56 protein-coding genes (2 of these 56 only partly in view) are annotated in these 55,822 nt (G+C 68.1%); 21 read left to right on the forward strand and 35 right to left on the reverse strand.

The features are described from left to right. The 5 genes from ACK8OR_RS03060 to ACK8OR_RS03080 form a co-directional block, all read right to left on the reverse strand. Positions 1-160, reverse strand: partial view of a sarcosine oxidase subunit gamma gene (locus ACK8OR_RS03060; RefSeq protein ID WP_410187996.1) — the 5' portion only. It extends 338 nt beyond the left edge of the window; only the first 160 of its 498 coding nucleotides appear in the window; it begins with the start codon at positions 158-160; the stop codon falls past the left edge of the window. Continuing rightward, positions 153-3,113, reverse strand: a complete 2,961-nt coding sequence (locus tag ACK8OR_RS03065) for a sarcosine oxidase subunit alpha family protein (RefSeq protein ID WP_410187997.1) — start codon at positions 3,111-3,113, stop codon at positions 153-155. Before ACK8OR_RS03065 ends, ACK8OR_RS03060 begins: the two co-directional genes overlap by 8 nt. Then, positions 3,110-3,415 carry a sarcosine oxidase subunit delta gene (locus tag ACK8OR_RS03070; RefSeq protein WP_410187998.1) on the reverse strand — a complete coding sequence of 102 codons (306 nt, stop codon included), beginning with the start codon at positions 3,413-3,415 and terminating at the stop codon, positions 3,110-3,112. The genes ACK8OR_RS03065 and ACK8OR_RS03070 overlap by 4 nt, the downstream gene beginning before the upstream one ends. A 27-nt stretch (positions 3,416-3,442) precedes the next feature. Next, positions 3,443-3,607 (reverse strand): hypothetical protein, encoded by a 165-nt coding sequence (locus ACK8OR_RS03075; protein WP_410187999.1) that lies wholly within the window; start codon positions 3,605-3,607, stop codon positions 3,443-3,445. A 106-nt stretch (positions 3,608-3,713) separates the two neighbouring features. Next, complete coding sequence (locus tag ACK8OR_RS03080) at positions 3,714-4,958, reverse strand: sarcosine oxidase subunit beta family protein (protein WP_410188000.1); 1,245 nt, start codon at positions 4,956-4,958, stop codon at positions 3,714-3,716. A gap of 211 nt (positions 4,959-5,169) precedes the next feature. Between ACK8OR_RS03080 and ccmI the strand changes: the two genes are divergently transcribed. From ccmI to ACK8OR_RS03095, 3 genes are read left to right on the forward strand one after another with little or no spacing between them, the layout of a single operon-like run. Continuing rightward, complete coding sequence (gene ccmI, locus ACK8OR_RS03085) at positions 5,170-6,378, forward strand: c-type cytochrome biogenesis protein CcmI (RefSeq protein ID WP_410188001.1); 1,209 nt, start codon at positions 5,170-5,172, stop codon at positions 6,376-6,378. Next, positions 6,375-6,851, forward strand: coding sequence for a Holliday junction resolvase RuvX (gene ruvX, locus ACK8OR_RS03090; RefSeq protein ID WP_410188002.1), 477 nt, complete (start codon positions 6,375-6,377; stop codon positions 6,849-6,851). The genes ccmI and ruvX overlap by 4 nt, the downstream gene beginning before the upstream one ends. Next, on the forward strand, positions 6,848-7,093 hold the full coding sequence (locus tag ACK8OR_RS03095; protein ID WP_410188003.1) for a DUF1289 domain-containing protein: 246 nt from the start codon (positions 6,848-6,850) through the stop codon (positions 7,091-7,093). The genes ruvX and ACK8OR_RS03095 overlap by 4 nt, the downstream gene beginning before the upstream one ends. 112 nt (positions 7,094-7,205) lie before the next feature. Here ACK8OR_RS03095 and ACK8OR_RS03100 read toward each other — a convergent pair whose 3' ends face one another. From ACK8OR_RS03100 to ACK8OR_RS03155, 12 genes are all read right to left on the reverse strand, one after another. Continuing rightward, complete coding sequence (locus ACK8OR_RS03100) at positions 7,206-8,024, reverse strand: sulfite exporter TauE/SafE family protein (protein ID WP_410188004.1); 819 nt, start codon at positions 8,022-8,024, stop codon at positions 7,206-7,208. Between the two features lie 10 nt (positions 8,025-8,034). Next, entirely contained in the window at positions 8,035-9,024 is a 990-nt protein-coding gene (dusA, locus tag ACK8OR_RS03105) for a tRNA dihydrouridine(20/20a) synthase DusA (RefSeq protein WP_410188005.1), read from the reverse strand. A gap of 128 nt (positions 9,025-9,152) precedes the next feature. Then, positions 9,153-9,629: a nuclear transport factor 2 family protein gene (locus ACK8OR_RS03110; protein ID WP_410188006.1), complete on the reverse strand. Its 477-nt coding sequence runs from the start codon at positions 9,627-9,629 to the stop codon at positions 9,153-9,155. Positions 9,630-9,638: 9 nt separating this feature from the next. After that, complete coding sequence (locus ACK8OR_RS03115) at positions 9,639-10,130, reverse strand: nuclear transport factor 2 family protein (protein WP_410188007.1); 492 nt, start codon at positions 10,128-10,130, stop codon at positions 9,639-9,641. After that, entirely contained in the window at positions 10,127-11,164 is a 1,038-nt protein-coding gene (locus ACK8OR_RS03120) for a trans-3-hydroxy-L-proline dehydratase (RefSeq protein WP_410188008.1), read from the reverse strand. The genes ACK8OR_RS03115 and ACK8OR_RS03120 overlap by 4 nt, the downstream gene beginning before the upstream one ends. Positions 11,165-11,194: 30 nt before the next feature. Next, positions 11,195-11,950, reverse strand: coding sequence for an SDR family NAD(P)-dependent oxidoreductase (locus tag ACK8OR_RS03125; RefSeq protein WP_410188009.1), 756 nt, complete (start codon positions 11,948-11,950; stop codon positions 11,195-11,197). Further along, positions 11,947-12,639 (reverse strand): glutathione S-transferase family protein, encoded by a 693-nt coding sequence (locus tag ACK8OR_RS03130; RefSeq protein ID WP_410188010.1) that lies wholly within the window; start codon positions 12,637-12,639, stop codon positions 11,947-11,949. Before ACK8OR_RS03130 ends, ACK8OR_RS03125 begins: the two co-directional genes overlap by 4 nt. Next, positions 12,639-13,376 carry an amino acid ABC transporter ATP-binding protein gene (locus ACK8OR_RS03135; protein WP_410188011.1) on the reverse strand — a complete coding sequence of 246 codons (738 nt, stop codon included), beginning with the start codon at positions 13,374-13,376 and terminating at the stop codon, positions 12,639-12,641. Before ACK8OR_RS03135 ends, ACK8OR_RS03130 begins: the two co-directional genes overlap by 1 nt. Then, entirely contained in the window at positions 13,327-14,040 is a 714-nt protein-coding gene (locus tag ACK8OR_RS03140; RefSeq protein WP_410188012.1) for an amino acid ABC transporter permease, read from the reverse strand. Before ACK8OR_RS03140 ends, ACK8OR_RS03135 begins: the two co-directional genes overlap by 50 nt. Further along, positions 14,040-14,717: an amino acid ABC transporter permease gene (locus ACK8OR_RS03145; protein WP_410188013.1), complete on the reverse strand. Its 678-nt coding sequence runs from the start codon at positions 14,715-14,717 to the stop codon at positions 14,040-14,042. Before ACK8OR_RS03145 ends, ACK8OR_RS03140 begins: the two co-directional genes overlap by 1 nt. 54 nt (positions 14,718-14,771) lie before the next feature. Further along, a complete protein-coding gene (locus ACK8OR_RS03150) occupies positions 14,772-15,581 on the reverse strand; it encodes a transporter substrate-binding domain-containing protein (protein ID WP_298432087.1) in 810 nt (269 codons plus the stop codon). A 124-nt stretch (positions 15,582-15,705) separates the two neighbouring features. Beyond that, complete coding sequence (locus tag ACK8OR_RS03155) at positions 15,706-17,178, reverse strand: aldo/keto reductase (RefSeq protein ID WP_410188014.1); 1,473 nt, start codon at positions 17,176-17,178, stop codon at positions 15,706-15,708. Positions 17,179-17,256: 78 nt separating this feature from the next. Here ACK8OR_RS03155 and ACK8OR_RS03160 point away from each other — a divergent pair, with 78 nt between their 5' ends. The 3 genes from ACK8OR_RS03160 (at position 17,257) to gcvPB (ending at position 21,407) form a co-directional block, all read left to right on the forward strand. After that, a complete protein-coding gene (locus ACK8OR_RS03160) occupies positions 17,257-18,369 on the forward strand; it encodes an ATP-NAD kinase family protein (RefSeq protein ID WP_410188015.1) in 1,113 nt (370 codons plus the stop codon). Between the two features lie 75 nt (positions 18,370-18,444). After that, the gene (gene gcvPA / locus ACK8OR_RS03165; RefSeq protein WP_410188016.1) at positions 18,445-19,851 is read left to right on the forward strand and encodes an aminomethyl-transferring glycine dehydrogenase subunit GcvPA; all 1,407 of its coding nucleotides are present in this window, start codon (positions 18,445-18,447) and stop codon (positions 19,849-19,851) included. Further along, positions 19,848-21,407 (forward strand): aminomethyl-transferring glycine dehydrogenase subunit GcvPB, encoded by a 1,560-nt coding sequence (gene gcvPB / locus ACK8OR_RS03170; RefSeq protein ID WP_410188017.1) that lies wholly within the window; start codon positions 19,848-19,850, stop codon positions 21,405-21,407. Before gcvPA ends, gcvPB begins: the two co-directional genes overlap by 4 nt. Positions 21,408-21,427: 20 nt before the next feature. On the opposite strand, the gene ACK8OR_RS03175 is transcribed toward gcvPB, so the two are convergent. Further along, complete coding sequence (locus ACK8OR_RS03175; RefSeq protein WP_410188018.1) at positions 21,428-22,567, reverse strand: NAD(P)/FAD-dependent oxidoreductase; 1,140 nt, start codon at positions 22,565-22,567, stop codon at positions 21,428-21,430. 29 nt (positions 22,568-22,596) lie between these two features. Here ACK8OR_RS03175 and ACK8OR_RS03180 point away from each other — a divergent pair, with 29 nt between their 5' ends. After that, positions 22,597-23,553 (forward strand): dihydrodipicolinate synthase family protein, encoded by a 957-nt coding sequence (locus tag ACK8OR_RS03180; RefSeq protein WP_410188019.1) that lies wholly within the window; start codon positions 22,597-22,599, stop codon positions 23,551-23,553. Positions 23,554-23,555: 2 nt separating this feature from the next. On the opposite strand, the gene ACK8OR_RS03185 is transcribed toward ACK8OR_RS03180, so the two are convergent. After that, positions 23,556-24,329: an SDR family NAD(P)-dependent oxidoreductase gene (locus ACK8OR_RS03185; protein WP_410188020.1), complete on the reverse strand. Its 774-nt coding sequence runs from the start codon at positions 24,327-24,329 to the stop codon at positions 23,556-23,558. Beyond that, complete coding sequence (locus ACK8OR_RS03190; protein ID WP_410188021.1) at positions 24,326-25,432, reverse strand: NADH:flavin oxidoreductase/NADH oxidase; 1,107 nt, start codon at positions 25,430-25,432, stop codon at positions 24,326-24,328. Before ACK8OR_RS03190 ends, ACK8OR_RS03185 begins: the two co-directional genes overlap by 4 nt. Positions 25,433-25,551: 119 nt before the next feature. Between ACK8OR_RS03190 and ACK8OR_RS03195 the strand changes: the two genes are divergently transcribed. Beyond that, positions 25,552-26,397, forward strand: a complete 846-nt coding sequence (locus tag ACK8OR_RS03195; RefSeq protein WP_410188022.1) for a sugar phosphate isomerase/epimerase family protein — start codon at positions 25,552-25,554, stop codon at positions 26,395-26,397. Here the strand turns inward: ACK8OR_RS03195 and ACK8OR_RS03200 are convergent. Next, positions 26,394-27,134, reverse strand: coding sequence for an SDR family NAD(P)-dependent oxidoreductase (locus tag ACK8OR_RS03200; RefSeq protein ID WP_410188023.1), 741 nt, complete (start codon positions 27,132-27,134; stop codon positions 26,394-26,396). The two genes, ACK8OR_RS03195 and ACK8OR_RS03200, sit on opposite strands and share 4 nt — an antisense overlap. Positions 27,135-27,229: 95 nt before the next feature. Between ACK8OR_RS03200 and ACK8OR_RS03205 the strand changes: the two genes are divergently transcribed. The 3 genes from ACK8OR_RS03205 to ACK8OR_RS03215 are packed head-to-tail and all read left to right on the forward strand — an operon-like array spanning position 27,230 to position 30,942. Then, entirely contained in the window at positions 27,230-28,174 is a 945-nt protein-coding gene (locus tag ACK8OR_RS03205) for a 3-hydroxyacyl-CoA dehydrogenase NAD-binding domain-containing protein (protein WP_410188024.1), read from the forward strand. After that, entirely contained in the window at positions 28,164-29,831 is a 1,668-nt protein-coding gene (locus ACK8OR_RS03210; protein ID WP_410188025.1) for an FAD-dependent oxidoreductase, read from the forward strand. Before ACK8OR_RS03205 ends, ACK8OR_RS03210 begins: the two co-directional genes overlap by 11 nt. Then, positions 29,818-30,942, forward strand: a complete 1,125-nt coding sequence (locus ACK8OR_RS03215) for an NAD(P)/FAD-dependent oxidoreductase (protein WP_410188026.1) — start codon at positions 29,818-29,820, stop codon at positions 30,940-30,942. Before ACK8OR_RS03210 ends, ACK8OR_RS03215 begins: the two co-directional genes overlap by 14 nt. On the opposite strand, the gene ACK8OR_RS03220 is transcribed toward ACK8OR_RS03215, so the two are convergent. Next, positions 30,939-31,817: an IclR family transcriptional regulator domain-containing protein gene (locus tag ACK8OR_RS03220; RefSeq protein ID WP_410188027.1), complete on the reverse strand. Its 879-nt coding sequence runs from the start codon at positions 31,815-31,817 to the stop codon at positions 30,939-30,941. The genes ACK8OR_RS03215 and ACK8OR_RS03220 overlap by 4 nt on opposite strands. 170 nt (positions 31,818-31,987) lie before the next feature. On the opposite strand from ACK8OR_RS03220, the gene ACK8OR_RS03225 reads away from it, so the two are divergent. The 9 genes from ACK8OR_RS03225 to ACK8OR_RS03265 are packed head-to-tail and all read left to right on the forward strand — an operon-like array spanning position 31,988 to position 40,916. Continuing rightward, positions 31,988-33,307, forward strand: a complete 1,320-nt coding sequence (locus ACK8OR_RS03225) for an ABC transporter substrate-binding protein (protein ID WP_410188028.1) — start codon at positions 31,988-31,990, stop codon at positions 33,305-33,307. 59 nt (positions 33,308-33,366) lie between these two features. Continuing rightward, complete coding sequence (locus ACK8OR_RS03230) at positions 33,367-34,266, forward strand: carbohydrate ABC transporter permease (protein ID WP_298432132.1); 900 nt, start codon at positions 33,367-33,369, stop codon at positions 34,264-34,266. Continuing rightward, the gene (locus ACK8OR_RS03235; RefSeq protein ID WP_298432135.1) at positions 34,263-35,084 is read left to right on the forward strand and encodes a carbohydrate ABC transporter permease; all 822 of its coding nucleotides are present in this window, start codon (positions 34,263-34,265) and stop codon (positions 35,082-35,084) included. Before ACK8OR_RS03230 ends, ACK8OR_RS03235 begins: the two co-directional genes overlap by 4 nt. 3 nt (positions 35,085-35,087) lie before the next feature. Then, positions 35,088-36,221, forward strand: a complete 1,134-nt coding sequence (locus ACK8OR_RS03240) for an ABC transporter ATP-binding protein (protein ID WP_410188029.1) — start codon at positions 35,088-35,090, stop codon at positions 36,219-36,221. Continuing rightward, a complete protein-coding gene (locus ACK8OR_RS03245; RefSeq protein ID WP_410188030.1) occupies positions 36,218-37,138 on the forward strand; it encodes a dihydrodipicolinate synthase family protein in 921 nt (306 codons plus the stop codon). The genes ACK8OR_RS03240 and ACK8OR_RS03245 overlap by 4 nt, the downstream gene beginning before the upstream one ends. 25 nt (positions 37,139-37,163) lie before the next feature. Continuing rightward, on the forward strand, positions 37,164-37,946 hold the full coding sequence (locus ACK8OR_RS03250; protein ID WP_410188031.1) for an SDR family oxidoreductase: 783 nt from the start codon (positions 37,164-37,166) through the stop codon (positions 37,944-37,946). Continuing rightward, positions 37,946-38,647, forward strand: a complete 702-nt coding sequence (locus tag ACK8OR_RS03255) for an SDR family NAD(P)-dependent oxidoreductase (RefSeq protein ID WP_410188032.1) — start codon at positions 37,946-37,948, stop codon at positions 38,645-38,647. Before ACK8OR_RS03250 ends, ACK8OR_RS03255 begins: the two co-directional genes overlap by 1 nt. Then, a complete protein-coding gene (locus ACK8OR_RS03260) occupies positions 38,644-40,023 on the forward strand; it encodes an aminotransferase class III-fold pyridoxal phosphate-dependent enzyme (protein WP_410188033.1) in 1,380 nt (459 codons plus the stop codon). Before ACK8OR_RS03255 ends, ACK8OR_RS03260 begins: the two co-directional genes overlap by 4 nt. Next, a complete protein-coding gene (locus tag ACK8OR_RS03265; protein ID WP_410188034.1) occupies positions 40,005-40,916 on the forward strand; it encodes a polysaccharide deacetylase family protein in 912 nt (303 codons plus the stop codon). The genes ACK8OR_RS03260 and ACK8OR_RS03265 overlap by 19 nt, the downstream gene beginning before the upstream one ends. Here the strand turns inward: ACK8OR_RS03265 and ACK8OR_RS03270 are convergent. The 5 genes from ACK8OR_RS03270 to ACK8OR_RS03290 are packed head-to-tail and all read right to left on the reverse strand — an operon-like array spanning position 40,907 to position 44,880. Beyond that, positions 40,907-41,389 carry a GAF domain-containing protein gene (locus tag ACK8OR_RS03270; RefSeq protein ID WP_410188035.1) on the reverse strand — a complete coding sequence of 161 codons (483 nt, stop codon included), beginning with the start codon at positions 41,387-41,389 and terminating at the stop codon, positions 40,907-40,909. The two genes, ACK8OR_RS03265 and ACK8OR_RS03270, sit on opposite strands and share 10 nt — an antisense overlap. Next, positions 41,379-42,131: an ABC transporter ATP-binding protein gene (locus tag ACK8OR_RS03275; RefSeq protein WP_410188036.1), complete on the reverse strand. Its 753-nt coding sequence runs from the start codon at positions 42,129-42,131 to the stop codon at positions 41,379-41,381. The genes ACK8OR_RS03270 and ACK8OR_RS03275 overlap by 11 nt, the downstream gene beginning before the upstream one ends. Next, a complete protein-coding gene (locus tag ACK8OR_RS03280) occupies positions 42,128-42,967 on the reverse strand; it encodes an ABC transporter ATP-binding protein (RefSeq protein ID WP_410188037.1) in 840 nt (279 codons plus the stop codon). The genes ACK8OR_RS03275 and ACK8OR_RS03280 overlap by 4 nt, the downstream gene beginning before the upstream one ends. After that, positions 42,964-43,872, reverse strand: coding sequence for an ABC transporter permease (locus ACK8OR_RS03285; protein WP_410188038.1), 909 nt, complete (start codon positions 43,870-43,872; stop codon positions 42,964-42,966). The genes ACK8OR_RS03280 and ACK8OR_RS03285 overlap by 4 nt, the downstream gene beginning before the upstream one ends. Positions 43,873-43,881: 9 nt before the next feature. Further along, a complete protein-coding gene (locus tag ACK8OR_RS03290; RefSeq protein WP_410189858.1) occupies positions 43,882-44,880 on the reverse strand; it encodes an ABC transporter permease in 999 nt (332 codons plus the stop codon). Positions 44,881-45,120: 240 nt separating this feature from the next. Here ACK8OR_RS03290 and ACK8OR_RS03295 point away from each other — a divergent pair, with 240 nt between their 5' ends. Then, on the forward strand, positions 45,121-46,707 hold the full coding sequence (locus ACK8OR_RS03295) for an ABC transporter substrate-binding protein (RefSeq protein ID WP_410188039.1): 1,587 nt from the start codon (positions 45,121-45,123) through the stop codon (positions 46,705-46,707). 828 nt (positions 46,708-47,535) lie between these two features. Here the strand turns inward: ACK8OR_RS03295 and ACK8OR_RS03300 are convergent. The 8 genes from ACK8OR_RS03300 to ACK8OR_RS03335 all read right to left on the reverse strand — a co-directional run. Next, positions 47,536-48,684 carry a M24 family metallopeptidase gene (locus ACK8OR_RS03300; RefSeq protein WP_410188040.1) on the reverse strand — a complete coding sequence of 383 codons (1,149 nt, stop codon included), beginning with the start codon at positions 48,682-48,684 and terminating at the stop codon, positions 47,536-47,538. A 1-nt stretch (position 48,685) separates the two neighbouring features. After that, on the reverse strand, positions 48,686-49,684 hold the full coding sequence (locus ACK8OR_RS03305; RefSeq protein ID WP_410188041.1) for an ABC transporter ATP-binding protein: 999 nt from the start codon (positions 49,682-49,684) through the stop codon (positions 48,686-48,688). Beyond that, on the reverse strand, positions 49,681-50,655 hold the full coding sequence (locus ACK8OR_RS03310) for an ABC transporter ATP-binding protein (RefSeq protein ID WP_410188042.1): 975 nt from the start codon (positions 50,653-50,655) through the stop codon (positions 49,681-49,683). Before ACK8OR_RS03310 ends, ACK8OR_RS03305 begins: the two co-directional genes overlap by 4 nt. Then, a complete protein-coding gene (locus ACK8OR_RS03315; protein ID WP_298432186.1) occupies positions 50,656-51,549 on the reverse strand; it encodes an ABC transporter permease in 894 nt (297 codons plus the stop codon). Beyond that, positions 51,546-52,520, reverse strand: coding sequence for an ABC transporter permease (locus tag ACK8OR_RS03320; RefSeq protein WP_410188043.1), 975 nt, complete (start codon positions 52,518-52,520; stop codon positions 51,546-51,548). The genes ACK8OR_RS03315 and ACK8OR_RS03320 overlap by 4 nt, the downstream gene beginning before the upstream one ends. Before the next feature lie 29 nt (positions 52,521-52,549). Continuing rightward, positions 52,550-54,157, reverse strand: coding sequence for an ABC transporter substrate-binding protein (locus tag ACK8OR_RS03325; protein ID WP_410188044.1), 1,608 nt, complete (start codon positions 54,155-54,157; stop codon positions 52,550-52,552). 241 nt (positions 54,158-54,398) lie between these two features. Continuing rightward, positions 54,399-55,226, reverse strand: coding sequence for a beta-keto acid cleavage family enzyme (locus tag ACK8OR_RS03330; protein WP_410188045.1), 828 nt, complete (start codon positions 55,224-55,226; stop codon positions 54,399-54,401). Then, positions 55,223-55,822, reverse strand: the 3' portion of a protein-coding gene (locus ACK8OR_RS03335; protein ID WP_410188046.1) for an intradiol ring-cleavage dioxygenase. It continues 282 nt past the right edge of the window; the window shows 600 of its 882 coding nt (coding positions 283-882); its start codon lies beyond the right edge, outside the window — the gene reads right to left on this strand; the stop codon is at positions 55,223-55,225. The genes ACK8OR_RS03330 and ACK8OR_RS03335 overlap by 4 nt, the downstream gene beginning before the upstream one ends.

Raw genomic sequence — 55,822 nt, forward strand, 5'->3', positions numbered from 1 at the left:
ACATCCAGAGGCAGCCGTGGCCGCCCGCCTCCGTCCGCATCCGCTGATCCGGGCGGGCGAAGCCGGTGACATCCGTGACGGCGGGCCCAAGCGTGTCGAGATCGCCGCGCAGGGTGATCATGCCGAGGGGCGGCAGCGCTTCGACGGTTACGTCAGACATTCTGCTTCTCCCCTTCGCGGTCGAAGAAGACCGGGTCGACGATCCGCGCGGCCACGGGCGCCTGACCGATGCGCGTGAAGTGCAGGACCTCGCCCATCCGGTCCGGCCCATGGGCGACGAGGCCCATCGCGATGCCGTGGCCCAGCGTGGGCGAATGGTAGGTCGAGGTCACACGGCCTTGGGTGTTGCGCTGGCCATTGGCGTTCTCGCCTTCGGCGATGGCATAGGCGCCGTCTTCCAGCACGCTGCCGTCTTCGGTCCGAAGCCCCACCAGCTTCCAGCGGTCGGGCTTCTGGAACTCCGACCGCGCCTGGCCGCGCTTGCCCAGATAGTCGTCCTTCTTCTTCGAGATCGCCCAGTCGAGGCCAAGGTCCTGGGGGATCACCGTCCCGTCGGTCTCGTCCCCGATCATGATGAACCCCTTCTCGGCCCGCATCACATGCAGCGCCTCGGTCCCGTAGGGTGTCGCACCGAACTCGGCCCCCGCCGCGTGCAACGCTTCCCAGAGCGCAAGTCCTTGGGTCGCGGGCACCGCGATCTCGTAGCTGAGCTCGCCCGAGAAGCTGATCCGGAAGGCGCGCACGTCGAACCCGCCCAGCGTGCCGTCGGCCCAGCCCATGAAGGGCAGCGCGTCGGCCGAGACATCCATGCCGCCCAGCGTCTCCAGCACCGCGCGCGCCTTCGGCCCGACCACGGCGATCTGCGCGAATTGCTCGGTCAGGTTGACCGTGTGGACCTGCCAGTCCCACCACTCGCATTGCAGCCAGTCCTCCATCCAGCCGTGGATGCGGTCGGCCCCGCCGGTGGTCGTGTGGCAGAGGAAAGTCTGGTCGTCGATCCGCGCGACGACGCCGTCATCGATCAGGAAGCCATTCTCGTCGCACATCAGGCCGTAGCGGCAGCGGCCCGGCTTCAGACTGCTCATCATGTTGGTATAGAGCATATCGAGGAAGCGGCCCGCATCCGGGCCCCGCACCAAGATCTTGCCCAGCGTGGACGCATCCAGCAGCCCCAGCCGCTCGCGGGTGGCCCGGACCTCGCGGTGGACGGCCTCGGCATGGCTCTCGCGGCCCTGCGGATAGCAGTAGGGCCGCCGCCACTGGCCCACCGGCTCCCAATAGGCGCCGTGCGCCTCGTGCCATTCATGCAGCGGCGTGCGGCGCAGCGGCTGGAACAGATCCCCCCGCGCCTCGCCTGCGATCGCGCCCAGTGTCACGGGCGTATAGGGCGGGCGGAAGGTCGTGGTCCCGACCTGCGGGATCGCCTCGTCCAGCCGGTCGGCGAGAACGGCCAGCCCGTTGATGTTGCTCAGCTTCCCCTGGTCCGTCGCCATCCCGAGCGTGGTGTAGCGCTTGGCATGCTCGACGCTCTCGAACCCCTCCTGGGCGGCGAGGCGGACGTCCGAGACCTTCACGTCGTTCTGGTAGTCGAGCCACATCTTGGCGCGCAGCTTCGGGCCCGCGCCCTGCGGCATCATCCAGATCGCCTCGATCGGGGCCTCTTCGGTCGCGTGAGCCTCGGGGGGGGCGAGGTCGAACGCGTCCGCCGCGTCGGCCAGCACCTCCGCCGTGGTCAGCGCGCCCGAGGCGGCCCCCACGCAAGACACGAAGCCCCGCCCGTCCTGATCGGTGGGCGGGCGGTCGGGATCGGGCCGAAACATCGCCCGCGCGTCGTCCCACCAGAGCTTGCCGCCGCAATGCGAGAAGAGATGCACGACCGGCGACCAGCCACCGGACATCGCGACTGCGTCGCACGCGATCTCCTGCAGCACGGCGCCTTCGCCGGCCTGAAGGCAGACCGCGACGCCGGTGACCCGGTCGTTGCCTATGACCTTCGCGATCCCGCGTCCGACATGAACATTGACGCCCAAGCCTTTGATCTCGCGTATGATCGGGCTGTCGGGCGCAGCGCGCGCATCGATGATGGCCGGCACCTGAAGCCCCGCAGCCAACAGGACCTTCGCCGTGCGGTAAGCGTCGTCGTTGTTGGTGACGATGACCGTCCGGTCCCCGAGGCTGACGCCGTGGTTCACCACGTAATCGCGCAGCGCTCCGGCGAGGATCACACCCGGCACATCGTTGCCCGCAAAGCTCAGCGGACGCTCGATCGCGCCGGTCGCGGCGACGACCTGCCCGGTGCGGACCCGCCAGACCCGCTCGCGCGGACCGGGGCCGCCGAGATGCTCGTTCAGCAGGACGTAACCGTGATCGTAGACCCCGGACGCCTCTGTCGCGAGATGCAGCGTCACGTTCTCCATGCCGTCCAGCCGGGCGACCGTCGCCTCCACCCACTCGGCAGCGGGCATGCCATCGATCTCGCCCCCGTCGACCGGCGCCCGACCGCCCCAGTGGCGTCCGCGCTCGACGAGTATGACGCGCTGGCCCGAAGCCGCGGCCCCGAGCGCCGCCGTCAGGCCCGCGAAGCCCCCGCCCGCGATCAGGATGTCGCAGAAGGCGTAGCGATGCTCGTAGTGGTCGGCGTCGCCTTCGGTCGGCGCGGCCCCGAGGCCCGCGGCCTTCCGGATCACAGGTTCGAAGATGTGCTTCCAGAAGGGCCGCGGATGGATGAACGTCTTGTAATAGAAGCCCGCGGGCAGGAATTTCGACGCCCAGTCGTTGACCCGGCCGATATCGAAGGCGAGCGACGGGAAGGCGTTCTGGCTCCGCGCGACCAGACCCTCGACCAGCGGCTGTTCGGTGGCGCGCTGGTTCGGCTCGAACCGCGCGCCCTCGCCGATGCCCATCAGGGCGTTGGGCTCCTCGGGGCCCGAAGCCACGACCGAGCGCGGTCGGTGGTACTTGAAGCTGCGGCCCTGCACGAGTTGCCCGTTCGCCAACAACGCCGAGGCCAACGTATCGCCCGCATAGCCACGCAGACTTCGCCCGTCGAAGGTGAAGGAGACAGGCCGGTTGCGGTCGATCCGCCGCCCGCCGGTCTTCAGGCGCGCGCTCATGTCCGGGCCTTCTCGATTGCGGCCAGGATCTCGGGCGGCGGGGCCTTGGTCTGGGCGGAATAGGTGCCGAACACCTCCAGCGTCGCGGTGTCGCGCGCGGCGAGGAACCACTTGCCGCAGCCATAGGCATGCCGCCAGCGCTCGAAGTGAACGCCCTTCGTGTTCTCGCGCATGAAAAGATATTCCTCGAACGCGTCGTCCGAGGCCTCGGGCCCGCGGCGCACGAGATGTGCATCGCCACCGGGCGCAAGTTCGGTTTCCTCGACCGGGAGGCCGCAATTCGGACAGGTCAGGAGGAGCATACGACGCCCTCCCGTCCCGCAGTCAGGTCATCGCGACCCGATCTTCGCGGTGTCGATCCGAACCTCCGGTGCGCCCAACCCGACATCGAGCGAGCCGCCCACGGCGAGGAAAGCCGTGAAGAGCGCCGCAACGAGCGTGCCACCGAGGATGAAGTTGATGCCGCGCGTGCGGCGTTTGGCAGTAAAGGCCATGGCAGTGGACCAATTAAGTTACGCTTCCCCTCGGTAACCGATAGCACATCTCGACGGTTCCCGTCTTGCGCGAAGACAGACCGTTGCAGGAAAGTGATCGTTTCCATTAATGCGCCACTCCCGCGGCCACGCTTTCGTCGATGAATCGACCTTCGCGAAACCGTTCCATTCCAAAGGCTTCCGTCAGGGGCGAATGCCCCGTGGCGATCAACTCGGCCATGCCCCAGCCCGATCCGGGGATCGCCTTGAACCCTCCCGTGCCCCAGCCGCAATTCATGAACATCCCCTCGACCGGGGTCTTCGACAGGATCGGCGAGCGGTCGCCCGTGACGTCCACGATCCCGCCCCATTGGCGCAGCATCTTGAGCCGCGAGAGCATCGGGAAGGTCTCGACGAGCGCGCGCACCGTCTCCTCGATATGGTGGAAGCTGCCCCGCTGGGTGTAGTTGTTGAACCCGTCCGTGCCGCCGCCGATCACCATCTCGCCCTTGTCGGACTGGCTCAGATAGCCGTGGACGATATTGGCCATGACGACCACGTCCATGCACGGCTTGATTGGCTCGGAGACCAGCGCTTGCAGCGCCACCGACTCCAGCGGCAGACGGAAGCCCGCCATGCCTGCCAGCACGCCCGAATGCCCCGCGACCACCCCGCCGAGCTTACCGCAGGCGATCTGCCCCTGGGTCGTGTCCACGCCGGTCACGCGTCCGCCCTCGGTCCGCACGCCCGTGACCTCGCATTTCTGGATGATGTCCATGCCCATGTCGGTGCAGGCGCGCGCGTAGCCCCAGGCGACGGCATCATGCCGCGCCGTGCCGCCTCGCGACTGCCAGAGCGCGCCCAATACGGGATAGCGCGGGCCCTCGATATTCATGATCGGGCAGAGGTCCTTGACCTCGGCGGGCTCGATCCAGCGGGTGCTGACGCCCTGCAGCGAGTTGGCATGGGCCGTGCGCTTGTAGCCGCGCACCTCGTGATGGGTCTGGGCCAGCATCATCACGCCGCGCGGGCTGAACATCACGTTGTAGTTCAGGTCTTGGCTCAGCGTCTCATAGAGGCTCCGGGCCTTCTCGTAGATCGCGGCCGACGGGTCCTGCAGGTAGTTCGAGCGGATGATCGTGGTGTTCCGACCGGTATTGCCGCCGCCGAGCCACCCTTTCTCGAGGATCGCGACATTTGTGATGCCGTGGTTCTTGCCGAGATAGTAGGCCGTCGCCAGCCCGTGCCCCCCCGCGCCGACGATCACCACATCGTAGCGTGCGCGCGGCGGCCGCTTGGCCCAGGTCCGGCCCCAGCCCTCGTGGTTGCGCAGGGCTTCGCGGGCGATCGCGAAAGCGGAATGGCGTCTCATGGTCGTCCCCCCTCCCGGGCTCCGTCGCAAGCCGTGTCGTTCGGCCCTGCATGCCCCGACCCCCGGCCGATCCACGGCCTTCGGGCGGCGTGTGGGCATCCGTTTGCGACAGGCGCGCGGACCGGCCCCGATTAGACCCGGCCATCACATCCCCGCAAGGGGGCGCGATCGGGGCCTTTTGTCTCGGGTTGGGGGCGGCTAGGTGAAGGCCATGATCCTCTTCGCGCTCGCCGCAACCATCCTGACCATCGCCTGCGTGGGCATCATCGTCGCGGCGCTGCGCGTTCGCGCCGCGGCCGACATGGATGCGCCCGACGTGGCCGTCTATCGCGACCAGCTGGCCGAGCTCGACCGCGACGCCGCGCGCGGCACGCTGCCCCCCGAGGAAGTCGAGGCCGCGCGGACCGAGGTTGCGCGCCGCCTGCTGGCCGCCGACCGCAGCGCCGCTGCCGGTCACGCCCGTCGCCCCGGAAACATGACGCTGGGCGCCGTGCTGGTCGCCGTGCCCGTCATCGCCATCGCGGGGCTGACCTACTGGCTAATCGGCGCGCCGGGCTATCCAGACCTGCCACTCGCAGACCGCGTGGCGGCCGTGGAAGCCGGACGCGCCGCCCGCCCCGGTCAGGCCCTGGCCGAGGCCGAGGTGCCCAACCGGATCGACGACAGCCGCCCCGAGATCACCCGGATGGCCGAACAGCTTCGCGAGGTGCTCGCCGACCGCCCCGACGACCTGCGTGGCTGGTCCCTCGCGGCGCAGACCTTCGGGGGCCTGGGCGACCTCGAGGCCGCGTGGCGCGCGCAGGAGCGGGTCATCGCCATCCTCGGCGACCGGGCCGAGGCCACGGACCACACCGCCCTCGCCGACCTGATGATCCAGGCGGCAGGCGGCTACGTCTCGCCCGAGGCCGAGGCCGCGCTGGCCGAGGCGCTGCGGCTCGATCCCGAGAACGGGGCCGCGCGCTACTATGTCGGGTCGATGTATGCCCAAGGGGGGCGTCCCGACCGCGCCTGGCCGATCTGGCGCCGCCTCGTGGCAGATAGCGAGCCGGGCGATCCCTGGCTCGACCCGATCTACCTGCGCATCGAGGAGATTTCGGCGCTGGCCGGCGATCCCACCCCCCTCGACCAGTTGCCGCGCCCCCGTGGGCCGAGCGCGGACGACATCGAGGCGGCGGGCGAGATGACCCTCGACGAGCGGATGGAGATGATCCGCGGCATGGTCGAGGGCCTCGCCATCCGCCTCTCCGAAGACGGCGGTCCGCCCGAGGACTGGGCGCGGCTGATCTCGGCCTACGGCGTGCTGGGCCGGACCGATGCGGCGGCCGCCGTCTATGGTGAGGCGCGCCTGGTCTTCGCCGCCGACGATCCCGCACTCGACACGCTGGCCCGTGCGGCCGAGCGGGCGGGCCTGACACCGTGATCCACGACAACATCGACGAGTTCGCCGCCGCCCTGCCGCCCTTGGGTGCGCTGATCGGGCTGGATCTCGGGACCAAGACCATCGGCGTCGCGGCCTCGGACACGATGCGGTCGGTCGCGAGCCCGATCACCACGATCCGCCGCGCCAAGTTCACCGCCGACGCCATCGCGCTCGAGGCGTTGCTGACCGAGCGGGCCATCGTCGGCCTCGTCCTCGGCCTACCCCTCAACATGGACGGCAGCGAAGGCCCCCGCATCCAGTCGACCCGCGCCTTCGCCCGCAATCTCGACCGTCGCATCGACCTGCCCATCGCGTTCTGGGACGAACGGCTCTCGACGGTAGCCGCCGAGCGCGCACTGCTCGAGGCGGATACGACACGCAAACGTCGCGCCGAGGTCATAGACCACGTCGCGGCGGGCTATATCCTGCAAGGGGCGCTCGATCGCCTTCGCCATCTCGGACCGACGCCATGACCGACGATCCCACCTCCGACCGCATCTGGGCGCGCGCCGAGATCGAGAGCCCGTGCATCCGCGTCTGCGTCGTCCACCCCGAGACGCGGCTCTGCGTCGGTTGCGCGCGCTCCATCGACGAGATCGGGGCATGGTCGCGCCTGACGCCGGACGCCCGCGCCGCCATCATGGCCGAGCTGCCCACCCGCGATGCCGCGCCTACCGTCCGTCGCGGCGGACGCGCCGCACGGCGCACCCCCTAGGGATTGCGGATAATCGCCGCTTCGTGCGGCGCGACGACTGGGGCCGGCGCGCCACGTACGATCCGGACGCGCAACGCCTGCAAAAACCAGACCTGCACCGGATGTCCGCCTGTCAGAACAGCGCTTTCCGCAGCATGTTCAGCGCCACGAGGAACAGGAACACCGCGAAGGCCCGCTTGAGCGGGGCCGGGTCCATCGCATGGGCCAGCTTCGCGCCCAGCGGCGCGGTCAGCACGGTCATGGCGACGATCACAACGAAGGCCGGCAGGTTCACCAGCCCCACCGTGTAGGGCGGCAAGACGCCGTCCGCGGGCAGGACCAGGAACAGGATCACCGCCGGCACCGCGATCAGCATCCCGAACCCCGCGGCCGTCGCGACGGCGCGGTGGATCGGAACGCCATGCAGCGTCATCAATGGCACGCCGAAACTGCCCCCGCCGATCCCCATCAGCACCGATGCGAAGCCGACGGCAGGCGAATACGCATAGCGCCGGCCGCCGCGCGGCATCTCGGGCGCGATCCGCCAATGCGGCTTGGAGAGCGCCATGTAGGTCGCCACGATCAGCGCCAGCACCGCGAATATCGCCGTCAACGTCTCGGACCGGAGCCGCGTGGCCACCATGACGCCCAGGGCCGCGCCGATGGCGATCCCCGGCCCCCAGCCGCGCAGCACGTCCCAGTCGACCGCGCCCTTGGCCGCATGGGCCTTCACCGAGCGCCACGAGGTCACGACGATCGTCGCGAGCGAGGTGGCGACGCAGACCTGCATGATGTTGGCGCCGTCATATCCGAGCACTTGGAAGACGTAGTAGAAGGCCGGGACGAGGACGATGCCGCCGCCCACGCCCAGAAGCCCCGCCAGAACGCCTGCGAAGGCGCCGACGGCCAGAAGGAAGCCGATCAACGGCGCGAGGGTCGCGAGGTCGGGCATCGGTGCTCCTTCAGGCGGCCTGCGCCGTGACCTGGGCCAGCGCCTCGGTCAGGATCTCGGCACCCGCGCCGGGCCGGGCCGCCCCTTCCGAAAGCGTACGCCGCCACGCCCGCGCGCCCGGCAGGCCCGCGAAGAGGCCGAGCATGTGGCGCGTGACGTGGCCGGGCTTGCCGCCGCCGTCGATATGCCGCTCGAGATGGGGCAGCATCCGCAGCGCCGCCGTCGCCCGGTCGGGACAGGAATCGGGCATGCCGAAGATGCGGCTGTCGGCCTCCAGCAGGATCGCGGCGGGATCGTGATAGGCCGCGCGGCCCACCATGACGCCGTCCATCCGCCCGAGCTGCGTGGCCACGTCGTCCAGCGACGCGATCCCGCCATTGATCGACAGGTGCATGTTCTCGAACCGCTCCGCCATCCCGTGGACCAGCGCATAGTCCAGCGGCGGCACCTCGCGGTTCTCTTTGGGGCTGAGCCCTTGCAGCCACGCCTTCCGGGCATGGATCGCGACGCGCGAGACACCGGCATCGCGGATGCGCGACAGGAAATCGGGCAGCACCGTCGCCGGGTCCTGGTCGTCCACGCCGATCCGGCACTTCACCGTGACGGGCACGTCGCCCGCTGCCGCGATCATCGCGGCGACGCAGTCGGCCACGAGCGCGGGCCGCTCCATCAGGACCGCCCCGAAGCAGCCCGACTGCACCCGGTCGGACGGACATCCCACGTTCAGGTTCACCTCGGCATAGCCGCGCGCCACAGCCATCGCGGTCGCCTCGGCCAGCTCCGCCGGGTCGCTGCCGCCCAGCTGCAACGCGACCGGATGCTCGGCCGCATCGAAGTCCAGAAGCTCCACCGCCCCGCCCCGCACCAGCGCGGCCGATGTCACCATCTCGGTGTAGAGAAGAACCTGCCGCGACAGCACGCGGTGAAACGCCCGGCAATGCCGGTCGGTCCAATCCATCATGGGCGCGACGGACAATCTGGCGTGGTCGGTGACGGGCATGGGGCCTTCGAGGAAATCGTTTGGGTGGGTCGGATTGCGGCTCCCGATACCACCGGACCGGGCGAACCGCGATGGCTCATCGCACAAGGCGCGGCGCCGGGCAACGCGGCCCGCATCGCGCGTGGCCCCTAGGCGTCGTCCCCGGCGCGCCCGATCGGGTGCATGGCATCGCGGTGGAACCCTTCGGAGCCCGCTGCCCGCAACGTCAGACGCGCGATCTTCCAGCCCGCATCCGTGCGCGCGAATTCGTGGTGATACTGCCCCCAGAGTTCGCTGTTGGGTCGCCCGTCACGATACCGGTGCCAGGCATAGAGATACGCGAAGCTCGTGGCCCGATCCGGCCCGTCGAAGCCGATCACGATATTCGAGACGTGGTGGCTTGTGGCGGCGAAGAACGTGGCAAGCCCCGTCCGGACGACGGCGTCGATCTCGTCGGTGCCGGTCATCGTCGGCACGTCGGGGCCGTAATCGACCACGGCGTCCCCGGTGAAGAGCGCCAGCACCGCGTCCGCCTCGGCCCGGTCGAAATGGTAGCAATAGGCGTGGATGACATCGGCGACCAAGGCCTTGTCAATCAGCGCCTTCAACTCGTCGCTCGCATCCATCCCGTCCTCCTATCCGTCCAGCCCCTCGGGCGCGCACCAGCCCTTCGGCGGCAAGGCCCGCTCGACCGGGGGGATCGGCACGTGAAATGCACCCTCGGCCGCGTTCATCTCCATCGCGCGGTGCGACAGCCGCCAGCCCTCGTCCGTGCGGCGCAGTCGGTCGCGGTAGACCCCGTGCAGCACGGCCGGACGCCCGTCCGACGTCTCGTGCCATGCCAGGACATAGCTCTCCGCCCGCGCATGATCCGGTCCGTCGAACCAGATGCGAACCTGGCCCAGATGATGCGCCGTCCGCCGCCAGCGCCACATCCGGGCCATCGAACGTTCGAGGTCGTCGCGCCCCCGTGCCGTCAGCCGAGGGTCCGGGCCGAACGCCACCTCGCAATCCCGGGTGAAGAGCGCGGCCAGCGCGGCGAGGTCCATCCGGTCCAGCGCCCGGCAGTAATCGGCCAGCACGTCTCGGATCGCCGCGCGGTCGGTCAGCGCCCGAAGATCGCTCATGCCCCGCCCCGCATGGGCCAGGTGTCGCCCAACCGGTAGCCGCGCGGGAACGGGTCATCCGGGTCGAGCAGGAGCTGTCGCGTGTCGGTGATCCACGCGCGCCCCTGAATGGTCGGGCGGATGGCCGCGATGCCGTCGAGATCGCATTCGGCCGCGATGCCGCAATCGAACCGCGTCCCGAGGATCGACACGCCGTCGAATCGGTCGCCCACCCCGAGCAGCCCCTGGGCGTGGAGGAGCGCCACCCGTGCCGAACACCCCGTCCCCGTCGGCGACCGGTCGAGCTTCCCGGGATCGATGACGACCGTGTTGCGTCCGGTGACCGTGCCGCCCTTGCGCCGAACGGGATCGGTGAACTGGCAGAACGAGATGTGGGACCAGTCCGGCAGGGTCGGGTGGCGGAACCCAAGCTGTTCGGTCGCCGCGCGCGCGATCGCGATGCCGTGCGCCACGAAGTCGGCGGCAGCTTCGGGCACCAGCTTCAGGCCGAGATCCCCCGCCTCGACCAGCACGAAGCTGTCGCCGCCCCAAGCCGTGTCGACCCGCAGGGACCCGAGGCCCGGCACCTCGAGCATCGCGTCCCGCCGGCCGACGAAGCTGGGGACGTTGGTGATGCGGGTCGCCTCGGCGCGGCCATCCCGACAGGTGGTCACGACCTCGACCAGACCGCCGGGCGCCTCGATCGCGAAGGTCGTTTTGGGCTCGGTCATCGGCACAAGGCCGGTCTCCAGAAGGACGGTCGCCACGCAGATCGCGTTCGAGCCGGACATCGGCGGCGTATGCGACGGCTCCATGATGATGAACCCGGCCACCGCGTCGGGATGCTTCGGCGGCACCAGCAGGTTCACATGCCGGAAGACGCCGCCGCGCGGTTCATTCAGGACAAAATCCCGCAACACGCCGTCCTCGGCGATCCAGCGGGACTGGTCCCAGAGCGTGCCGCCCGGCGGCGGCGCCACGCCGCCGACGATGACATCGCCCACCTCGCCCTCGGCATGGCAACCGACGATCTGGATCGACCGGCTACTGCGCATGGGCGGTGCGGGGGGTGGGGGCGTCGGGCATCATCGCGTCTCCAGCAGGCCGCCATCGACAGGGATCACCTGCCCCGTGATCCAGCCCGCGCGGTCCGAGGCGAGGAAGGCGATCGTCTCGGCGATTTCCCGCGTCGTGCCCCATCGCGACAGGGGATAGCGCGCGATCACACCGTCGAGCAGTTCGTCGAAATGCGCGTCGTCGCGGGCCCGTGCGCGGAATTGGCCTTCCGAAAGTGGCGTGCGGACGGCGCCGGGGGCGACCGCGTTGACCCGCACGCGACGGTCCGCGAAATCCGCCGCCAACTGCCGCGTCAGCGCGACGACGGCGCCCTTCGACGCGGAATAGGCCGCGACGCCCTTCATCCCCGACAGGCCCACCGTCGAGGCGGTGAAAACCAGCGCGCCTTCGGTGTCCACGAGGTGGGGCAGGGTCGCGCGCGCGGTCAGGAACGCGCCCGTCGCGTTGACCGCCATCACGCGCTGCCAGTCGGCCAGCGATACGGAGAGCACGTCGCCCTCAACCATGATCCCGGCATTGGCCGCGACCACGTCGATCCGGCCCGTCCAGCCCATCGCGGCATCGACCATCGCCGCGCAGGACCCCTCGTCCGCGACATCGACCCGGGCCGCGCGGGCCTCGACACCTTGCCTGCGCAACACGTCCACCGTCTCTCCGCACCCCTCGATATCCGCGCAGAGCACCGCGCAGCCCTCCGCGCCGAAGCGCTCTGCCGTCACGCGCCCGATCCCCGAGGCGGCACCGGTGACGATCGCGGTCCTCACACCGGGTCGGGCGCGAAGATCTGCGGATAGAGATTGCGCATCGCGGCCTCGTCCATCTCGGTCGCGAAGGCATGCGAGGCCGACAGCGCATGGGCGCGGGCGGCGGCGGGCCGCGCGTCGATCTCGTCCATCACACGGCGGATATTGGCGAAACGCTCGAATGCATCCGGCTCCTCGAGCACAAAGGGAATGCGCGGGGCCCAGCCCCAGACGGCCATGTCCACGATGGTATAGGTGTCGCCCAACATGAAACGCCGCCCCTCCAGCCGATCGTCGATGATCTGCCAGTGCCGGTTCGCCTCGTAATGGTAGCGTTTGATCGCATAGGGCAGACGCTCGGGCGCCATGTTCCGAAAGTGGAAGGCCTGCCCCGAATAGGGCCCGACGCCAGTCGCGATGAACATCAGCCAGGACAGCATCTCACCCCGCAGCGCAGGCGTATCCGCTGGCAGGAATTGCCCCGTCTTTTCCGCAAGGTAGAGGAGGATCGCATTGCTGTCGAAGACGGTGACGTCGCCGTCCCGGATCGCGGGCACCTTGGCGTTCGGATTGATCGCCAGGTACCCGTCGGTGTGCTGGTCCCCGCGCTTGGTGTCGATGGGCACCGCGCGGTATTCGATCCCGCTTTCCTCGAGGAACAGGCTGACCTTCAGGGGGTTCGGCGCGGCGTTGAAGAAGAACTCGATCATCAGTGTCTCAGGATCTTGGAGAAGAAGTCGCGGGCGCGCTCGGTCTTGGGCGTGTCGAACAGCTCGGCCGGGGTGCCCGCCTCGATTATCTGGCCCGCATCCATGAAGACGACCTTGTCGGCCACCTCTCGGACGAACGCCATCTCGTGGCTGACGATGATCATGGTCATCCCCTCGTCGGCGAGCTTGCGGATCGCGTCGAGCACTTCGTTGACCAGTTCGGGATCGAGCGCTGAGGTCACCTCGTCGAGAAGCAGGATCTGAGGTTTGAGCGCGAGGCCCCGCGCCAGCGCGACCCGCTGCTGTTGGCCGCCCGAAAGCTGGTCCGAATAGGCATCCGCCTTGTCCGACAGACCCACCAGCCCCAGAAGCCGCCGCGCCTCGGCCTCCACCTCGCGCTTGTCCCATTTCTTGATCTTGAGCGGGGCGAGCGTGAGGTTCTGCATCACGGTCATGTTCTGGAACAGGTTGTAGGCCTGGAAGACGATGGCCATGCGGTCGCGCGCGGCCCGGACCTCGCGGGCCGACGAATAGTTCATTCGCTCGCCCGTGATCTCGACCTCGCCCGCGGTGATCGGGGTCAGGCCCATCAGAGCGCGCAGGACCGTCGACTTGCCCGACCCCGAGGGGCCGACAAGCGCCGCGATCTCGCCCTTCTCGATCGAGAAGCTGATCCCTTTCAGGACCTCAAGGGCGCCGTATTTTGCGCGAACGTCGCTGACCGCGAGGTGTGGCAAGGCGTTTCTCCAGGTATTGGCCCAGAAGGCTCAGGGGAAAGGATAGAAGGAAATAGCACAGCGCGATGGTGCCGAAGACGAGGATACCGGAATAGCCCTGGTTGTTCAGCTCCTTGCCCCGGAAGGTCAGCTCGAACACGCCGACCTGGCTGACCAGCGCCGTGTCCTTGATGAAGGCGACGGCGAAGGCGATGGCGGGCGGCACGATTACCGGCCAGGCCTGCGGCAGCACGATCCGAAGGTTGGTCTGGAGCCGCGAGAGGTTCATCGCCTCGGCCGCCTCGACCTGCGTTCTCGGCACGCTTTCGAGACCGCCGCGGATGATGTCGGCGGTGTAGGCGATGGCATAGAGGCAGATCGCGATCACCGCGATCGTGAAGAGCGAGGCGTCGGGCGTCACCGCCTGGATGAAGAACAGCACGAGGTAGATGACGACGATGAACGGGATGCGGCGGAACACCTCGACATAGGCGATGCAGATCACGCGCATCGGCAACGCCCAGAGGCCCGGCGTCTGGCGCAGGAACACCAGCACGAAGGCGAAGCCGAACCCGATCAGGCAACCGGCGACGGTCATGCCGAGGGTCAGCATCGCCGACTCCAGCAGGAGCGCCATGTTCGGCCCCGAGAAGAAGCGCGGGATCTGTTCGATGATCCGGTCCATCAGAAGATCCGCGCCTTGACGCGGAACGCCCACCGCCCAAGCAGCGCCAGCCCGATCGAGGCAATGAAGGTCAGCACGACATACATCCCGGCGACGACCGTGAAGTATTCCAGCCAGCGGTAGTTGACAGTCGAGAGGTTGATCGCCTGCCCCGTCAACTCGTCGACGCCGATCAGCGCCCCGACCGAGGTCCCCATCACCAGGACGACGATGAAGAAGTTGGCCAGCGCCGGGTAGATCGACTTGGCGATATGCGGGACGATGATGTAGCGGACCTGCTGGATCAGCGACATGCCGAGCGTCTGGCCCGCCTCGATCTCGGGGAGGCGGACCGACAGGAAGCCCGCGCGCAGGATCAGCGTCAGGTAGGCGCCCGCGTTCATGGTCAGACCGATCAGCAGGCAGGCCTCGTTCGACCAGCGAACGCCGACCTCGGGCAGGCCGAAGTAGAGGAAATAGATCTGGATCAGGGCGGGCGTGTTGGTGATGAAGACCACGTAGCCATCGACCAGCATCCGCAGCGGCCACGGCCCGTAGGTCTTGATCGTTGCCCCCAGAAGTCCGATCACCGCGCCGCCCGCGAAGGCGAAGACGCCCAGCTGGAAGGTGAGCCACGCCCCTTCCAGAAGCTGGGGCATGTTCTCCCAGACGACGCCGAACTGAAACCGGTAATTCATGGGGTCAGGGCCGCGCGCCCCGGCCGCGATGGGCCGGGGCGCGCGCGTCTCAAATCAGAAGAACGGGACGGGTTCGACCGCGCGGAGCATCGGCGCGCCGTAGTACTTCTCCCAGGTCTCGTTGATCATGCCGCCCGAATGCATGTTGTAGAGCGCGATGTTCAGGACCTCGGTGAGGTTGTCGTTGCCCTGCGCCACGCCGATCGCACAGTAGGCCACGAAGATCGGGTTCTCGACCACGCGCCAGTTCACGTCCGGGTAGTTCTCGGTGAAGGCCATGAAGAAGTCGATATTCTCGACGATGGCGTCGGCCCGGCCCTGCCCCACGAGGCGCACCGTGTCGGCCAGCGTGTCGACCAGCTCCAGCTCGACATTGGGCATGTTCTCCCCGATCCAGTCGACCGTCCAGTTGCCGCGCATGTTGGCGAGCGTCACGCCCTCGGTGTTGAAATCCTCCCAGCTGTCACCCTCGATCTGGTCGGTGGCGAGCACGGCCAGCACCTCGGTATGGAGCGGGACGGTGTAGTCGATGAGCTTGGCGCGCTCGGTGTTGCGCGTCAGCGCGCCCAGCGAGATGTCGATGCGGTCGGACACGAGGAACGGGACGCGCTGCGGCGTCTCGGTCGGCACCCATTCGACCTCGACGCCGATCGCGTCGGCCAGCGCCTGGCCCACGTCGATGTCGAAGCCTTCCCATTCGCCCGCATCGTTGCGCGTGCTCATGTTCGGGAAGTTCGGATTGATGCCGATGCGGATCACACCGTCGGACAGGATGTCATCGAGGCTCTTGGCGTGAACCCCGGTCACCGCCGTCGCAGCCAGCGCCAGGCCGGTCAGCGCGGAAAGGAACGTTCTCTTCATCATGCTTCAAGATCTCCCATGTCGATCGGCCCATCCCCCGAGCCGTGGGGAACCGGGTGTTCTCCCCGATTTGTGCGCAAAACGAACGTTTGTGCGAGTGGAAGCGTCGGCCAGATGCGGGCGTCTGTCAATGATCTCGTGCGGGGGCGAGGATCGCTTCGACCTCGATCTCCACGTCATAGGGTCCGATCAGGTCGATCCCGCCCAAAAGCGTGTTGGCGGGCCGGACATGCCCCAGATAACGCGCATGGACCGCAGAGACGGCCTCCCAATCGTCGGCGTGGCGCAGGTAGACGCGGGTCCGTACGATGTCGTCCACCGTGCCGCCCAGCGTCTCGATGGCCGCGATGATCTTGTCGAACACGTAGGTCGCCTGCCCCGCCGCATCGCCCTTGCAGACGGCGTCGCCACCCGGTGCGGTCGCGGTCGTCCCGCTGACGAGGATGCGGTCGCCGTCGCGCACGGCCCGTGCGAAGCCCGCCGCCTCCTCCCAGATCGAGCCGCTATCGGCCAGCCGGCGACCGGGACGCACTTCGCGCGCGGCGAAGACCGGCGGCAGCGCGTCGAGATGGTGGCTAAGATCGCCGGAGGCCGTCAGGAAGGGCGGCTTGCGGTATTCGTCGCCGCAATCGCCGGGAATATCGTCGAGCCCGGCCAGCGCACCCGCCAGAAGCACCCGGTCGGCATCGTCGAAGCGCAACGACCCGGCATTGAGATTGTCGGCGCGGTGCTCGGTCTCCCCCAGCCGCGCGCCGATGATGGTGGCCCCAACCGCCGCGTGCGACAGGACCCAGGCCGAGGCCACGTTCGAGATCGACACGCCATGTTTCTCGGCGACCGTGCCCGCTGCGTCGAGAAGGCGCTGGAACGGACCCCAGCCCCCGGCGGCATCGATGAAGCGGCGATATTTCATGCGGCTCCAATCGGCGATGTCCCGTGGCTCCGGGGCGCCGCGCCAGCGATCCGACAGGAACCCGCCGCCCAGCGTCCCGAAGGCCAGGAGCGTCACGTCGTTCGCACGCGCGACCCGCGACAACTCGCCCGCCGCGCGCCGGTCCAGCATGGAAAAGCAGACTTGGTTCGACGCGACGTCTATGCCGTTCTTCAACAGCAGATGCAGATGGGCCGCGTCGAAATTGGTCAGCCCGATCTCGCGGATCAGCCCTTCCTCGCGCAGGCGCATCAGGCCCTCCATCGCGTCGAGATATTCGGGCATCTCGTAGCGCCACCAATGGAACTGCATGACGTCGACCGTCTCGAGGCCCAGCCGGTCCAGCGCCGTCTCGACCCCCTGCCGCACGACCCCGATATCCATCGGCCCTGGCGCGGGGCACCACTTGGTCAGGATCGTCGGCGGCGTCTCGCCCGCGTCGCGCATCGCCCGCGCGGCCATCCCAGCCACGACCTCGGCGCTGCCGTAGTGGTCGGCCATGTCGAACGTGTCGAACCCGGCGCGCGCGTAGTCGACCAGCGCCTCGGCCGCGCGGTCGAGATCCAACGTCTTCCCGTCCCGCTCTTGGTCGGCCATTTGCCACAGCCCGGTGATCAGCCGCCGAATGGGGACGTCGCGGCCCAGTGTCGTCCGTTCCGGCTCGCGCATCGCGACCTCCTTTGCAGTTGCGAACATCTGTGCGCAATATGGCCAGGGTCTCAACCGCGAAGTTCTGGAGAGGCGGCCTTGCGCATCGGTCTGGTGGTCAATCCCGTGGCGGGACTGGGCGGGTCCGTCGGCCTCAAGGGCACGGACGGGCCGGGCATCGTCGCCGAGGCCCGCGCGCGGGGCGCCGAGGACTGGGCGGGACCCCGGACGCACACGGCGCTGGCGCGGCTGGCCGATCGCGCGCCCGGGACGCGGCTAATCGCGGGGCCCGGTCCGCTCGGGGCCGACTGGGCCGAGGGGCTCGATCTCGAGATCGAACCGGTCACGATCCCCGAAGTGACGGGCACGGCGCGCGACACCAAGGCCGTGATCCGCGCCATCGGGCCCTGCGACCTGATGGTCTTCGCAGGCGGCGACGGCACGGCACGCGACGTTGCGGCGGCGCTGGCGGAGGGCACGCCGATGCTGGGCATCCCGTCGGGCGTGAAGATGCATTCGGGCGTCTTCGCGGTCTCGCCCGGTGCCGCAGGCGCGCTTCTGGCGGACCTCGTGACCGATCCGGCGCGCGTGACCTGGCACGGCGAGGTCGAGATCATGGATATCGACGAGGTCGCGCTCCGCTCCGGCATACTCGCCCCGCGGCTTTACGGGCTGGCCACCACGCCCGCCGCGCGCAGCCTGATGCAGGCCGCAAAGGGCGGCCCGCCGGGCGACGGCGAAGGCGCGGTCCGGGCCGCCGCAACCGCGATCGCCGCCGCGATGGAGCCCGATGTCCTCTACGTCGTCGGCCCGGGCACCAGCGCCGGGGCCGTGACCCGTGCGGCGGGGTTCCAGCCGACCGTGCTGGGCGTCGACGCCCTCCTCGACGGCAAGCGCGTCGCGCGCGACGCTACCGGGGCCGAGCTCTCCGCCCTCGCCCGCGACCGCCCCGTGCGGATCGTCCTCGGGGTGACGGGCCAGCAGGGCTTTCTGCTCGGGCGCGGCAACCAGCAGATCGGGACGGACCTGATCCGCAAGGCCGGGCGCGATGGGCTGATCGTCCTCGCCTCGCCCGAGAAGCTCGCGACCCTCGCGGCGCCGCGCCTGCTGGTGGATACCGGCGACGCGACGCTCGACGACGCGCTCTCGGGATTTCACCGTGTGATGACCAGCTCGGGACGTGCGACGATGATGCGGATCGGGGTGGCCTGAATTCCGTTGTGCGATATGCGAACTCTTGTTTAAGTTGACGCGACTGCCCCCGCGCCCCGATCCAAGGAGTGACCCATGAGCCAAGACACCCAGTCCCATCCGTGGATGGCGAACTCCGCTCCGGGCGCGTTGCAGGCGATGCTGGACGAGATCGGAGCCCGCGATGCGCGCGAGGTCTTCGCGCAGATCCCCGAGGATCATTTCCGCACGACACCGCTCGACCTGCCGCCCGCGCTGACGTCCGAGTTGGCGCTCAAGCGCGACCTCGTGGGCAAGCTGACGAAGAACGCCGATTGCGAGGGCAACCTCAGCTTTCTGGGCGCGGGTGTCTGGCAGCACCACGTCCCCGCAATCGTCGACGAGATCGTCGGCCGGACCGAGTTCGCGACCAATGTCTGGGGCAGCTACCAGTCAGATCACGGGCGCAACCAGGCGTGGTTCGAATTCTCGTCACAGCTCGGCGCGCTTCTGAACCTCGATGTGGTGCAGCTGCCGGTCTATTCCTGGGGCTGTGCGACGGGGCACGCGATCCGCATGGCCGCGCGGATCACCGGACGTACGAAGGTCCTGATGCCGCGTCTCAGCGACCCCGAGCGCCTGTCGGTGATCGGCACCTACTGCAAGCCGACCCAGATGGACGGCCATATCGAGATCGTGCTGGTCGACGCCGATCCGACAAGCGGGCGGCTGGACCTCGGGGACCTCAAATCGAAGCTCGGGCCCGACGTCGCCGCCGTCTACTTCGAGAACCCCGCCTATTTGGGCACGATCGAGACCGAGGCAGCCGAGATCGCGCGCCTGACCCGTGCGGCGGGCGCCGAGACCATCGTCGGCGTCGATCCCATCAGCCTCGGCGTGATGACCGCGCCGGGCGATTACGGCGCCGACCTGGTGACCGGGCCGGTGCAGCCGCTGGGCGTCCACATGCAATGCGGCGGCGGCGCAGGCGGCTTCATCGCCTCGCGCGACGAGGCGACATACGTCCTCGAATACAACGGCTTCCTCGTCTCGATCGCCGAGACGGTCGAGCCGGGCCAGCACGCCTTCGGCCTCGCCTGCCCGCACCAGAACTCCTACGGCTCGCGCGAGCACGGCAAGGACTGGACCGGCAATTCGACCTATCTCTGGGCCATCGCGGGCGCGGTCTACATGAGCCTGCTGGGGCCGCAGGGCTTCCGCGAAGTCGGCACGCTGATCGTGTCGAATGCGCGCTATGCGGCCAAGATGCTGGGCGACGTGCCGGGCGTCCGGATCGTCTGGCCGGACACGACCTTCAAGGAATTCGTCGTCAACTTCGACGACACCGGCAAGACGGTGGCCGAGATCAACGACGCGCTGCGCGCGAGAGGCATCTTCGGCGGCAAGGATGTCTCGGGCGAGGACGGCGCGCTGGGGCAGTCGGCGCTCTATTGCGTGACCGAAGTGCACACCGCCGACGACATTCACCGGCTGGCCGAGACGCTGAAGGAGGTGCTCGCATGACCCGCATTCCCGACTTTCACGCCGCCAAGTGGGACGAGCCCGTCATCTACGAGATCGGACGCCCCGGCGCCCGCGGACAGATTTTCGACGCGCCCGACGCGCGGGTGACCGAGGCCGTCGGCACGGACCTGATCCCCGCGGCGATGGCCCGCAGCGACGCCCCTGCCCTGCCCGAGATCACCGAGTTCGAGGCGCAGCGCCATTTCCTGCATCTCAGCCAGATGACGCTGGGCATGATGGGGATCAGCCTCTTCGGCACCTGCACGATGAAGTACAACTCGAAGGCCGCCGAATACGCCACGCTGCGCCCCGAGCTGGCCGAGGTGCATCCCTTCCAGCATCCCGACACCCTGCAGGGCGTGCTTGAGATCATCCACGACTTCGACGCGATCCTCCAGAATCTCTCGGGCATGGATCAGTTCATTTTCCAGGCCGGTGGCGGGGCCGACGCGGCCTATACCATGGCCACGGTCGCGCGTGCCTACTGGGCCGACAAGGGGATGCTGGGACAGCGAACCGAGATGGTGACCAGCGTCCAGTCACATCCCTGCAATCCGGCGACGGCGGCGGCGGCGGGATTCGACGTGGTGAACCTCCCGCTCGAGGAGAACGGCTATCCCTCGCTCGACGCGCTGAAGGCCGCGGTCAGCGAGAAGACCGCGCTCATCATGATCAACAATCCCGACGACATGGGCATCTACAATCCCGAGATAAAGGAATGGACGCGGGTCGCGCGCGAGGCGGGCGCGCTCTGCTTCTACGACCATGCGAATTTCAACGGGGTGATGGGCAAGCTCTCGGCGCGCGAGCTGGGCTTCGACGCCTGCATGTTCATGCTCCACAAGACCTTCGGCGCACCCAAGGCCGGCGGCGGCCCCGCCGTGGGCGCCTTCGGATGCACCGATGATCTCGCCCCCTATGTGCCCGGCCCCGTCGTCTTGAAGGAGGGCGACCGCTACCGCCTCGACGAGGACCGCCCGAAATCGACGGGCAAGGTCCGCGAATACTGGGGGAACGTCCCGCAGGTGGTGAAGGCCTATGCCTGGAGCCGCGCGATGGGGGCCGAGGGGATCGACCTCGCCTCGGACATCTCGGTCGTGGCGAACAATTACATGGACAAGAAGCTGGGGGAGATCCCGGGGCTGGCCATTTCCAATCCGGACATCGACGCGTGGCGGATGGAGATGACGCGCTGGTCGCTTGGGCCGCTGACCGAAGAGACGGGTGTCACCACCGTCGATTTCGCCAACCGGATGGCCGATTACGGGATCGACCCCTACTGGATGAGCCACGAGCCGTGGATCGTGGCCGAGCCCTTCACGCCGGAAGCGGGCGAGCTCTGGTCCAAGGAAGACATCGACACCTGGATCGCGGTCATAGCGAAGATCGCCGAGGAGGCGCGGAGCGAGCCCGAACTGGTCAAGACCGCGCCCCACAACCAGCCGGTCGCGCAGGTGCAAGGCGACGTGTTCGAGGATCCGGCCAAATGGGCGATGACGTGGCGCGCCTACAAGCGCAAGATCGCGGGCGACGACGCCGCGCGCGGCGTCGCCTGACGGCCATGGCGCGCGCGCGCTCAGTCGTAGAGGACCGAGATGCCCTCCAGCGGCACGGTCGGCGCGCGCCCCAGCACGAGGTCGGCCACCACGCGGCCCGTCATCGGTGCCGCGCTGAACCCGACCCATGGGAAGATGGCGAGGAAGAAGCCGGGCACGCCCGGCGCCTCGCCAATGATCGGGCGCCAGTCGGGCGTGCCGTTGACCCAGGCCGTCCAACTCCGCAGCGCGCGGGCCTGACCGAGGCCGGGCACCACGTCGGCGGCGATGCCCATGTTGGCCGCGAAATTTGCCGGATCGGTGGCGAGGCCGCCATCGCCGCGCACCCGCGCGGCCCAACCACCGCCGACGATGCAGCCGCCGTTCGGGGCCTGCTTGAGCGACAGCTTTCCGGCAGCGGAATAGACGAGATGCGGGATCAGTGGGGCAACCGGCTCGGTCACGGTGACCTGCAAGGGGAAGCCGCCCAGGTCGATCGGAACCCCGACCATGGCCGCGCACTCCGCCGCCCGCGCCCCGGCGGCATCGACGACGCGCGCCGCCCGGACCGTGCCACCCGGCGTGGCCAGCGCGAAGCCCTGTGCATCCCGCGCGATACCGGTCACCGCGGTGCGGGTGCGGATGTCGACACCCGCTGCCATGGCCGCGCGGGCCAGCGCCGGGGTCGCGCGCAGCGGATCGGCCTTGCCCTCGCCCGCACAGAAGCCGCCGCCGATGGCAGCATCCGACAGGTACGGCGCGACCGCGCGCAGCTCCTCGCGGCCCAGCACCTCGCTTACGATGCCGACCGATGCCTCGATCCGTGCCTTGGCCGCGATGGCGCGCATCTGTTCGTCCGTGCGCGCGACCACGATCCCACCCTTGACGCGGACGTTCAGGTCTTCGCCCACGGCCTCCGACATCTCCTGCCAGAGGTCGATGGACGCCGCGAGGAACCGCAGGGTCGGCACATAGGCCCGCGCCCAGTCGTCGCCGTATTTCACGAATTCCGGATACTGGATCTGCAGGTGCAGCGACCCGGCATTGGCCCCCGACGCCTCCGCACCCAGATCGCCCGCCTCGAGCAGGACGACCGACGCGCCGTCCTGCGCCAGATGCCAGGCCGCCGTCAGCCCGACGAGGCCGCCGCCCACAACTGCAACGTCATACGCGGCCGTCACGCCGCCACCCCGCCTGGAAGGACCGCCCCATGAGAACGCAATACACCGGCAGCCACACCGTCACCGTCACCCCCTTCACCCCCGGCGGGGCCGAGATCGATTTCGAGGCCTGGGAAGGGTTTCTCGACTGGCAGGTCGAATGCGGCGTGCCGGGCGTCATCATCCTCGGGACGACGGGCGAGTTCCTGACGATCAGCGACGCCGAGCGTACCGCCTTCGTGCGCCACACGGTGAACTACGTGAACGGGCGCATGGTCGTCTGGGTCGGCACGATGAACGCCTATACGCCCAACGCCGTGCGCTATTCCAAGGAGGCCGAGGATCTGGGCGCCGATGGCCTGATGATCATTCCGCCCTATTACGTCACGCCGACCGACGACGAGATCTTCGGATACTACCGCGCCATCTGCGAGGCGCAGAACCTCCAGATCATGCTCTACAACAATCCGTTCACCTCGAACGTGGACATGTCGGCCAAGCTGGTCGGACGCCTCGCCCGGAGCTTCGAGCAGATCCGCTACATCAAGGAAGCCAGCCAACGCATTGAACGCATTCACGATATCATCGTCGAAAGCGAGGGCCACATGCACCCCTGGGCCGGTCAGCGCGTGCTCGAAAGCTACAAGATGGGGGCCGAAGGCTACGTGAATCCTTACGGGAACTACATCCCCCGCGCGTCCGTGAAGTTCGTCGAATGGGCCGAACAGGGCCGCTGGGACGATGTGCAGCGCGTGCAGGACGTCATCTCGCAATTCGACACGATCATCGTCGAGGGGCACCCGCTCTATGGGCACCAGTGCTATTCGAAGGCGCTGGCGGCGGCGGCGGGGCATCCCGTGGGCGACGTCCGCGCGCCGCTGACCACCTACGAGAGCCTCGGGGACGAAGGCCGCGCGCGGGTCGCGAAGATGGTGCCGCTGATGGAGGAGCTCGACCGCATCGTCGACGAGATCGAGGCGCGCCCCGCGGCTGCGGCGGCCGAGTAGGCTCATCGGATATAGGCCGCGCCGTTGAGGTCGATCGTCGCGCCCGTCAAGTGGCGGGCGCGGCCACCGGCAAGGAACACGGCCAGCTCGGCGATATCCGAAGGCGGCACCCATTCCCCCATCGGCAGTCCCGCCGTCACCGCGGCCGCCCCGCCGGTCTTCTCGGCGCTCGCGACCGACATCTGCGTGTCGACCACGCCGGGGGCGATGACATAGGCGAGGATGCCGCGGTCGGCGTAATTGCGCGCGACGGTCTTGGTGGCGGCCGCGATCGCCGCCTTCGACGCGGCATAGGCGATGGCCCCGGGGTTCGACGTCCCCCGCGTCGTGACCCAGCTTCCGATGGCAATCACGGCCCCCGTCCGGCCCGCCTCCAGCCAGTCGCGGACCGCCAGCCGCATCAGCATCGCGGGCGCCTCGACATTGATCGCCATCGAACGCGACCACGCCGTATCCCAAGCAGCGGCGTCATCCTCGATCCCGCCCGCCTGCGCCATGATGCCGGCGTTGTTGACCAGCACGTCGACCGGCCCGCCGACGGCCTCGGTCGCATCCTGCCAAAGCCGTGCCACGGCGGCGCGGTCCGACAGGTCCGCCTGCACGAGCACCGCCTGCTCCGCCGTCGCATCCGCGACCGCCGCCTCGGCCCCGGCGCGGTCGCCGCCGTAATGCGCCACGACCCGCGCGCCCGCGGCGACCATGGCCGTCGCGATGGCCGCGCCGATCCCCTTCGATGCGCCGGTAACGAGGACCGATCTGCCGGCCAGATCGCTCATCGTGCGTCCCGCTTCACGAAGGGCGTCGAGGCGAGCTTGGGGTTGCAGCGCGCATAGGGCGCCGGCATAGCGATCTCGGCGCCCAGCGTCTCGGCCGCCTTCCACGTCCAGTTCGGGTCCCAGAGCATGCCCCGCGCCAGCGCCACCATATCCGCCTGCCCCGTCCGCACGATCGTTTCGGCCTGCACCGGGTCGGTGATCTGCCCCACGGCCATGGTCGGGATGTCCGCCTCGGCCCGGATCTGGGCCGAGAAGTCGAGCTGGTAGCCGGGGCCGGTCTCGATCTTCTGGGATTGGTCGATGCCGCCCGAAGTCACGTCGATCATGTCGCAGCCGCGCGCCTTCAGCTCCCGGCAGAAGGCCGCGGACCCGTCGATGTCCCAGCCGCCTTCGATCCAGTCCGAGGCCGAAAGGCGCACCATCACGGGCTTGTCGTCGGGAAAGGCGTCGCGCACCGCGTCGAACACCTCGAGCGGAAAGCGCATCCGGTTCTCCAGCGCGCCGCCATAGGTGTCGTCCCGGCGGTTGGTCACGGGCGAGAGGAACTGGTGCAGCAGGTATCCGTGTGCGGCATGAAGCTGCACGGTATCGAAACCCGCCCGATCCGCCCGGCGCGCGGCGTCGGCAAAGGCGTCCCGCACGCGGTCCAGGTCGGCAGGGCCCATCGGCTCGGGTGCGGGCCAGCCCGGCAGGTACGGAACCGCCGAGGCCGATTGCGGCTGCCACGCGGCCTCGCCCTCCAGAAGGCCGCCGCCCTCCCACGGGGGGACCGTGTTCCCCTTCCGGCCCGAATGCCCGAGCTGCATGCCGACCCGGCTGTCGCCTACCGACTTGATGAACGACACGATCCGCGCCCAGGCCGCCTCGGTCGCGTCGTCATACATGCCGGTGCAGCCCGGCGTGATGCGCCCGTCGGGTTCGACCCCGGTCGCCTCGGTGAAGATGAGACCGGGACCGGCCGTCGCGAAGCGCCCGAGATTGACGAGGTGCCAGTCCTCGGGGACGCCGTCCGTCGCGGAATACTGGCACATCGGGGCGACCGCGATCCGGTTCGGTACGGTCAGGGCGCGCAACGCGAGGGGCGCGAAGAGGCGTGGGGACAAGGATGACCTCCGATGGATACGATTGACGTTGCCCGGCGGCATCCGTGCGGTATAGTAACTTTTGTGCGTAAAATGAACACGCATGGCAAGACCTGGACAAGCGGAAAAGGAAGACCCCCATGACCAAGCTCGACGTCGCGGCCAGCACCTTTCCCTTCTTGTATTCCCATGACGGCCTCGATGCAGTGAAGCATCTGCACGGCCTCGGCTACGACATCTTCGAGTTGATGATCTTTCCGCCGCATTGCTGGCCGGGCGAATTGAGCGCCGAGCAGCGCCGCGCCTACAAGACCTGGCTCGACGGCGAGGGCGTGCGGCTGTCGTCCTTCTGCTACCCGCTGCTCGACAACAACCCGAACTCAACCGACAAGCTGATGCGGGACTACACGCTCGACCGCTACAAGGAGGCCGTGGATTTCGCCGCCGAGCTGTCCTGCCCCTATGTCATCTCGATCCCCGGCCCGGTCGGCACGCTGATCAACCCGCCGAAGGAGTGGATGCTGAACTGGTATGTCGAGGCCATGCAGGATCTGCTGGGCGACATGAAGGGCACGGGTGTCGAACTTCTGCTGGAGAACGTGCCATTCACCTATCTGCCCTCGGCGCAGGACATGGTCGACACCGCCAAGCTGATCGGCCCCGAGGTCGGCATCAACTACGACGTCTGCAATGGGGCCTTCATCAACGAAGACCCGGCGGCGGCGATCCGCATGATGGGCGACATGGTCAAGAACGTGCACATCTCCGACAGCGGTCCGACCGAATTCAAGCACGACCGGCTGGGCACGGGCATCGTCGAGCCTGGCCCCGCGGCCGAGGCGCTGCGCGACATCGGCTATACCGGCGTGACCGTGATGGAGATCATCACCGACGCGAACCAGCCCGGCGCCGATCCCGATGGTGACATCCAGGCGTCCCACGCGATCCTGGCCGAGGCCGGGTGGGAACCGCTAGGCGCGCGCTAGACCAGTCCCGCCTCGACCGGCAGGACGCAGCCCGTCATGCCCGATGCCGCATCCGACGCGAGGAAATGCGCCACCCGCGCGACGTCCGCTTCGGTCGCCATCCGCCCGAGCGCGGTCTCGGCGTCGAGCGCGGCCAGTGCGTCGTCCACGGGCGGGCCGCCCGTCTCGTGGCGCGCAGCGATCCGGGCGATCAGCGCGTCAGTGGCGATCGGTCCGGGGGCGACGGCATTCACGCGAATACCCGATGGCCCGAGGTCCAGCGCGGCGGACCGCACGATACCGATGACCGCGTGCTTCGACGCCGTATAAAGCGTCTGCGCCGGGTGCGCGCGGTAGCCGTTGATCGATGCCATGGCGACGATGGCCGCATGGTCTGAGCGGGCCAGTGTGTCGGCGCATCCCCCGATCGCCGCCGCGACGCCCCAGGTGTTCACGGCCATGACATGCCGCCATTCCGCGCCGTCGATCTCGCGCAGGCCGCGCCAAGGCGGAACCACGCCCGCATTCGCCACCAGGATGTCGAGCCCGCCCAGCCCGTCCGCGATCCGGGCCATGCCGGCACGCGCATCCTCGCCCGCGAGGTCGAGCGCATGGCCCGGATACCGCCCGTCCGCCCGCTCCAGCGCCTCGGCCAGATCGACGATCGTGACCGTGGCCCCTGCCGCCGCCAGCCGGTCCGCGATGGCCCGCCCGAGGCCCGCCGCCCCGCCGGTCACGATCGCCCGGCGTCCGTCCATGTCTTGTGCTGCGTCCAAACTGAGGCGATCCTTCTTGCGCTCGGAATTCTTTCGTACTTTTGTGCGACATGCGAACCATTGCAAGGAAAACAGCCGTGGCCCCGACGATCACCACGCTCATCCTCGGGGCCGGCGGTATCGGCACGTCCTTTGCGGCGGTGTTCCGGGATGCGGGCGCGACGGTCCATCTGGTGGATCCCGATGCGGGCGCGCGGGATGCAGCGCCGGGCCGGATCGACGCCCATGCCGAGGCGATCGCGCTGTCGAGGCAGTCGAAGGGCGGCGCGGGCGCCGTGCATCTGCATTCCGACATGGCGGAGGGGTTGGCCGCCGCCGATCTGGTCCAAGAATGCGGGCCCGAGGATCTCGATTTCAAGCAAGGCGTCTTTCGCGCGATGCTGGACGGCGCGCGCGCGGACACCGTGCTGGCGACCGCGTCCTCGGCGATCCCGATGTCGCGGATCGTGCCGGACGCGGGCGACCAGCGGCGCTGCCTCGTGGCGCATCCGGTCAACCCGCCGGCTGTGCTCCGGGTGGTGGAGCTCTGCCCCGCACCCGGCACCGATCCCGCGACGATGACCCGTGCGACCGAACTTCTGACCGCCGTCGGGTTCGTGCCGGTCGCTATGCGGCGCGAGGTCGAGGGCTTTCTCCTCAACCGCCTTCAGAGCGCCGTGCTCCGCGAGGCCTACCGGCTGGTGGACGAGGGCGTGGCCGATGTGGATGCGATCGACACCGTGATGCGGCTGGGGCTGGGGCCCCGCTGGGCGCTGTCGGGCCCGTTCGAGACCGCCGAGTTGAATACCCCCGGCGGCATCGTGGCCCATGCCGCGCGGATGGGTCCGGCCTATGCGCGCATCGGGGCCGCGCGCGGCGAGACGGTCGATTGGTATCCCGACCTCGTGGCGCGGGTCGCGGCCGAGCGCGAGACGCTGCGCGCCGGACAGACCCGCCAGGCCCGCCGCGACTGGCGCACCCGCGCGGTCGCCCGGCTGGTCGCGGCCCGCGACGCTCTGATGGACGATCCCGATGGAAGGTGAGTTCGTCTTCGAAGGCCGGTCCGTGCCCTTCCGCCCCGGCCAGACGCTGGCCGCCGCGCTGACGGCGGCGGGCGCGCGACAGTTTCGCGAGACGGCGAGCGGCGGCACACGGGGCGTCTTCTGCGGCATGGGCGTCTGCCAGGATTGCCTGCTGACCGTGGACGGCGCGCCGAACCACCGCGCCTGCATGACGCCGGCGGTGGCGGGGGCCGCGGTCGCGCGCCAGCCTGCCCATCCCGCTCTGGACCCCGGCGCCGAGGTCGCGACGCCGCCCGAGGCGCTCATCCTCGCGCCCGACGTGGCGATCCTTGGCGGCGGGGCGGCGGGCCTCTCGGCCGCGATCGCCGCCGCCGAGGCCGGGGCGGAGGTGGTCCTTCTGGACGAGCGGAAGGTCGGCGGCGGGCAGTATTACAAGCAGCCCGCCGAGCAGCCGATGCTCGACGCCCAGCAGGCCGAGGGCGCGGCACTTCTGCGTGCGGCGTCGCAATCGGGTGCGCGCATCCTCACCGGCGTCGAGACCTGGGGCGCCTTCGACGGCCCCGTTCTGATGGCGCAGGCGGACGGGCGCGCCGTGATCCTCCGCCCGGAGGCCGTGATCGTGGCGACGGGCGCCTATGAGCGGCCGATCATGGTGCCCGGCTGGACGCATCCCGGCGTGATGACGACGGGGGCCGCGCAGACACTCTGGCGCAGCTACCGCGCCCTGCCCGGCGCCCGCGTGCTGGTCTGCGGCTCGGGGCCGCTCAATGTGCAAGTGGCGGTCGAACTGGCCGAGGGCGGCGCCGAGATCGCGGCCGTGACCGACACCGCACCCGCGCCCTGGGCGCGCCCAAGCGCGACGCTGGCGATGATGCGCGCGGACCCGGCATTGGCACGCACGGGGCTGGCTCTGATGACCCGGCTGCGGAGGGCTGGGGCCGCTGTCCGCTACGGCACGCGCCTCGCGCGGATCGTGCCCGCGGGCGAAACGCTAGGGGCCACGCTGGTGGATGCGCGTGGAACGGAGACCACGGTCGAGGTCGACGCCATTTGCATGAACGATGGCTTCCTGCCGCAGAACGAGATCCTGCGCCTTCTCGGGGCCGAGATGCGCTTCGATGCGGCGTTCGGACATCTCCGCTGCGTGCGCGGGCGCGACATGGCCACGAGCGTCGCGGGCGTCTTCGCGGCCGGGGATTGCGCCGGTCTGGGCGGCGCCCCTGCCGCGCGTGTCGAGGGTCGGATCGCGGGACGGGCGGCCGCGCGCTTCGCGGGACATGGCGAGGCAGAAACCAAAGGCGCGTCGGATGTCGCCGAACTCGCGCGGCACCGCCGGTTCCAGGACGCGCTCTGGCGGCTCTACGATCCGGGGCCACAGGCGCTGGACGACATGCCCGGGGAGACGATCATCTGCCGCTGCGAGGAGATCACGCTCGACCGGGCACGCGCCTCGTTGGGGACGGAGGCGGGCCACGCTGGCACCCTGAAGCGCGCAACGCGGATCGGAATGGGCCGCTGCCAGGGGCGGTATTGCGGCCCCGTGGCCGCCCGCCTGGTGGCCGAGGCGAACGGCACCCCGCTGGACGACCGCAGCTTCTACGCACCGCGCGTGCCGGTGAAGCCGGTGGCCATCTCGGCCATCCTCGCGGCCCAAGAGGCGCTGGATGGAGACGCCTGACGTCATCGTCATCGGCGGCGGTATCGTGGGCCAGGTCGCGGCGATCGAGATCGCGGCCACGGGGGCGTCGGTCACGCTGATCGACGCCGGAACAAACGCGGGCTCGACCGCCAATGCCGGGAGCCTGCATGTCCAGATGCAGAGCCGGATCATGCGGCTCAACCCCGAACAGGTGCCCGCGATCGAGGCGTCGCTCCCGCTCTACCGCGCGGCGGTCACGGAGTGGGAGCGGCTGGACCGCGCGCACGGCCCCTTCGGGTTGATGCGCAAGGGCGGGCTGATGGTGGCCGAGAGCGCGGAGCAACTTTCGTTTCTCGAAGGCAAAGCCGAACGCGAGGCGCGGCACGGGCTGGACGTGGACATCCTCGACCGGGACGCGCTCGACCGGATCGCGCCGTGGCTGGGGTCGCACGTGGTGGGCGCCGAGCTGTGTCGCGACGAGGGCAAACTCGACCCGCTGGCCGCCAACCTGGCGCTCCGGGCCGAGGCGCGTCGGCTGGGGGTCCGCATCCTGGCCGACGAAATCGCGGCGCTCGAACCCGGGCCGCGGGTCACCGTTCGGGGGCGCCGCGACACCTATGCCGCCGACCGCGTCGTCGTCGCGGCGAGCTGGGGCAGCGGGCCGCTTCTGGAGTCGCTGGGGCTCGCGATGCCGACATTGGCCGAGCCCTTGCACATGAACATCACCGAGCCCTGCGCCATCGCGGTCGCCCATCTCGTGCAGCATGCCGAGCGGATGATCACCCTCAAGCAATTCGCGTCGGGCCAGATCGTCATCGGGGGCGGCTGGCCCGCACGGGGCCGCGGGCGCGCCGACCCTCCTCAGGTGGATCCCGCGTCGATGCTGGCCAACGTGGCGCTGGCCGGACGGCTGGTCCCGGCCATCGGGCGCATGCGAATCCTGCGGACCTGGGCGGGGATGAACACGACGATCGACGGCATCTCGACGGCGGGGCCGGTGCCCGGTCACCCGCGCGTCGTGGCCGCCGTGCCGGGGGATGCGGGCTATACGCTGGGGCCGCTCGTGGCGCGCATGGCGGCAAGCTTCATCACCGGGGCCGCGCCGCCGGTCGATCCCGCGCCCTATTCGCCGGCGCGCTTCGCGGCCTAGTGGCCGGTTTTGAGCGCGTCGCTGATGTTTTGCGTGGTGGCGAGAAGCTTCGGCAGGATCGTCTCGATCATCTGCTCGACCGGCATCCGCATGCTGGGCACGCCGACATTGATCGCGCCGACCAGTTCGCCCGAGCTCATCCGGACGGGGACCGAGATCGAGATGAGGCCGATCTCCAGCTCCTGATCGACCAGCGACCAGCCCTTCTGACGCACCTCTTTCAGGACGCGGCGGAACTTGGATTTCTGGGTGATCGTATGCTCGGTCATCTTCTCGAGCTCGATCTCCTCGATCATCGCGTCCCAGTTCTCGGCAGGCGTATTCGCCAGAAGGACGCGGCCGTTGGCCGTGCAATGCGCCGGGAAGCGCGCGCCGACCGAGATGCCGACCGAGATGATGCGGTGATACTGCGTGCCGCCGACATAGACGACGTCGAACTTGTCGAGGATCGCGGCCGAGACGCTTTCCTGGATGTCGTCGGAGAGGTGGGCGATGAAGGGGCGGGCGATGTCCCAGACGCCCTTCGACGACAGGATCGAATAGCCAAGCTCCAGCACCTGCGGCGTCAGGTCGAAAAGCTTGCCGTCGGTGACGGCATAGCCCTCGTGGACCAGCGTCAGAAGGATGCGGCGCGCGCCCGCGCGGGTGTTGCCGGTCTCGGTCGCGACCTGGCTCAGCGTCATCTTGCGGCCGGTCCGGTTGAACGCACGCAGCACCTCGAGCCCACGGGCCAGCGAATTGACGTAGTCGCGCGGATTGACCGAGGGGTCGTCCTCGCCCGCGTCGCTGCGCCCGCCCGACATCAGCCCCGCAGCGGGGAACGTCTTCTCGCCCGCGTCCCGCGCGACGTCGTCCTTTCCGAATTCCTGTCCCATAAAATTCTTCCCGTCCCGAAGATTTAGCGGTCTCATAGCGATGCGTGCGCGTCCCTACCAGATCGGAGCCGGGTTCGCCGCCCCGAAAATCCTCCTTGCCAGACGCGGCTCCGCAGGTGTTATATCGCACATCGGTGCGCTATGTGAACTTTGATCCAGGGAGCAAACGAATGAAGAATATGATGATCGGTCGCCGTACGGCGCTGAAGGGACTGGCGGCAACGACCGCGATTACGGCCTTGCCGCGCGCGGCGATGGCGCAGGAGACGACGCTGCGCTGGTGGTCGCCGCAATCGGCGCCCGCGCAGGTCGCGGCTTACGAATCCCAGATCGCGGCCTTCGAAGCGGCCAACCCCGGCGTGAGGGTCCTCTTCGAGACGACCTCGGACGAGGGCTATGCGCCGCAACTCGCCGCCGCCTTCTCGTCGGGCGAGGTGCCGGACATCGTCACGCACCTGCCGTCCTTCGCGGTCCAGTCCTACTACTCCAACGGCCTCGTCGCGCCCTTCAACGACGTGATCGAGATGATCGGGCCGGACGACTACTACGACGGCGCCAACGAGGTCTTCAAAGCCGCCGACGGCAACTATGTCGGCACGGGCATCGGCAATTCGGCGGCCAACATGCTGTGGCTGCGGACGGACCTGATGGAAGAGGCGGGCGTCGACGGCGCGCCCGAGACTTGGGACGAGCTGCGCGCCGCCTGCCAGGCGATGCAGAAGAACGGCATCTACGGCGCACCCCTGCCCTATGGCGCGAACTCGATGACGACGCTGATCTTCTCGGGCGTGATCCACCAGGCGGGCGGCCAGATCTTCGACACCGACCTCAACGTCGCCATCGACAGCCAGGCCACGCGCGACGCGCTGGAATGGTACGCCTCCATGCGCGAGCTATGTCCGCCGGGTGCGACGAACTATTCCTGGGGCGAGGCAATCACCGCCTTCGTGTCGGGCGCCACGGCGACGGGAATCTACACCGGCCGCGTTCTCGGCAACGTCAACGCGCAGAACCCGCCGATCGCGGACCACATCACCTGCGTGCGTTATCCGACGAAATCGGCCGATATCGCGCCCTGGACGTTCAACGACTTCCCGTCGGTCTTCATCCCGGCGCAGTCGGCCAATATCGACCTGGCCAAGCAGTTCGCGGCATCGCTGTTCAATCCCGACGGCTATATCCAGCAGCTTCATGCCGCGCCGGGCCACGTCCTGCCGGTTCTGAAGTCGATCAACGAGAACCCACAATACCAGGCCAACGAGATCATCCAGAAGTACCCCCAAGAGGTCGATCTGATGTCGCAGGCCGCCGCGGGCGGGTTCAACCTGGGCTACGAATCGCCCGCACATCCGTCGAACGACAAGGCCGGCGAAGTGGTCGGCTCGGGCGTGATCGCGCAGATGGTCCAGCGGGTCGTCCTCAACGACGAGAACGCCGACCAGGTCATCGGCGAGACGGCGCAGGCCATCGAAGCCATCATGAACGGCTGATACGCTCACGACGGGGCCGCCCAATCGCGGGCGGCCCCGCAACCCCGCGCTGGATACCCATGGCCCGAACCCAACAGACCCTGCTCGAGCGGCGCTATGCGCTTCTCGGCCTTGCGCTCATCGCGCCGACGGTCCTCGTGTTCTGCGCGGTCATCGTCTACCCGCTGATCTCGGCGGTCTATCTGTCGCTCTTCTCGATCTTCACGCCGACGCTCGAAGGGGCATGGGTCGGGCTCGACAACTACCGCGCGCTTCTGGCGGGCGGCGAGTTCTGGTCGGCCCTTCGCGTCAACCTGATCTGGACGGTCGGCACGCTGACGTTGCAGATCGTCGCGGGCGTTGGCATGGCGCTGATCCTGCACCAGAACATCTGGTTCCGCAGCCTCGCGCGGTCGCTGATCCTCTTTCCCTATTTCATCTCGACGGTCGTCGCCGTGCTGGTCTGGAAATGGCTCTTCAACGACCTCTACGGCATCCTCAACCACCTGATGATGACCGCGGGGCTGATCGACTTTCCGATCGACTACCTCGGCACGATGCCCAATGCGCTGGTTTCGGTGATCCTGGTGGGCGCGTGGAAGTACTTCCCCTTCGTCGTGATCGCCGTGCTCGCCCGGCTCCAGAGCATTCCCGACGCGCTCTACGAGGCGGCCCGGATCGATGGCGCGGGGCCGATCGCGCGGTTCTTCGACGTCACGCTGCCGCAGCTGCGCGAGGTGCTGGTCGTCATCGTGATGCTGCGCGCGATCTGGGACTTCAAGGAATTCGACCTGATCTTCCTGTTGACCGGCGGCGGCCCCGTCACCTCGACCGAGACGCTGCCGCTCCTCGTCTACAAGGAGGCATTCGCCCTCAACCAGATGGGCATGGCCTCGGCCTACGCGGTCGTCATGATGATGATCATGCTGGTCTTCATGATCGTCTATATCCGGCGCACCCGGTCGGAGGACGCGGCATGATCCGGCGCGTCGCCTTCAACCTGTTTGCATGGTCGATCGTGCTGGCCGTGGCCTTCCCACTCTTCTGGATGCTCGTCACGTCAGTGAAGCCGCAATTCGAGCTCTTCCGTCGTCCTCCGACGATCCTGCCCGAGACCTGGACCTTCGAGCATTACGTCAACCTGCTGACCGAGACGCGCTTCCTGAACTACTTCTGGAACTCGGTGATCCTGTCGACGATGACCACCTTCGTCGTCGTGGCCATCGCGACCGTCGGCGCCTACAGCCTCGTGCGGTTCCGCTACCGGGGGCGCGAGACGCTCGCGTTCCTTGTGCTCTTCACCTACCTGTTGCCATCGGTCGTGCTGATCCTGCCGCTCTACCTGATGCTGGTGAAGCTTGGGCTGTCGAACACGATCACGTCCCTCGTGATCGCCTACACGACCTTCGCCCTGCCCTACGCGCTCTGGCTTCTGCGGTCCTTCATGGCGGGCATTCCCGAGGACCTCGAATCCGCCGCCCTCGTCGACGGCGCGACCCGCATGGGGGCGTTCCGGGACGTGATCCTGCCGCAGCTCCTGCCGGGGATCATATCGACGGCGCTCTTCACCTTCATCCTGTCGTGGAACGAGTATCTTTACGCCCTCGTCCTCGTGAATTCCGACGAGGCACGGCCGCTCACGACCGGCGTGATGAACATGCTGATCTCGTCCTTCAACATCGAATGGTCGCTGCTCATGGCGGCATCCGTGATGATGAGCGTGCCGCTCATCATCGTCTTCGCCTTCCTCCAGAGTTACCTGACCCGCGGCTTCGGCGCGGGCGGGGTCAAGGGATAAGCCATGGCCGACGTCACCTTCACGAAGGTCCAGAAGAAATTCGGAACCTTCACCGCCGTCCCCGGCCTCGACCTCGACATCCGCGAGGGCGAGTTCGTCTCGCTGCTGGGTCCGTCGGGCTGCGGCAAGACGACGACGCTGCGGATGCTGGCGGGGCTCGAGTTTCCGACCTCGGGCGAGATCCGGATCGGCGACCGGGTCGTTAACGACGTGGCACCCGGCCAGCGCGATATCGCGATGGTCTTCCAGTCCTACGCGCTTTATCCCCACATGACCGTGGCCGAGAACATCGCCTACCCCCTGAAGAAGCGCGGCGTGGCCAAGGCCGAGCGCCACGAGATGGTCGCGCGGACGGCCGAGATGCTGCAGATCACGCCGCTTCTGGCGCGCAAGCCGAAGGAGCTGTCGGGTGGCCAGCAGCAGCGGGTTGCGCTCGGTCGGGCGCTGGTGCGCGACCCGAAGGTGTTCCTTCTCGACGAGCCCTTGTCGAACCTCGATGCCAAGCTGCGCGGCTACATGCGCGGCGAGCTGATCGAACTGCACCAGCGGCTGGGGCGGACGATGGTCTACGTCACCCACGACCAGCTCGAGGCGATGACGATGTCCGACCGGATCGCGGTGATGGAGGGCGGCAAGCTCCAGCAATTCGCGCCGCCACAGGACGTCTACCGCGAGCCGGCGAACCGCTTCGTCGCGGGCTTCATCGGGACGCCCGGCATGACGCTGATCGACGGCGAGTTGGCCCGCAACGGCGCAGATTGGCGCTTCGATGCGCCGGGCATCTCGGTGCCCGCGCTCGAGCTGGGCGACCAGGCCGAGACCGGGCCCGCCGCCATGGGCCTGCGTCCCGAGGCGCTGACCATCGGGACGGGAGACATCGCCGCCGAGATCCAGCTGGTCGAGCAGACCGGCCACGAGAACATCGTGATCGTCCGCGTCGGCGAAATTCGCCTGACGGGACGCACCCAGCCGCATCAGGTCTGGTCGCCCGGCGACCGCGTCGGCATGGCCATCGACCCCGACATGACCCATTTCTTCGCCGCCGGTCCGACCGGCGCCCGCCTCAACGCCCCCCTGCCGCCGCGCGCCGATCCGGCGGCGACCTCCGCACCCATGCTGAAAGAGATGACATCGTGAACCGCGACTCCATCAACTGGGCCGGCCCGATGCCGGCCGTCACGACGTCCTTCAAGGCCGATCTGAGCATCGACGAGGCGGGCTTCATCGCCAATATCGAGCGGCTCTACGACGCGGGCGCGACGGGGATGGTCGTCGCGGGCTGTACCGGCGAGTTCTGGGCCCTGAGCTTCGAGGAGCGGGCGCATCTGGCCAAGCTGGCCGTCGCCGCCAGCGCCGGGCGGGGTCCCGTCATCCTCGGGACGGGCGCTGTGCGCGAAGACGAGGTGATCGACCAGATCCATGCCGCCAAGGCCGTCGGCGCGGACGGCGTCCTCGTGCTGCCGCCCTATTTCGCGATGGTCACCGATGACGAGATCGTCGCTCATTTCGCCGCCGTCGACGCGCAATCCGTGCTGCCGATCGTGCTCTACAATATCCCGGCCTGCGCCGTGAACGCGATCACGCCCGAGGTGGCGGACCGCGCCGCAGACCTGCCGAACGTGGTCGCCATCAAGGAATCGAGCGGCGACTGGAACAACTTCCACGCCACGCTGACCCGCGTGCGCGACCGGATCCGGGTGTTCTGCGGCCCCTCTTCGGTCTTCGGCGTGCCCGCGACGCTGGCCGGAGCGGACGGTCTGATTGACTGCTTCCCGAACGTCTGGGCGCCGGGATGCCTCGATCTCTGGCACGCCACTAAGGCCGGGCGGCTGGACGAGGCGTGGGCCTTGCAACGCCACGGCGAGCGGATGACGGACGTCTTCACCTCCGACGGGCTAACGCTCTACCCGGCGACGAAGGCGGTGATGAACCATATTGGCGTGCCCGGCGGGGGCCATATGCGGCCGCCCTACCGCGATCTTTCGGGTGCGCTGCTCGACCGGCTGATCGACGATGTGACGACGCTGTCGCTGCCCCGGGCCAAGAGCGCCTAAACCACCGCAGGAGGAGAGGACCGAGATGGATCTGGGATTGAAGGGCAAACGCGCCGTCGTGACCGCCGCGAGCCGCGGGCTGGGCCTCGCCACGGCCCGCTCGCTCGCCGCCGAGGGCGTGGACGTCGTGATGAACGCGCGCGGCGAGGAGGCGCTGAGCGATGCCGCCGCCGAGATCCGCGACACCTTCGGGACCGACGCGATCCCGGTGGCCGCCGATTTCAATACTGACGAGGGCCGCGCGGCCCTGATGGACGCGGCGGGCGAGGTCGACATCCTCGTGAACAACCCCGGTGTCCGCCAGGTCCCCACCCCGTGGGAGGAGATCACGCCCGACGACTGGCGCTATTGGCTGGAAGTCCACTTCCTGTCCTCGATGCAGATGATTCAGGCCGTGGCGCCCGGCATGAAGGCCCGCAAGTTCGGGCGGATCGTCAACATGTCGGTCAGCTTCATCAAGTTCCCGCAGGTCGGCTTCGCGCACAGCCACGCGGCGCGACTGGCGCTGTCGGGTGCGACGGCGGCGATGACGCGCGACCTGATCGGGCACAACGTCACGATCAACACGGTCTGCCCCGGTCTCTTCGACACGGATGCGCTGCACACCAACCTGCATGGCCATGCCAAGCGCGGCAACACGACCTACGAAGCGATCGTTCAGGACCGGAAGGACACCTGCCCCGCCGGCCGCTTCGCCGATCCGTCGGAATGCGGCGATCTGATCGCCTATCTCTGCTCGGCGCAGGCGGGCTTCATGTCGGGCCAGAACATCGTCAATGACGGCGGCGTCTACCAGGGCCTTTTCTGATGGCGAAGGTCGCGCTCGTGTCGGGGGGCGGGCGCGGACTCGGGGCCGCCATCACGGAGGCCCTTCTCGGCGCCGGTTGGTCCCTCTCGCTGGGGCTGCGCGATCCCGGACAGGCCGCGCGGTTCGGCGCGGATCCCGACCGCCTCCACGTCGCGCGCTTCGACGCCATGGATCCCACGAGCGTTGCCCCCTGGGTCGATGACACCCATGCGCGGTTCGGCCGAATCGACGCGTTGGTCAACAATGTCGGCATCATGCGGATGGTCGATTTCGACACGGGCTCGGAGGACGATCTCGACGCCATGTGGGACGTCAACGCCAAGGCCCCCTTCCGCCTGATCCGCGCCGCCCTGCCCCATCTGCGCGCCTCAGGCGAAGGCCGCGTGATCAACATCGCGTCGACCGACGCCAAGCGCTACCGCGGCGGCACCTCGGTCGGCTACGCGATGACCAAGCACGCGCTGCTCGCGATGACGCAGGCCGTGCGTCACGCCGGCTGGGACGACGGCGTGCGCGCGACCGCGATCTGCCCCGGCGCGATCGACACCGAGATGGTCGCCGACCTGCCCGGCACCACGCCGAAGCCCGACCGCTTGCAGCCCGAGACGGTGGCGTCGATGGTGGCGTTCATCCTGTCGCTGCCCAACCAGGCGAGCGTGCCGGAGTTCATTTCCAACACCCGACTGGAGACCGTCATATGACCGACGATCCGCGCATCAACGACGAGCTGGCCGCCTGGGATCGCGACAACCTGCTGCACCCGGCGACCCACACGGCGATGCATGCCCGCGGCGAGAGCCCGACGCGGATCGTCACGCGCGGCGAAGGGTCCTGGATCGAGGATCGCGACGGCAACCGGATGCTGGACGCCTTCGCAGGTCTCTACTGCGTCAACGTCGGCTACGGGCGCACGAAGATCGCCGACGCGATCGCCAAGCAGGCCCACGAGATGGCCTATTACCACGCCTATGCGGGCACCGCGTCCGAGCCCGCGATCCGGCTGGCCAAGATGGTGATGGATCGCGCGCCCGACCACATGGCGCGGGTCTATTTCGGCCTGTCGGGGTCGGATGCGAACGAGACGAACATCAAGCTTGCCTGGCACTACCAGATCCTGCGCGGCAAGCCCGAGAAGACCAAGATCATCAGCCGCTGGCGGGGCTATCACGGGTCGGGGCTGGTCTCGGGCTCGCTGACGGGGCTGAAGGGCTATCACGAGCGGTTCAACCTACCGCTCCAAGGATTCCTTCACACCGAGACGCCGCATTACCTGCGCCGCCCGGAAGCGGACATGAACGCGGCCGATCACCTCGACTGGCTGATCGGCGAGCTGGAGGCGCTGATCGCACGCGAGGGCCCCGACACCATCGCGGCCTTCGTCGGTGAGCCTATCATGGGTACGGGCGGGATCATTCCGCCTCCCGAGGGATATTGGGCGCGCGTGCAGGAGGTGTTGGCGCGCCATGATATCCTGCTGATCGCCGACGAGGTGGTCACGGGCTTCGGTCGTATGGGCACGATGTTCGGCTCAATTCGCTACGGCCTGAAGCCCGATTTCATGACGATCGCAAAGGGCCTCACCTCGGCCTACGCGCCGCTTTCGGGGTCGATCATCGGGGATCGCGTCTTCGAGGTGCTGATGGACGGCAGCGACGAATTCGGGCCGCTCTATCACGGCTGGACCTATTCGGCGCACCCGGTCTCGGCGGCGGCGGGCATCGCCACGCTGGAGCTGGTGGACGAGCTGGACCTCGTGGCCAACGCGGGCCGGATGGGCCCTTACCTCCTGGAGCGGCTGACCGAGGCCGCGGCGGACCATCCGAACGTGGCCGAAGTGCGCGGCGACGGTCTGCTGGTCGCCGTCGAGCTGATGGAGGACGTGGGCGCGCGGACCTGGTTCCCGACCGCGAGCGTCGCGCCGAAGGTCTCGGCCGCGATGCTGTCGCGCGGGGTGATCGGGCGGGCGATGCCGCAATCCGACATCCTCGGGTTCTCGCCGCCCCTCTCGGTCACGCGCGAGGAGATCGACATCATCGCGGACACGCTGCGGGCAGCCTTGTGGGAGGTGCTGCCCTGAACCCAGACGCGCCCTGGACCACGCCCGAGGCCGAATGGCGCCGCGATGTCGAACGCGTGCGCGCGGGGCGGCGGCTGGCACCGGATCGCTGGCCGGACGGCGCACGCTGCGCCTTCGCGCTGTCATTCGACTGCGATCACGAGACGTTCGAGCTGGGCGCGGGCCGCGCGGCCATCGGGCGGCTGGCCTGGGGCGAGTTCGGGCGGCGTGCGGGCCTGCCCCGGGTGCTGGCCACCCTCGCCCGCCATGACGTGCGCGCGACGATGTTCCTGCCCGCGGTGGCCGGCCTGATCGATCCGGGTGCCGTCGCCGCGCTGACGGACCCCGGCCACGAGATCGGCGTCCACGGCTGGATCCACGAGAACAACTCGAAGCTCGATCGCGCCACCGAACGCGACCTGATGATCCGCGCCCGCGATGCGCTGCGGGAGATGACGGGGACGGAGCCCATTGGCCACCGCGCCGCGAACTGGGACCTGAGCACGAACACGGTGGAGCTGGTGGCGGAGCTGGGCTTTGCCTATGACAGCTCGCTGATGGCCGACGACACCTGCTACGAGCTGCTGTCCGACGGCACGCCCACCGGCGTCGTCGAGATCCCCGTCGACTGGGTGCGCGACGATGCGGTCTACCTTCTCTTCAACCGCGATCCGCCGACCCGGCCCTGGACCCCGCCCGAAGCCGTATTCGACATCTTCCGCCGCGAGTTAGACGCGGCCTTCGACGAGGGCGGGCTCTGCCAGCTCGTCATGCATCCCTTCGTGATCGGCTACCGCTCGCGGATATGGATCCTCGACGAACTGATCGCCCACGCGAAATCCCGCGGCGCGGTCTGGTTCCCGACCCATGCGGAGCTAGCCGCCTGGGTCACGTCGGACGCCGCCTACGCCTGAAGCGCGGCAATCCGGTCGAGGCCACGCGCGGCGAAGGGGATCAGCGCCTCGGCCTCGGCCACGACCTTCGGCGAGTAGCTGCCCTCGGCATCGAGGATATTCACCGTCGCCCCGACCGTCCCGCCCCGCACGACCGGCAGGTTGACCACCGCGCCGCAGCCGAGCGACCCGATCAGCGCGTGGTCGGGAAAGACCTGCGCGATCTCGGCCAGCGTCTGCGCCACGAACACCTCGCCATCGGTGACGACGCGGGCGAACCAGTCGTTCATCTCGATCGGCTTGGTCCCCGAGGTCGGATAGGCCTCCGGGTGGCTGGTGAAGGCGCGCCGCGCCTCCATCGCATCGAGATCCACCGTCATGATCGTGAAGAGGCGCGCGGGCACGCGGCCGCGGGTCAGGGCCATGAGCGCCGCGTAGACGTCGTCGGGCGTGGTCGCCTTGGACAAGGCGGTGTCGAAGGCGTCAGGCTGCATCGAACCCCTCCGCTCCGCCGGACGCGGCATAAAGCTCACGGGCATAGGGATCGGTGAAGGCGCCGTCGTGCAGGGCCGATGACGGCGCCACCTCGACCACGCGGCCATGGCGCATCACGGCCAGCCGGTCGCACATGAAGCCCACGACGTGCAGGTTATGCGTCACCATCAGGTAGGTCAGATTATGTTCGCGTCGCAACCGCTTCAGAAGGTTCAGGATCTCCGCCTGGACCGAGACGTCCAGCGCCGAGGTCGGCTCGTCCAGCAGCAGCACCTTCGGCTCGAGCATCAGCGCGCGGGCGATGGCCACGCGCTGGCGCTGCCCGCCCGAAAGCTGGTGTGGAAAGCGGAACCGGAACCGCGCATCGAGGCCGACGGATTCCAGCACCTCGACCACGCGTGCGCCGCCCCCCGGCGCGCCGTGGATCACAAGCGGTTCGGCCAGCGTCGCGTCGATGGTCTTGCGCGGATGAAGCGAAGCATAGGGGTCCTGGAACACCATCTGGCAGACGCGCGAAAAGGCGCGGTCCGGACCATGGCCGCGGGGTGTGCCAAGCACGTCGATCCGTCCCTCCCATTCCGGCGCGATGCCCGCGATGGCCTTCAGGATGGTGGACTTGCCCGACCCGGATTCGCCCACCAGCGCGAAACTCTCGCCCTCGGGGATGGCAAGCGATACGTCGTGCACGACCGGCACGCCGCCATAGCCGATGGTCAGGTCGCGAAGTGCGATGGCGGTCATGTTCCCTCCCACGCGCTGCGGTCGAGAACGGGCAGGAACTCGCGCGTCTCGTTCATCCGGGGCGCGGCGGCGAGCAGGCCCTTGGTGTAGGGATGCTGCGCCGCCGCCATGTTGACCGCATCGAAGCTCTCGACCACCTCGCCCGCGTTCATCACCAACACGTGGTCGCAATAGCGCGCCACGAGGTCGAGGTCGTGGCTGATGAGGATCAGACCCATCCCGTTCTGCACGATGAGGTCGTTGATGAGGTCCATCACCTGCGCCTCAACCGACACGTCGAGTGCCGAGGTCGGCTCGTCCGCGATCAGGAGGTCCGGCTCGGGGATCAGCATCATCGCGATCATCACGCGCTGGCCCATGCCGCCCGATACCTCGTGCGGATACATCTGCATCACACGCTCGGGGTCGTTGATGCGCACCTTTTCGAGCATCTCGAGGACACGGCTGCGCAGCTTCGCCCGGCTCATGCGCGCGCCGTGCACGGTCAGCGCCTCGGCGATCTGGTCGCCCATGGTCATGACCGGGTTCAGCGAGAACTTCGGGTCCTGCATCACCATCGAGATGCGCGCGCCCCGGATCGCGCGCATCTTTCGGCCCGAGAGACCGGTCAGCTCCGTCCCGTCGAAGGCGATCCGGTCCGCCGTCACGCGCCCCGGCGGGCGGATCAGGCGCAGGATCGCGCGACCGGTCAGGGACTTGCCCGACCCGCTTTCGCCCACGATCCCGAGGCGCTCGCGCCCCATGGCGAAGGACACGCCCTTCACGACCTCGGTCGGGCCGTCGGGCGATGGGAAGGACACCCGGAGGTTGTCGACCTTGAGGAGCGGGCCGCTCATCGGTCGGAGCTGTGCTTGGGGTCGAGCACGTCGCGCAGGCCGTCGCCCAGAAAGCAGAAGCCCAGCGATACGATGATGATCGCGAAGCCCGGCATGGTCGCGACCCACCACTGGTCGAGGATGTAGCTGCGCCCGCGCGAGATCATCGCCCCCCATTCCGGCAGCGGCGGCTGCGCGCCCAGCCCGAGGAACCCGAGCCCCGCCGCGATCAGGATGATGCCCGCCATGTCGAGCGTGACGCGGATAATCATCGACGAGTAGCAGAGCGGCAGGACATGGTTGAAGATCACCCGCGCCGAGGACGCGCCCTGGATCTGGACGGCCGATATGAACTCAGCGCCCCGGAAGGTCAGGACTTCGGATCGGGCGATACGCGCATAGGGCGGCCAGGCGGTGATGGCGATGGCGATGACGGCGTTCTCGATGCCCGGCCCGAGGGCCGCGACGAAGGCCAGCGCCAGGATCAGCTTCGGCATCGACAGGAACATGTCGGTGATCCCCATCAGCACCCGGTCGATCCAGCCGCCGAAATAGCCCGAGACCGCCCCGACAATGAGGCCCAGCGGTGCCGTGATGACCGCCACGAGGACCACGATCAGGAGCGTGATGCGCGCGCCGTAGACGACCCGGCTATAGATGTCGCGACCGAGTTCGTCCGTACCCATCCAATGCGCGCCCGAGGGCGGCAGGAGGCGGTCGCCCAGCTCCTGCGCGTTGGGCGGGTAATGCGCGACCCATGGCGCAAACAGGGCCGTCAGGACGAGCGCGATGATGATGAAGAGCCCGAGGGCCGCCAGCGGGTTGCGAAGCAGTGCACGCGTCAACGCATAGCTGCGCCCGGCATTCGCCTGGAGCCGCGAGGCGGGCGTCGTGTCGGTCAGCCATCGGACGGCGGAGAAGGCCATGACGCGTCCCTAGCGGCTGCGGGCGTCGAGCACGCGATACAGCATGTCCGACCCCTTGTTGATGACGATGAAGACGGTCCCGATCACCAGCGTGGCCCCGAGGACCGCGGCCATGTCGGCGTTGAGGAGCGCGTTCGTCAGGTAGTTGCCGATGCCCGGCCAGGAGAACACGATCTCGATTAGGACCGAGCCCTCCAGCAGCGACGCGTAGCTGAGGCCGATCACCGTGATGATCGGGATGCGGATCGGGCGGAAGGCATGGACCCAGATGACGCGCCACTCGCTCATGCCCTTGACGCGGGCGGTGGTCAGATACTCCTGCCCCAGCTGGTCCAGCATCAGGGACCGGGTCATCCGCGAGATGTAGGCGAGGCTGTAGAAGCCGAGGATCAGCGCGGGCAGGACCATGTGATGCGCGGCGTTGCGGAACACGTCCCATTGTCCGTCGAGGGCCGCGTCGATCAGCATCACGCCCGTCATCGTCGGCACGAGCCCCTCGTAGAAGATCGAGAGCCGCCCCGGCGGCGCGGCCCAGCCGAGCCCTGCGTAGAACACCGCCAGCGCCACCAGCCCCAGCCAGAACGCCGGCACCGCGTAGCCCACCAGCCCGAGGACGCGGATCACCTGGTCGACCCACGAGCCTTGCCGATACGCCGCGAGCACCCCCATCGGCAGGCCGAGCGCCACGCCCACGATCAGGCCGATCGTCGCCAGCTCGAAGGTCGCTGGCACGACGCGTCCCAGATCCTCGATGACCGGGCGGCCCGTTGTGATCGACATGCCCAGATCGCCGCGCAGCACGTCGCCTACATATGTCGCGAACTGCACCAGCAGCGGATCGTCGAGCCCCATCTCGGCCCGGACCTGGTTGTAGGTCTCGATCGTCGCCCGCTCGCCCACCACGGCCAGCACCGGGTCGATCGGCATGACGCGCCCGATGAAGAACGTGATCGCCATCAGCCCGAGGAAGGTCAGCATGATCACCAGCGTCATCGCCCCCGCCCGCATCGCGCGGTCGGCGCCGCGGGATCGCGACGTGCCCATCCGCGCGGATGGCGAGCTCGTGACGGCGGTCTCGGCGCTCATGACGGTCCTCTTGTTCGCTATAAGAACGAAAGTTCAGATAATTCTTGGATTGCGCAAGCGCTTTTGGTTTAGTCGGACGAATTAAGTCGGACCGGACACGCGAGGGGCGGATCGCCCGCCCGGCCGCGTCTCCGGCATCCCCCTGACAGGAGAGAGAACCCCATGCGTTTCATCCGATCAACCATTCTGGCCAGTGCGCTGGTCTTGCCGATGGGTGCGCCGGCCCTGCTGGCCGAGACGCCGGACAACATGCTGGTGGTCGCGCAGAACATCGACGATATCGTCGCACTCGACCCCGCACAGGCCTACGAGTTCACCGCGGGCGAGCTTCTGACCAACATCTACGACCGTCTCGTGCAGTACGATGCCGAGGATCCGACGGTCCTCGCCGCCGGTCTGGCCGAAAGCTGGGAGACGGATCCCGAGACCAAGACGATCACGTTCGAGCTGCGCGATGCGACCTTCCATTCGGGCAATCCCGTGCGGGGCGAGGACGTGGTGTTCTCGTTCAAGCGCGTGGTCGACCTGAACCTGAACCCCGCCTTCATCCTGACCCAGCTCGGCTGGACGCCCGAGAATGTCGAGGAGATGGTGACTGCCGACGGCAACACGGTGACGGTGCAATATGCCGGGGACTATTCGCCCGCCTTCGTGCTGAACGTGCTGGCCGCCCGCCCCGCCTCGATCGTCGACAAGGCCCTCGTGATGGCCAACGAGGTGGACGGCGACCAGGGGAACGCCTGGCTGAACCAGAACTCCGCCGGCACCGGGCCGTTCATGCTGGCCGGGTATCGCCCGTCGGAACTCGTGCGCATGACGGCCTATGACGACTACTTCAAGGAAGGCCCCAAGATCGAGCAGGTGGTGATCCGCCACACGGTCGAGCCCGCGACCCAGCAGCTCCTGCTCGAGCAGGGCGACGTCGACATGGCGCGGAACCTGACGCCCGACCAGGTCAATTCCATGAGCGGCGACGGCGCGCGGGTCGAGGTCTTCCCGCAGGCCGCAATCCACTTCCTCGTCTTCAATCAGAACGTCCCCGAACTGACGAGCGAGGCGCTCTGGGAAGCGTCTCGCTACCTCATCGACTACGAGGGGATGACCGACACGTTCCTCAAGGGCCAGATGGAGATCCACCAGTCGTGGTGGCCCAAGGGCTTCCCGGGTGCGGTGACCGACACGCCCTACAGCTACGACCCCGAGAAGGCGCGCCAGATCCTCGAGGAGGGTGGCGTCGAGCTTCCGATCAACGTGACGCTCGACACGATCGCGGCGCAACCCTTCACGGACATGGCGCAGGCGATCCAGAACACCTTCGCCGAGGTCGGCATCAACTTCGAGATCACCAGTGCGACGACCGCGCAGATGATCACCAAGTACCGCGAGCGCAAGCACCAGGCGGCGATGCTCTACTGGGGTCCGGACTTCATGGATCCGCATTCCAACGCCAAGGCGTTCTCGTACAACTCCAACAACGATCAGGACGCCTATGCCGCGACGACCACGTGGCGGAACTCCTGGGCCGTGCCCGAGGAGCTCAACGAGATGACGCGCGCCGCGCTGGAGGAGAGCGACCCCGCCGCGCGCGAGGCGATGTACACCGACCTCCAGCTCCGCATCCAGGAGACCTCGCCGATCATGATCATGTTCCAGGCGTCCTACCAGGTCGGCATGGCCGAGAACGTGTCCGGCTACGTCAACGGTGCCACCTCGGACTTCGTGTTCTACCGGCTGGTCGAGAAGAACTGATCGCTCCGGCGCGACGTGGAGGGGGGCGGTCCGGGAGGGCCGCCCCTTTTGCTTTGTCGGTGCCGGACTGCGCGACGCGAGCGGAGCGCGACGTGCCCTCGGGTTCGCTCGGGTCAGGAGTTCCAGATGGGATTGGCTGGGGTATGGCTGCGGTGCGGGACGAAGCCGGCATTCGAACTTCAAGGGGATTGAAGGAAAATTACCCCGCTTTCGTCCGGGTCGGAAGGAATGACGACGACGATATCCTCATCAGCGGATGCGAAGAAAATACCTAATAGTTCCCCAAAGAGAATCTTATCGGCATCGTTTGTAAGTCCCCTCAAACAGTCCTTTCCGTCGATAAGCGTTGCGGTATCCCAGAAATTCGCTGAGAGCGGCTCGCCTCAAATTCGACCATCGACTCGTGTCGCGTCCAGAGGGAGTGGTTTGAGAACTGCCCTGTTTGCGCAGACGTTCGTACGACAATATGTGCGGGAACGTCGAAGAGCGCGACAGACGGTCCGAGACCGAAAACACTTGTGCAGCTCGACAATACGCTCACGTCTTCTTGGCCGAATATCTCCATTAGGACCGCCCTGATATGGGCCTCTGGTCCGCAACCAGACAGGGTCAATACAAAGAGACAGAGAAGCTTAGAACCCATAATTCAGATGATGTTGTCCCCCCTAAGACATTGCAAGGTCACCTACGAGTAGCGCAAAGCTATGTACGACGTGGGCTCGAAGCGCCCGTTGCGCATGTTCGGCCAAATGGAACGCCCCCGTCGCGTCTCGATGAGAAAGGGCGACCGTCAAGGCCGCCCCTCCGAGGTCCCGAGGCGCGCGCGCGTCACTCCACCACGGTCAAATCCTGCCAGCCGCTCGTCAGCGCCTCGCCGCCGCCGGGACGGGCCACGATGCAGTCCTCGACGCGGGCAGAGAAGTCGCCTTCCTGGAAGATCGAAGGCTCGATGGTGAAGATCATGCCCTCCTCGACCGGGGTCTCGTCACCGGCGGTCAGGAACGGCGGCTCGTGGACGTCCCAGCCGATGGCGTGGCCCAGGCGGTGGCGGAACTTGTCGCCGTAGCCCGCATCCGCGATCACGTCGCGCGCGACCTTGTCGACCGCCTCGCAGGTCGTGGCCCCGGCCTTCAGCGCGGCGATGCCCGCGTGCTGGCTCTCGATGATGAGCTTGTGGACCTTGATCTGCTCGGCATTGGGCTCCCCGAAGGACACCGTGCGCCCGAAATCGTAGCACATGCCGTCATGGATCGCGCCGAAGTCGAAGAGGACCGAGACGGGCGCCGTCAGGACGCGCGGCCAGCTTTGCAGCTTTCGCCCGAAGAGGATCGGGTGGTTCGGACCGGTGTTGTAGAGCGAGGTCGTGAAGGACGGCCCGAGCGAGCCCTGCTTCTTCAACTGGTAATCGACCTCGGAGGACACATCGAGTTCGGTCATCCCGATCTTGAGGTTCTTGACCACCTCGGCGAAGGCCGCCTCGGTCATGGCCCCGGCCTGCCGCATCTTCTCGATCTCGTCGGCATCCTTGATGACGCGGAGGGTGCGGAGCATGTCGGTCGCCGACACGAAGCGCGCGCCGGGCACCAACTTCTGCAACTCCATCAGGCTCTCGGCCTCGGCATCGTCGGAGGTCGCGATGGTCGCGTCGTCCTTGATGCCCAGCTCTTTCAGGATGCCGCGCACCATGTCGACGGGATCGTCCCAGTCGCCGAGGACGCGCACGTCGTGGCCCTCGATGCCGCCCGCCGAGCCGAACTCGACGGTCATGCGCGGCAGGGTCAGGATCGGGTCGTGATCGGGCGAGAGCCACGCTCCCTCCAGCCACATGCCGGGATGCAGGTTGCGGCCGTAGTTCGGAATGTCGCGGTGCAGGCCGGTCAGATAGTCGAGATCCGTGCCGATGGGCACGAAGACGAGATCCGCCTTCCCCGCGATGACCTCGCGATACTTCGCCATGCGTTCCTGATAGCTCGCCATGTTAGGCCTCCTTCAAAAGCTGGGTGGGTTTGTCGTTGAGATGGCAGGCCGACCGCCGATCGCCGCCGAGATCGCGCAAGGCCGGCGCTTCGACCCGGCAGCGGTCCATCGCGAAAGGACAGCGGGGGTGAAAGTGGCACCCGGGGGGCGGGTCCAAGGGCGACGGGATGTCGCCTTCGATCGGTGCGTAGGTCATGCGGCGGCGGTCGAGACGCGGCACGCCTTCGATCAGCGCGCGGGTATAGGGGTGGTTCGGCGCGTCGAACAGCGCCTCGGCCGGGCCGCTTTCGACGACGCGGCCCAGATACATCACGATGACGCGGTCCGAGACATATCGCACGACCCCGAGATCGTGGCTGATGAACAGATAGGTCAGATCAAGTTCGTCGCGCAGGTCCATGAAAAGATTGACGATCTGTGCCTGGATCGAGACATCCAACGCGGACACCGCCTCGTCGCAGACGATGAGATCGGGCTTCACGGCCAACGCGCGGGCGATGCCGACGCGCTGGCGTTGACCGCCCGAGAACTGGTGCGCGAAGCGCTCGCGGAAGGCCGGGTCGACCCCGCAGCGCTCCATCAGCGCCTCGACATAGGCGGTCAGCTCGTCGGGGCCGACGACGCGGTGGACGCGGGGCGCTTCGGCGATCAGTTCGCCCAGCCGCTTGCGCGGGTTGAGCGACGAGAACGGGTCCTGGAAGATCATCTGCCGGTCAAGCCCCGCACCGCGATCCGGGCGACCGTCATGGACGATCTCGCCTGTCGTAGGTTGCGTCAGGCCAGCCACCATGCGGCCCAGCGTGGACTTGCCGCACCCGCTCTCGCCGACGACGCCCAGCACCTCGCCGCGACGCATTGTGAAGCTCACGCCATCCACCGCGCGGACCCCGGCCCGGCGCTTGGCGAGGCCCAACCGGGCGAGCGCGCGGCCGATCAGGCCCATGCCGGCGTCGAACACCTTGGTCAGGTCGCGGACTTCGAGAATGGGCGCGTCGGTCATGACATGCCCTCCGTCAGCGGGTGGACGCAGCGCACCATCCGGCCCGGCGCGATCTCGGTAGCCGGGGGCGGCGTCGCGCAGGCGGCGGTCGCGCGGGCGCAGCGGGGCGCAAAGGCGCAGCCCTCGGGAAGCTCGGTCAGCGCGGGCATTCGGCCGGGGATCTGCGGCAGGCGCACGCCCTTCGGGTGCGAGGCCGGCACGCTGTCGATCAGGCCGCGCGTGTAGGGATGCGCGGGCGCGTCGATCAGGTCGTCGACCGGCCCGCTCTCGACGATGCGACCGGCGTACATCACGGCGATCCGGTCGGCGATGCCTGCGATGACGGCGAGGTCGTGCGTGATCCAGATCAGCGCGGTGCCGCGATCGGTGCAGAGCTTCTGGACGACCGACAGGATCTGGCCCTGGATCGTGACGTCGAGCGCGGTGGTCGGCTCATCCGCGATGATGACCTCGGGATCGTGGAGAAGCGCCGTCGCGATGGCCACGCGCTGCCGCATCCCGCCCGAAAGCTGGTGGGGATAGGCACGGAGCCGGGCCTCGGGGGCGGCGATCCCGACCTCCTGCAAGGCCGAGAGGCAGCGGGCGCGGGCGGCGCGTCGACCGATGTTCTCGTGGGCGCGGAGCGCGTCGATCATCTGCGTCTCGACCCGAAGGACCGGGTTCAGCGTCATCATCGGGTCCTGGAAGATCATCGCGATCCGCTTGCCCCGCATCGCGCGCAGCCCTTCGGGCGAGAGCGCGGTGAGATTGGTGCCGGTCAGGTCCACGCGCCCGCCGACGACGCGGCCGGGCGGAGAGAGCAGCCCCGTGATCGAAAAGCCGGTGATCGACTTGCCCGAGCCGCTTTCGCCGACCAGCGCGAGGATCTCGCCCCGCGCGACGGCGAGGTCGATCTCGCGGAGCGCGCGCACCTCCTCGCTCCCGAAGAAGAACGAGGTCGAGAGGCCGCGGACATCGAGGACGGTTTCCATTCAGCGGTCCAGATGGGGGTTGAGGACATCGCGCATCCGGTCGCCGAGAACGTTGACGCTGACGATGAGGACGAGGAGCACGAGCCCCGGCAGAACGCTGATCCACCAGCGCCCCGATTGCAGGTAGTCGAACCCGTTGGCGATCAGGAGGCCGAGCGATGGCCGCGTCGGCGGCAGGCCAAGGCCGAGAAAGGACAGCGTCGCCTCGAGCGAGATCGCCTGCGCCATCTGGATCGTGGCGACCACGAGGATGGTCGGCAGGCAGTTGGGCAGTACGTGCAGGAACAGGATACGCCAAGGCCCGAGGCGCAGGCCGCGTGCCGCCTCGACATAGTCGCGGGCATTCTCGACCAGTGCGACGCCCCGCACCGTGCGGGCGAAATAGGCCCATTGGACCACGACGAGGGCGAAGATGATCTTGTCGACCCCGCGCCCGAGGATAACGAGCAGGACGAGTGCCACGAGGATGGTCGGAAAGCTGAGTTGCAGGTCAACGATCCGCATCAGGAGCGCGTCGACCCAACCGCCGCGGAACGCCGCGACGAGGCCGACCAGCGTGCCGACGGTCAGCGCGATCAGCCCCGAGGCCAGCCCCACCAGCAGCGAGATGCGCAGCCCGTAGAGCATGGCCGAGAGCATGTCGCGCCCCTGCCCGTCCGTCCCGAGCCAGTGCGTCATGCCCGAGAAGGCTTGCTCGCCCGGACGAAGCAGGTTGTCGAGGATCGACACGGAGGCGAGGTCGTAGGGATCCTGCGGCGCGATCCACGGCGCCAGCAGCGCCAGCCCCGCCATGAGAACGAACACGAAGAGCGCGATCGCGGCCGAAGGGACGGCGAGGAACGCGCTGGTGAAGAGGCGCAGGCGGGAGGGGCGCTCGACGGCTGTGGCGGTCACGCGTCACCGCCGACGCGCACGCGCGGATCGAGAATCGAATAGACGATGTCCACGAGAAGGTTCAGACCGACGAACATGACGACGACGAAGATGAGATAGGCCACGATCAGCGGACGATCGAGCACGGCGATGGCGTCGATCAGCATCTTGCCGACGCCGGGCCAGGAGAAAATCGTCTCGGTCACGACGGCGAAAGCGATGACGCCGCCGAATTCCATCCCGAGGACGGTGACGATCGGGATGAGGATGTTCTTGAGGACGTGGACGCCGATGATGCGCCGCTCGCGGATGCCGTTGGCGCGCGCGAAGCGGATGTAGTCGGCATGCAGCACCTCGCGCATGCCCGCGCGGGTCAGGCGGATGACCATCGCCATCATCACGAGCGACAGCGTGAAGGCGGGCATCAGGAGGTGGCGAAGGCCGTCGAGCGTCAGGAAGCTGACTTCGATGCCGAAGACATCGGTGAGGTCGCCCCGCCCGATCGAAGGCAGCCAGCCGAGGCGGACCGAGAATACGAGGATGAGGATCAGGCCGATCCAGAAGACCGGGACCGAGAAGCTGACCATCGAGAAGCCCATGATGGTCTTCGAGATCCAGCTGTCGGGCTTCAAGCCCGCATACATGCCCATCGGCAGCCCGAGGACGACCGCCATGACGAGGGCCACGACGGCAAGTTCGAGCGTGGCGGGGAAGCGCTCCCAGATCAGGCTCATGGCCGGGACGCCGTGGGTGAAGGAGCGGCCCAGATCGCCTTGCAGGAGGTTCGTCAGGAACAGCCAGTATTGCTCCCAGATCGGCTTATCGAGGCCGAGATTGGCGATGATCTCGTTGATGCAGGCCTGCGTGCATTCCGACGAGGCGAAGATGTAGACGGGGTTGCCGACCACGTTGACGCCGAAGAACACCAGCATCGTCATCACGATCAGGACCAGAAGGGCCTGAAGGATGCGCTTGATGATGAACTCCAGCATCGTCTCTCCGCCTCGCGGGTTGGTTCAGGTCACTCGACGCGCTTGATCTCGGTCGCGAGCGTCCGCTCGTTGGTGCGCGGCGTATGCTCCAGACCCGAGCGCATGGCCCACTTATTGACCTGGAAGTGCAGCGGGATCAGCGCGTAGTCGGCCATCGCGATGCGCGTGGCGTCCTGCAGAAGCTCCAGCCGGGCCTCGCGGTCGATGGTCTGCTTGGCGAGGATCGACTTGGCGTCGATATCGGTATTGGAATACCGGCCGAAATTGCCGTTCCCGCCGCCCGTGGCCGCGTTGTAGGTCTCGAGGATGCCCGAGACGGTGTAGGTCGCCTCGCCCGCCACGGTGCCCCAACCGGTCAGCGACATCGAGAATTTCGGGCTGTCGAAGCCGGGGAAGCTGTCCTCGCCGCCCCGGATCAGGTCCGAGAAGAAGATGTTGCGCGGCATGGTGTCCACGGCCGTCTCGATGCCGATGCGGGACCAGAACTGGGCCACCGCCTCGATGACGCGCGCGTCGTTGATGTAGCGGTCGTTCGGCCCGTGGATCGTCATCTTGAACCCGTCGCCATAGCCCGCCTCGGCCAGCAGGCGCTGCGCCTCCTCGGGGTCGTAGGCATCGGGTTCCAGCTCGTCGACATGGCCGAAGAAACCCGGCGGCACGATGTTCGCGGCCGGCAGCGACGCGCCGCCCATGATGCGGTCGCGGATCGCCTCGCGGTCGATGGCGAGGCTCAGCGCCTTGCGCACGCGCATGTCGCGCAGCGGGTTGGGCGTCAGCGGGTTGCCGTCCATGTCGGTGACGTAATCCTCGACGTGGCGATAGGCGGGCATCATGTAGATCAGCCGGTCCGACGAGACGGTCGAGACGGTGAAGTCCGGGTTGGCCTCGAGCTGCGGCAGGTCGACGGTCGGCGGATAGTCGATGATGTCCACGTCGCCGTTCAGGAGCGCGGCCAGACGCGAGCTGTCCTCGCCCACGGGGCGGAACACGACCTGGTCCCAACCGGGATCGCCGCCCCACCAGTTCGGGTTCTTGACCACGCTGATGCGGTTGCCGGGGCTGTATTCCTCGAACATGAAGGGGCCGGTGCCGATGGCCGCCTCACCCGAGTTGAAATCGACCGACGCGGTGGCACCGGACGCCGCATGCTCGGCCACGATCGGCAGCATGGCGAGGTCCTCGGCCATGGTCGGATAGGGCCCTTGGGTCGAGATATGGACGGTGTAGTCGTCGATCTTCTCCCAGGACTTGCCACCCTTATCGAGCTGGAAGGCGGGCGACGCGGGCGCGCCGTCGATCCCGGCCTTCAGCCGGTCGAAGCTGAAGATCACGTCGTCGGCGTTGAACGTCTCGCCGTCATGCCACTGCACGCCCTCGCGCAGCTTGAATTCCCACTTCTCCTCCTCGATCGGCTCCCACGAGACGGCGAGGCCGGGCACGGGCTGCGACGCGCTGTCGAGGTCCACGAGATGTTCGAACATGTGTTCCTGGACCTGAAGGTCGGCGGAGAGCTGGGTCCAATGCGGGTCGAGCGAGCTCGCCTCGGATCGCGCGCCGATGGTCAGCACATCCTGCGCGTAGACCGGCATCGCCAGCGTCACGGCAACGGCCGTGATCGTCAGATTTATCTTCGACATAGACAAATTCTCCTCTCTGCAATCGAGCCGACACGCGGGCTCCCGTCGTGGCTTAATGCGAGGAAGTTCGCACCGCGCACAGTTGTTCTTGAATGCACTCTGCGGGCTTCGCACCGACCTGTCCACATTTTTTGCGCGGTATCCGACGATTGCCCGCGCCGCCGGAAGGACGGGGCGCGGCCATGGTCGGTCTGGAATGGGTCGAGAGTCTGCCGGGTCGGGGCCGAAGCCCCCTGCCCGCTCAGGCGAGGCCGAGGATGCGCTTGGCTTCGGCCGGGGTCGCGACGGGGCGGTCGTGTTCGGCGCAGATCGCTGCCGTCCGCGCAACCAGCGCGGCATTCGACGGTGCAAGCACCTCGCGCGAGAGGCGCAGGTTGTCCTCGAGCCCCGTGCGCGCGTGCCCGCCGGCCGCGATGCTCCAGCGGTTGAGCACGTCCTGCTGCGCGCCGATTCCGGCCGCGCACCACGGCGTATCGTCGCCGAAGAGGCGTTTCACCGTGCGGACATAGAAATCGAACACCTCGCGGTCGGCAGGCATCGCATTCTTCACACCCATCACGAACTGGACGTACGGTGTGTCCGCGATCTGGCCCGCCGCGTGCATCTCGGCGGCCCGCAGGATGTGGCTGAGGTCGAAGGCCTCGATCTCGGGCTTCACGCCATGTTCGATCATCTGGGCGGCCAGCCAATCGATGAGATCGGGCGGGTTCTCGTAGACGCGCGTGGGGAAGTTGTTCGACCCGACCGAGAGCGACGCCATATGCGGCCGCAGCGGCAGCATCCCGCCTCGCGCCTGCCCCGCCCCAGAACGGCCGCCCGTCGAGAACTGGATGATGATGTCGGGGCAATGCGTCTCCAGCCCCTCCTTCAGGGCAGCGAAGCGCTCGGGATCGCTCGACGGGGTCTCGTCGTCGTTGCGGACATGGGCGTGGACGATGGTGGCCCCGGCCTCGTGCGCGGCATGGGTGCTCTCGACCTGCTCGGACACGCTGATCGGCACGGCAGGGTTATGCGCCTTCCGCGGCAGGCTCCCGGTGATCGCGACGCAGATGATGCAGGGCGTCGTCATGCGCTCGGCGCCAGCACGAAATCGTGGATGACCTCGTGGAACGGCCCCGCGGCGCCTTCGGCGGCGATGCGATCGGGATCGTCGATCAATTCGAACTTGGCGAGCAGGCTCTGCTTCACGCCGAACACCGCGTCCGAGTCGATGTACGTGTCGTCGGGGTCGAAGATGTGGGTGATAAGCGTCTCGAAGCCCGGCGCCTCGAGGATGTAGTGCAGATGCGCCGGGCGGTAGGGATGGCGGCCGAGCTGCGCCAGGAGTTTGCCCACCGGCCCGTCATCGGGAATCGGGTAGAAGCGCGGCCGCGCGCCCCAGAAGTTATAGCGGCCGTCCGCGCCCGTGCGGAACACGCCGCGCAGGTTGAAGTCGGGTTGGATGCCCTTCTGCTGGACGTCGTAGAAGCCGTCATCGTTGGTCTGCCAGACGTCGAGCGTCGCGCCCTCGATCGGCCGGCCGCCGGTGTCGAGGATGCGCCCCTTGATGAGCATCGGCTCGCCCTTGCCGTCAAGACAGATGTTCGCCCCCATCGGCAACTCGGGCGCGTCGGGCACATGAAACGGCCCCAGCACGGTGCTTTCGGAGGCCCCGCTGGGTTTGCG

The sequence above is a fragment of the Jannaschia halovivens genome (assembly GCF_046452375.1).
GTDB classification, from domain to species: Bacteria; Pseudomonadota; Alphaproteobacteria; order Rhodobacterales; family Rhodobacteraceae; genus Jannaschia; species Jannaschia halovivens.

Excerpts from the sequence above, each read along its gene's own strand:
- ACK8OR_RS03065 (WP_410187997.1), bottom strand. The coding sequence starts at position 3,113 with ATGAGCGCGCGCCTGAAGACCGGCGGGCGGCGGATCGACCGCAACCGG.
- ACK8OR_RS03070 (WP_410187998.1), bottom strand. The coding sequence starts at position 3,415 with ATGCTCCTCCTGACCTGTCCGAATTGCGGCCTCCCGGTCGAGGAAACC.
- ACK8OR_RS03075 (WP_410187999.1), bottom strand. The coding sequence starts at position 3,607 with ATGGCCTTTACTGCCAAACGCCGCACGCGCGGCATCAACTTCATCCTC.
- ACK8OR_RS03080 (WP_410188000.1), bottom strand. The coding sequence starts at position 4,958 with ATGAGACGCCATTCCGCTTTCGCGATCGCCCGCGAAGCCCTGCGCAAC.
- ccmI (WP_410188001.1), top strand. The coding sequence starts at position 5,170 with ATGATCCTCTTCGCGCTCGCCGCAACCATCCTGACCATCGCCTGCGTG.
- ACK8OR_RS03095 (WP_410188003.1), top strand. The coding sequence starts at position 6,848 with ATGACCGACGATCCCACCTCCGACCGCATCTGGGCGCGCGCCGAGATC.
- ACK8OR_RS03100 (WP_410188004.1), bottom strand. The coding sequence starts at position 8,024 with ATGCCCGACCTCGCGACCCTCGCGCCGTTGATCGGCTTCCTTCTGGCC.
- dusA (WP_410188005.1), bottom strand. The coding sequence starts at position 9,024 with ATGCCCGTCACCGACCACGCCAGATTGTCCGTCGCGCCCATGATGGAT.
- ACK8OR_RS03110 (WP_410188006.1), bottom strand. The coding sequence starts at position 9,629 with ATGGATGCGAGCGACGAGTTGAAGGCGCTGATTGACAAGGCCTTGGTC.
- ACK8OR_RS03115 (WP_410188007.1), bottom strand. The coding sequence starts at position 10,130 with ATGAGCGATCTTCGGGCGCTGACCGACCGCGCGGCGATCCGAGACGTG.
- ACK8OR_RS03120 (WP_410188008.1), bottom strand. The coding sequence starts at position 11,164 with ATGCGCAGTAGCCGGTCGATCCAGATCGTCGGTTGCCATGCCGAGGGC.
- ACK8OR_RS03130 (WP_410188010.1), bottom strand. The coding sequence starts at position 12,639 with ATGATCGAGTTCTTCTTCAACGCCGCGCCGAACCCCCTGAAGGTCAGC.
- ACK8OR_RS03140 (WP_410188012.1), bottom strand. The coding sequence starts at position 14,040 with ATGGACCGGATCATCGAACAGATCCCGCGCTTCTTCTCGGGGCCGAAC.
- ACK8OR_RS03145 (WP_410188013.1), bottom strand. The coding sequence starts at position 14,717 with ATGAATTACCGGTTTCAGTTCGGCGTCGTCTGGGAGAACATGCCCCAG.
- ACK8OR_RS03150 (WP_298432087.1), bottom strand. The coding sequence starts at position 15,581 with ATGATGAAGAGAACGTTCCTTTCCGCGCTGACCGGCCTGGCGCTGGCT.
- ACK8OR_RS03155 (WP_410188014.1), bottom strand. The coding sequence starts at position 17,178 with ATGCGCGAGCCGGAACGGACGACACTGGGCCGCGACGTCCCCATTCGG.
- gcvPA (WP_410188016.1), top strand. The coding sequence starts at position 18,445 with ATGAGCCAAGACACCCAGTCCCATCCGTGGATGGCGAACTCCGCTCCG.
- gcvPB (WP_410188017.1), top strand. The coding sequence starts at position 19,848 with ATGACCCGCATTCCCGACTTTCACGCCGCCAAGTGGGACGAGCCCGTC.
- ACK8OR_RS03180 (WP_410188019.1), top strand. The coding sequence starts at position 22,597 with ATGAGAACGCAATACACCGGCAGCCACACCGTCACCGTCACCCCCTTC.
- ACK8OR_RS03185 (WP_410188020.1), bottom strand. The coding sequence starts at position 24,329 with ATGAGCGATCTGGCCGGCAGATCGGTCCTCGTTACCGGCGCATCGAAG.
- ACK8OR_RS03195 (WP_410188022.1), top strand. The coding sequence starts at position 25,552 with ATGACCAAGCTCGACGTCGCGGCCAGCACCTTTCCCTTCTTGTATTCC.
- ACK8OR_RS03200 (WP_410188023.1), bottom strand. The coding sequence starts at position 27,134 with ATGGACGGACGCCGGGCGATCGTGACCGGCGGGGCGGCGGGCCTCGGG.
- ACK8OR_RS03210 (WP_410188025.1), top strand. The coding sequence starts at position 28,164 with ATGGAAGGTGAGTTCGTCTTCGAAGGCCGGTCCGTGCCCTTCCGCCCC.
- ACK8OR_RS03215 (WP_410188026.1), top strand. The coding sequence starts at position 29,818 with ATGGAGACGCCTGACGTCATCGTCATCGGCGGCGGTATCGTGGGCCAG.
- ACK8OR_RS03220 (WP_410188027.1), bottom strand. The coding sequence starts at position 31,817 with ATGGGACAGGAATTCGGAAAGGACGACGTCGCGCGGGACGCGGGCGAG.
- ACK8OR_RS03225 (WP_410188028.1), top strand. The coding sequence starts at position 31,988 with ATGAAGAATATGATGATCGGTCGCCGTACGGCGCTGAAGGGACTGGCG.
- ACK8OR_RS03230 (WP_298432132.1), top strand. The coding sequence starts at position 33,367 with ATGGCCCGAACCCAACAGACCCTGCTCGAGCGGCGCTATGCGCTTCTC.
- ACK8OR_RS03235 (WP_298432135.1), top strand. The coding sequence starts at position 34,263 with ATGATCCGGCGCGTCGCCTTCAACCTGTTTGCATGGTCGATCGTGCTG.
- ACK8OR_RS03240 (WP_410188029.1), top strand. The coding sequence starts at position 35,088 with ATGGCCGACGTCACCTTCACGAAGGTCCAGAAGAAATTCGGAACCTTC.
- ACK8OR_RS03250 (WP_410188031.1), top strand. The coding sequence starts at position 37,164 with ATGGATCTGGGATTGAAGGGCAAACGCGCCGTCGTGACCGCCGCGAGC.
- ACK8OR_RS03255 (WP_410188032.1), top strand. The coding sequence starts at position 37,946 with ATGGCGAAGGTCGCGCTCGTGTCGGGGGGCGGGCGCGGACTCGGGGCC.
- ACK8OR_RS03260 (WP_410188033.1), top strand. The coding sequence starts at position 38,644 with ATGACCGACGATCCGCGCATCAACGACGAGCTGGCCGCCTGGGATCGC.
- ACK8OR_RS03270 (WP_410188035.1), bottom strand. The coding sequence starts at position 41,389 with ATGCAGCCTGACGCCTTCGACACCGCCTTGTCCAAGGCGACCACGCCC.
- ACK8OR_RS03275 (WP_410188036.1), bottom strand. The coding sequence starts at position 42,131 with ATGACCGCCATCGCACTTCGCGACCTGACCATCGGCTATGGCGGCGTG.
- ACK8OR_RS03280 (WP_410188037.1), bottom strand. The coding sequence starts at position 42,967 with ATGAGCGGCCCGCTCCTCAAGGTCGACAACCTCCGGGTGTCCTTCCCA.
- ACK8OR_RS03285 (WP_410188038.1), bottom strand. The coding sequence starts at position 43,872 with ATGGCCTTCTCCGCCGTCCGATGGCTGACCGACACGACGCCCGCCTCG.
- ACK8OR_RS03290 (WP_410189858.1), bottom strand. The coding sequence starts at position 44,880 with ATGCGGGCGGGGGCGATGACGCTGGTGATCATGCTGACCTTCCTCGGG.
- ACK8OR_RS03295 (WP_410188039.1), top strand. The coding sequence starts at position 45,121 with ATGCGTTTCATCCGATCAACCATTCTGGCCAGTGCGCTGGTCTTGCCG.
- ACK8OR_RS03300 (WP_410188040.1), bottom strand. The coding sequence starts at position 48,684 with ATGGCGAGCTATCAGGAACGCATGGCGAAGTATCGCGAGGTCATCGCG.
- ACK8OR_RS03305 (WP_410188041.1), bottom strand. The coding sequence starts at position 49,684 with ATGACCGACGCGCCCATTCTCGAAGTCCGCGACCTGACCAAGGTGTTC.
- ACK8OR_RS03310 (WP_410188042.1), bottom strand. The coding sequence starts at position 50,655 with ATGGAAACCGTCCTCGATGTCCGCGGCCTCTCGACCTCGTTCTTCTTC.
- ACK8OR_RS03320 (WP_410188043.1), bottom strand. The coding sequence starts at position 52,520 with ATGCTGGAGTTCATCATCAAGCGCATCCTTCAGGCCCTTCTGGTCCTG.
- ACK8OR_RS03325 (WP_410188044.1), bottom strand. The coding sequence starts at position 54,157 with ATGTCGAAGATAAATCTGACGATCACGGCCGTTGCCGTGACGCTGGCG.
- ACK8OR_RS03330 (WP_410188045.1), bottom strand. The coding sequence starts at position 55,226 with ATGACGACGCCCTGCATCATCTGCGTCGCGATCACCGGGAGCCTGCCG.